Here is a 54,216-nt window from a genome sequence, read left to right as displayed (position 1 = left end):
CAGCTCGAAGGAGGCCCGGCCGCTGACCATCAGCACCGTGCCGCGCGCGGGCAGCAGGCCCTCGCGCAGGGCGTGGCCGACGACCTTGTCCACCGCGTTGTGCCGCCCGACGTCCTCGCGCAGGCAGAGCAGGTGCCCGTCCGCGTCGAACAGGCCCGCCGCGTGGAGGCCCCCGGTGCTGTCGAAGACCTTCTGCGCGGCGCGCAGCCGCTCGGGCAGGGCGGAGAGCAGGCGCGGGGTGACGCGCAGCCCGTCCTCGGCGACGCTCCAGGCGGCGGTGGTGCGCACCGCGTCCAGGCTGGCCTTTCCGCAGAGGCCGCAGGAGGAGGTGGTGTAGAAGTTGCGCTCGAGGGAGGCGTCGGGGGCGGGCACGCCGGGGGCGAGGGCGACGTCGACCACGTTGTAGGTGTTGGAGCCGTCGGCGGTGGCGCCCGCGCAGTAGCGGATGGCGGCGAGGTGGTCGGCGGCGTGCAGCACGCCCTCGCTCACGAGGAACCCGGCGGCCAGGTCGAAGTCCCCGCCGGGGGTGCGCATGGTGACGGTCAGCGGGCGGCCGTTGACGCGGATCTCCATCGGCTCCTCGGCGGCCAGGGTGTCGGGGCGGTGCGAGGGCACGCCCTCGCGCAGTCGCAGCACCCTGCGGGGGACGGTCACTCGGCCCATCGGTGGTGGCTCCTCGTCGTCGGTGTGGCCTGTACCCGTGCATCCTCTCGCTTCGGCGGGTCGGGCGGGTTCGGTAGGTCCGGCAGGTGACGGCGGCTGTGGGCGGCGGTGACGCCCAGGCAGAGCAGGCCGATGACGGCCATGGCGACGAGCAGCGCCGGGTAGGAGGCGTGGTCCGCGGTGCCGGTGAGCAGCAGCGGGGTGAGGAAACCACCGGAAACGGTGGTTTGGTAGAGCGAGGCGGAGGACGGGCCGCCGTGGAGGCGCTCCACCTCGTGCAGGCCCGCGCCGAGCGTCAGCCCGTACCCGGTGCCGAGGACGACGGCGGCCACGACCACCAGCGCCACCGAGTCCCGGGCGGCGGCCAGGGCGCCCACCAGCAGTCCGGCGATCACGACGGCCATCGCGCCGAGGGTGGCCCGGGCGCTGTGGGCGTCGTCCAGGCGGGCGGCGAAGGGCTGGGCGACCACCCCGGCGGTGAGGGTCAGGGCAGCGACCAGGCCGCCGAACAGCGGCGCGTAGCCGGGCGTCCGGTCGGCCACCAGGGGCGGCAGGACGACGTACGCCACGGTGGCGGCGCCGAGGACGGCCGGGGCGGCGGGGAGCACCACGTAGCGGAAGCGGGGGTGGGTGACGGCCGCCCGGTGCGCCTCGACGTGGCTGTCCGGCGGAGGGCGGACGGCGGCGGTGTCGGGCACCTCGCGGGTGGCGCGCAGCACCAGCAGGCAGGCGGCGGCGTGGGCGAGCGCGGGCACGGTCATCGGGTCGGGCAGCCACTCGGCGAGCACCCCGGAGGCCAGCGCCCCGGCGGCGAAGCCCGTCCCGGTGGCGTACATCGCCCGGCGGGACGAGACCTGGGCCGGCGCGGTCGACAGCTCCCGCATCCAGGTGGCGCCCGCGAGGAACACCAGCCCGGCGGCGAAGCCCGTCGCGAGGCGGCTGACGTACCCGGCGGGCTCCTGCCCCGTTGCCAGCAGCAGGCTGGCGGCGGCGGAGAGCGCCAGGCCCGCCCGTACGGTACGGCGGCGGCCGAACCGGTCGGCGGCGGGCCCGGCGAGCAGCAGGCCCGGGGCGAGGCCGAGCAGGTAGACCGAGAACATCGCGGCCAGCGCGAGGGCCGACCAGTCGGTGCGCGCCCGGTAGACGGTCGCGAGGGCGGTGAACTGGTTGGCACCCCAGGCGGCGACGGCCACGGCTGCTGCTGCGGGGAGCCAGCGGGGGGCCTGCATCGGATCTCGTCTCGGGTGGGGGACTTTCGCTTCCGAATTCAGTTTCGGTGAATTCGGAAGGGAGGGTCAAAGAGGGAATTCCTGTGACTTGATAGGCAGCCCTTATCAGGCGGCCGGTAGGGTGTGCGCCATGCCTGTTCCCATCCTGCGCCCCGCGACCCGCGCCGACCTGCCGGCGGTACTGGCCCTGCTCGCGGACGAGGAGAAGGTGGTCGACCCGGCGGGCATCGTCGTCGGCGAGGCGTACGAGCGGGCCTTCGCGGATATCGAGGCGGACCCGCGCAACGAAATGCTGGTCCTCGTCGAAGCCGACGGAACGGTGATCGGCTGCCTGCAAGCGACGTACATTCCCGGGCTCGGTAAGGGCGGCGCGGAACGCGCGCTGATCGAGGCCGTCCGGATTCGCGCGGACCGGCGGGGCGGCGGGCTCGGCCGGACGCTGATGGAACTCGCGGCCGCTCGGGCCCGCGACCGGGGGTGCGCACTCGTCCAGCTGACCAGCAACAAGCAGCGCGAGGACGCGCACCGTTTCTACGCCTCGCTGGGCTACGCGCGCAGCCACGAAGGCTTCAAGCTCGCGCTCTAGCTGTCGCCGATCGACAGCACGGTGGCGCTCGCCGCGCCGGCGGGGGTGTCGTAGGCCACCGTCTCGCCCGCGTGGCGGCCGAGCAGGGCCTTGCCGAGCGGGCTGTCCCAGGTGACGAGGGTCCGTTCGTCGAACTCGGCCAGCTCCGTGACCTCGATGACTTCCTCCGCACCGTCGTCGAAGCGGACGGTGACGGTGGAGCCCACACCCACCACGCTCGTGGACGGCGCCCCGGCCACCGCAGCCTCCTTCAGACGGCCCTCGACCTCGGCGATCCGATCCTCCAGCCGGGCCACATCGTCGGCCCGCTGAAGTTCGTCCGCTTGGTCCGCCCGGTCGCCCACCGCGTCGTCCTCCCCACGCAGCGTCCCGGAAACCCTCTCCCGCTCGGCGCGCAACCGCGCCAGCTCCTCCTGCGCCACTCGCAGGCCCTCGGCACTGATCGGTTCGGGGCCACCGCTCATGTCCGACTCCCAAGTCGCTTGCGGACAGGCCGTTTCCATTACCCCACCGCGCCCGGCCCCCGGCAACTCCGGTCCCGGCGAGCGGACGAAGGGCTCAGGTACCCGGAGTCCTGGCGGTGACGAGGAGAGTTCGCGCAGCTTGCCCTCGGCTGGGGAGGCGTCGATCAGGTGAGGATCAAGCCCTTCTCCGTCAGGGCTGAGGTTCCGATCATCGGCGAGCTGCACGAGTGCGATGGCGTAGTGACTCACTTCGTGGATGCCTGGAAGCCGGGCCCGTGGCCTGCTGAGTTTCTGGAGAAGCTGGACAACGCAGTACTGAGCTGACCATGATCCTTAGTCAATGACGTGCATAGTCGCGTTCATGCATAGACGGCCCGCTCCCGGCGCCTCTAGCTTGGCTGTCAGTTCGTCAACCTGACTGACAGTAAGGAGGCTTGATATGTCCGAACGCGCGGGGCTGACTCGTCTGACCAACAACGGCAGCGGGGACGGGCCGTGCGGGGAGAAGGACTGCCCCAACGTCTACCGCACCGAGGCGGGCAAGTTCGTGGTCCAGGGCGACCTGGTACTCCTCTTCACCCCGCCCGAGGGCGAGGGCCTGGTTGAGATCCCCGAGGAGACCCTTCGGGAGGCGTTCCGTGCTCTTGGTTGGTGAAGCCTGGAATCAGTGCTTCGATTCCATGCAGTCGGAGGCGTGGCGGCTCGAAACACTGCCCACCTACACCATGCCGCAGGAAGCCGAGAAGCTCGCGCGCTTTCTAGCCGGAGAGGGCTCCCCCGATGACTACAGGTCCGGGTGGATGGACGAGGTGGAGCAGTGGACGGCCGAGGGAAAGCGCGTCGGGCGCGTTCACATTGTTACCCGCCCGCTCTCCGACTATCTCCGGTTCGAGTTCGAGTACTACTATCGCCACCACGTGAAGGCCGGCGAAGACATTCGAATCCTTGACGTGAGCGACAGGGAAAATCCACTTCCGTCCGTGCAGGACTTCTGGATGTTCGATCAGTCCAAGATCGTCCTCATGAACTACAGGGCGGACGGGACGCAGATCAGCCGCGAGCTCTTCGACGGTGACTCCGCACCATTTGTCGAGTACCAGCGGGCGGCTATCGCGGAATCGGTCCCGTTTTTGGAGTACGTCAAGCCGTGACGCTCCGCCCCGAGCAGCTGGACCAGTCCAAACAGGAACTGGCTGCAACACTGAAAGAATTGCGGAAGCGAGCCGGGCTCTCAGGGGTCCGGCTCGCTGCGCGCTGCAATATGTCTCAGTCCAAGATCTCAAGGATTGAGAATGGGAAAAGCCCCGTCAGTCTCGTGGATGTGGAACAGATCCTCCGTTCCCTAGAGGCTCCGGCAGAGGTGCTGACCCGAGTCACAGAGCTTGCCCGCCTGGCGAACACCGACTGGCAGAGCCTTCGAGCGCTTCGGCGGAAGGGGCTTCAGCATAAGCAGCAAGAACTTGCTGGTCTGGAGTCTTCATCCACGGAGTTCAGATTCTTTTTGTTGTCGATGATTACGGGGCTCCTCTCGACCCCCGAATACATTAAGGCTAGCCTTGCTCACCTCGATGGCGACCAGAGTAGACTCATAGCGCGAAAACTGAGTCGCCAAGAAGTGCTATATGACGCCAGTAAGAGATTCATATTTCTCTTGTCGGAAATGGCTGTCAGATGGCCGTTGATCCCTGCGCCGGCCATGGCGATGCAGCTCGATCGACTCATCTCGGTCTCTCGGCTCCCCAATGTCCGCCTCGGTGTTATCCCTTTGGGCGGTCTCATGCCCGTGGCGCCGATGGACACTTTCACCATATATGACGCATCTCTTGTCACCATCGAAACAACCAGTGGGGTTCTGGCGCTCAGGGACTCGAAAGACGTAGCGATGCACTTGGAAGCATTTGCGACCATGGAAAGATATGCCCTCTTTGATGAAGAGGCGCGGAGCCTTCTCCTGCGATGGTCCGATGACTTTCGAGGCTCTGATCAGCAATTTATGCAGGCACGTGAATAATTTTTGAATAACGTGCTTGCATCCCATAGCTTGACTCCTCACCCACAGAGCCAAGCGAAGGGGAGCAAGGATGTCTACTGCCGTGAGGTCCGCCGGTTCGCGCCGGATCAGGGAGAGGGCTACTCCGGGGGAGATGGCTGCGCTCTTGGAGGAGTACCGGGCGGCGGGGGCGAAGGCCCGCCCGGTGGTGTACCCGCTCGATCCGCAGTACCCGTGCCCGAGGTGCCCGTTGGGGGAGCACGTCGAGTGGTTGCGGTTCGACCTCTACGCTCCCGCGCCGGCCGACCCGTCCACCGAGCCCGAGAGGCCCGATCCGGTAGCCGCTGAGGTCGCCCGCCAGGCCGAGCTGAACGCGGAGCGCGGGCGGCACCGGCACTGACACTCCAATTGGTCTGATGATCACGGGATTTGGTATCCCGGGGGTGGGGTGCGGGATTGTGGGCCGACCGTGCGAGCGGCGCGCGGCAGTGGCCGTCAATGAAGGGGCGAAACCCATGAAGAAGATCGCTGCGAAGCTCTGGCGGATCATCCGGGGCCCGATGCAGTGGCGCGTTCTGTGGCTGTGGCACTCGAAGTTCATGGTCGGGGTCACGGGCATCGTCCGCGATGAGGAAGGCCGGGTGTTGCTCCTGAAGCACCGGCTGTGGCCGGAGGGTCGGCAGTGGGGTCTGCCGACCGGCTACGCCAACAAGGGTGAGAGCTTCGAGGACACGATCGTGCGTGAGGTCGGGGAGGAGGCCGGGCTCACGGTGAAGGTGTGCGAGCTGGCGCACCTGAAGAGCGGATACAAGCTGCGCGTCGAAGTCGCCTACGAGGCGCTGTACGTCAGTGGACGGATCAAGGTCGCTTCGTTCGAGATCTTGGAGGCTCGGTGGTTCTCTCCGGACGATCTCCCCGAGGGAGTGCAGGAGTCGCACCGGCAGCTGATCAGTCGTCAGTGCTTCTGACCCTCGGCCGCTCGCTCACCCCCTCGTGCCTGGGGCCGAACGAGCACCTGGCCGGGGACCTGTCCGAGCGCGCCGAGCTGGCACATCTGCTGGCCGGGCGGAGGGCGACGGCAGCGCTGGACCAGGCACACCCGCACATCACGTTCAGCCTGCTGCACTGGGTGCTGGACACCTGGGCGGACGAGCCGGCACGGGAGGTGTTCCGGCACGGGGCGGCTCTACTGGCCGACCGTTACAGGGAATTGGGGCTCGGCCAGCTGCTGCCGATTGATCGGGTGTGGGTCGGGGTGCGCTCGACCCAGCCGGATGCCTTCGGCGGGTTCCACCACCCGAACCAGGGCTACCGGCACGTGCAACTGGCGTCGGTGATCACCCGGTACGGGCGGCTTAGTGATCCCCGGCTGACCTCGCCGGAGCTAGTGGCGCTCGACCTGCTGAGGTCGTACGCGCATGACTGCCTGCACTGGGGCTCGTTCCGGGAGTACCGACTCCAGGATGGAGAGGTGGTTCGGAGTCGGTACGGGATCAACTGGTCTGACTCGCAAGGGCGTACATACTCGGCACCCGATGCGGACAATGCCGTGTCCACCCGGAACATCGGGATCGTCATGGAGGGAGCCACCGACCGCGAGGCCCGGACGATCGCCGCCATGGTGGCCGATCGCCTCGGCCTGGCTGAGCGGATCGCGCCGCCCGATTGGCTGGCGTTCCGCGACGCGACGGGGCGGCTGGAGCCGTCCGACTTCGACCACGCCGAACCCGGGATCGCCACCCGCTTCCACCTGGCGATGGCCGGATACGAAGACGCTGTCGGAGCGCGGTATCAGCGCTTCCTCACAGAGATGGGCGGGGCCGACACCGAGACGCTGCACGGGCTCATAGTCGCCGCCATGATCAGCGGCGACCTGTCCGGCCTGACCGCCTGGCTCAACCACCACCACGGACACGGCGCGTTCCGCCGCATCTTCCGCTCACCGGCCTACACCGGGCCCGGCCTGGGCGAGTAGGCCGCCCTCGATCGCCCCGGCCGTCCGTCGTTCCCCCGTGACGGATGGCCGGGGCACCAACATATCTGGACGGGCCTACAGGGCACCCGGATGGCGCTCCGGGGGCGACTGCGGCCCGTTGACGACGGTCCAGACCGGACCTGGTCATTGCCTCGCTGGCGGATATCCCTGCCACCACGGCAACGACTCACACTGACCGCGCAGTTGCGGTGGCCCCGGGCCCGGCCGGGGCCACCGCAACCCGCAGGAGTGGAGTTCTCTCAAATTCCGGCGCCAGCGCACACCGGGCGCAAGGATGATCCGAGTGACAACCACATCACCCGCTCAGTCCGGCGCGCCGGACCTGTGGCACCACTACGGCCGCACCCGCGCCGACACGGACCGGACCGTCCCTGGCGCCTTCCACTGGATCTGGGCCCATGTGTTCGGCAGCCTCGACCTCACCGACCCCCGTCGGCTCCTCCCAGCCGCCGCCCCCGCGCCCTGCGACCCGGCGGACTGCTGGCCGCCTCCACTCTGGGCCACTACCTCGGTGGAGCCCCCGCAGAACCGGACGTCCAGCACGCCGACATTCCGGCCTGTACCCCCGACGGCGGACCGGCCATGATGCGTCGCTGGGTTCTCCAGGAGAGTGTCTGGACGAAGCTGCTGGACGAGTCTGGGTTCACGAAGATCAGCATCGAGCGGCTCCCTCCCGCCGAACCGGGCGTACGCGCTGCGGACACGCTGCTTGTCCGGGCCTACCGCCAACCTTTGTGAACCCTCATGCAGGTGGCGCCTCGCTCTGTGGAGCGAGGCGCCACCTGGTCAGTGGGTGTGGTGGTCGAACTGGCCGGTCTTGGCGCCTTGGAGGAGTGTGGCGAACCTGGCGGGGACGGTGCGGATGACGATGTCGGCGTCGTCGGACTCGCGCAGCTCGACCAGCCCGCCGGTGGCGCGCACCTCGACGCATTCGTCGTGAGCGGCGGAGTAGCTGGACTTCTGCCATGCAGAACTATTCATGCTTGCTTTCCATTTCCTTCTTGATGGACCCGATGAACTCCCGGGTTTCCTCCTCCGAGAGCGCGCGGGACTCGAAGCGGGCAAGCAGCGATCGGAACTTGGCGAGGTGTGCGGGCGCATCGAAGATCCTGGCGCCGAGGCCCGTGTCCACTTGCGCGGTGTCGAGTTCGGGAATCGACCCCTCGGCATAGATGAAGTTCGCAAGGGAGCTCGGCATCGCGCCAACATCGAACGGGATTGCTCGGATCGAGATGTTCGGCTGCGCGGAATCCTCAATGAGTGCACCAAGCTGCTCGGCGAGGACCTCCGGGCTGCTGAACTGCATGCGTAGGGCGGCTTCGTGGATGAGCGCACCGTACGGCGTCACGCCGGACCGAATACGTCGTTGTCGCTGCATCCGGAAGGCGGTCCTGAGGTCGACCTCATGACGAGGCGGCGGCGGGACAGCCTGCGCGAAGACAGCAGCGGCGTACGAGCCGGTCTGGAGGAGGCCGGGAATGAACGCCATCGTATATGTGGTCATCGCTCGGGCTTGGCCCTCGAACTCCGCGACATCGATGAAGTCGCCGGACAGGCTGCCTCGATACTCCTCCCACCATCCCGGCTTCTCGCGCTCCGTGATGATCTCGGAGAGGGCATCGATCAACGGCTCGTTGACGCACATGCACATCGCGGCGACGGTACGCAGGCGCTCCACGCTGATGCCGATCTTCCCGGCCTCCATCTGCGTCACCTGTGCCGGGTTCATGCCGACGAGGCGGCCGAGTTCACTGCCGCCGAAGCCGGCCTGCTCCCGCATCCTGCGCAGCTCTGCGCCGAGCCGACGCTGACGGAGTGTTGGGTTCGTGCGAGCCATTGGTTCCTTCCGGGGGAGGGCTGGTCCCAGTGTGCCGCGCTGCCGGAGCGACGGTCCATCTCGGAGCTGGCGGTACCACGTTAGAGGGAATATTCCAGATCCATGGAAAATTTCTCATGCCTCTGCGATACGGTCGGTCACGCCGATCAGACGGATCGTCAGTAATGCCTGTTTTCAAGGGCAGTAGGCGCCTGCCGCCCTCGCACCGCAGAGCATCCAGCCCCACTCTGGCCTGGCTCACGGCGACGTATCCGCCGGCTCCTCTCCCAACGCCATCACCTCTCACGGAGGCTCCCGTGTGCACCCATAACACCCCCTCCCTCGCCCTCTCCCGGCAGTCCCTCCGGCACTCGCTGATCCGCTGCGGCTGGGACCCCAAGACCGTCTTCAACGCCGAACTCGCCCTCATGGAACTGATCGTCAACGCGTGGCGGCACGGAGGCACCGCCTGTCCCGTCGTCTTCTTCTCCCTCCTCGGCTCCACCCTCCGGGTCACCGTCTCGGACGAGAGCGACGCCCTCCCCGAGCAGCGCAAGCCGGGCGAGCTCGCCGAGTCCGGCCGTGGTCTCCAGCTCGTCGAGGGCCTCACCCACCGCTGGGGCGTCGACCCGCAGCAGAAGGGCAAACTCGTGTGGTTCGAGCTGGACTCCGCGGCGTGACCTGCGAGCCGGTCGCCCCTGGCGACCCCCGCGCGGGCGACTGCACCCGGTGCCAGATCATCGCCCTCCTCGGTGAACTGCACCGGCTAGGCCTCCAGTTCGGACTCCTCTGGGGCTCCGCCCATTCCTCGGAGACCGCCGACGGTCGCCTCCTGGTCGACTTCGGGCCCGCGCCCGTGAGCACTCTGCTCAACCTCCTCCACCTCCTCCGCGACCTGGACTGGAACGAGTAGCGAGACTGATGAACTTCCTCATCGGCGCAGCCTTCACCGTCCTCATCGTGCTCGCCTTCGCCACCGTCGCCCTCGGCGTCGTCACCGCCCTCCGCACTCCCCACCCCGAAGACCAGCCCGACCCCGACCGCCCGTCCAGCTGAAACCACACCGCCACAGCCGGGCCGAGTCCCCAACTCGGCCCGGCGGCGCGGCGGTCCGTCTGGTACCAGGTCGAGCCGGAGTGGTGACTTCGGCGGCTGTGAGGACAACGGATAGATCGGCGTACAGGTTCAATTGGAAATTCGGCGAAAAGCGCAAGGATTTCCGGCCGTGCCATATGGGTTTCGTATGGAGCTGAAGAATGAAGGAATCCGGGGCCTACGATCCATCTTCGTTCGCCTCGTAGAAAGATGGTTCCGAGTTGAAATCCCTGTCACGCCTGAAACGCGCACTGGCCTGCGGGCTCGCCGCAGTCGCCGTGGTCTCCGGCCTTACCGCGCAGGCCCAGGCAGCACCCGCTGCCGCCCCTGCCGCCGCTCCCGTGGACAAGACCTGCGGGACCCCGGCCTCGGTGGGCGGTGGCAACTGCATGACCGCGTTGATCGGCGCCGCCTTCAACACGATCGGGCTGATGCGCAGCGCCGCCAACCAGAACAAGGTGGACAACGCGGAGTTCACCCAGGGCACCGCGTCGAAGCTGAGTGCGAAGTTCCCCGGTTTCAACGTCATGGTGTACAAGACCGTGGGTACGGACCTGTACGACACCGAATGGTTCAAGGGCGAGTACAAGTCCGACATGAAAGGGGTGCTGATCGACACCACCTACAAGCTCAACCATTTCCTGGACAAGGAGAAGAAGGACCCCTCCGGCTACGACGTGTTCCGGATCTGGGTCTTCCAGGGGGACTCGACCTTCCGCAACCGCACCGACGGCGGCTTCATGAACTGGGCGTTCGTCGGCCAGGACGGCGACAGCGTCAAGAAGGACTCGTGGACCTGCCGCTCGGGCACCGCGCGGCCGTACAAGTGCGACGGTGACGTGCGCACCATCCACTTCCCCGGTCGCTCCGGCTACGGCACCAGGAGCGGCAGCCTGACCCCCGACTCCAGCGCCCCCGGCTACCACGCCTGCCTGGACGTCAGCGGCAACGGCAGCGCCAACGGCACCCCCGTCCAGATGTGGGCGTGCAACGGCGGTGACGCCCAGCGGTGGACGTACAACGGCTACAAGCTCCAGGCGGCCAACGGCAAATGCCTCGACCTGCCCGGCAACAACACCGCGAATGGGACCAAACTCCAGGTCTGGGACTGCCTCGAGATCCCCGGCCAGCGCTGGAGCATGTCGGCGAGCGGCGGCTTCCGGCACATGACGGACCTCGACGACCGGTCCAAGGACGTCTGCATCGACGACTTCAGCGGCCAGACCGCCAACGGCAGTTCGGTCGTGGCCTGGGGCTGCGGCTCCGAGGACCGTCGGGACGCCCCCAACCAGAACTGGGCCTGGGGCGGCACCCCGCCGGGCACCGACCCGACCAACCCGCCCACGCCGGGCGGCGGTGACGTCTACCTCAAGCTCGATGACGGCCTGGGCGCCGTCCCGGTCAACGGCTCCGCCGGCGCGTCGGTCGTCGCCGGGATCCGGGGCGGCAACGAGTCAAAGTGGAAGCTCACCTCGGTGGGCGGCGGCCGCTACCGGATCACCAGCTCGTACGGGCTGGAACTCACCGAGAGCGGCGGCTACATGGCCGAACTCCAGCCGTGGAGCAACTCCTCGAAGCAGAAGTGGGAGCTCGCCTCGATCGGCAACGGTCACTACCAGATCCGGATCTCCGGCGACGACTGCCTCGCGCACGACTCCGACTTCAAGCAGCTCGGCGTCTGGACCTGCAAGCAGGACTGGCACCAGGGATGGGTCCTCGAATCCACCTCCGGCGGCGTGATCACGCCGACCGACCCGGTCAATCCGACCAACCCGACCAACGCGTCGAAGCCGGACCCGAAGCCGAAGCCCGACCCGAACGGGGGTGGCTCCGCCGCAGTCCCGACCGAGCGCCCGGTGTTCCTGAAGCTCGACAACGGCCTGGGCGCGTCGGCGCCGACCGAGACCGCGAGCTGGGGCTCGCCGATCGTGGGCGGAGTCCTGGGCTACAAGGGCTCCAGGTGGACGATCAAGCCGCTGGGCGGTGACCGCTACCGGATCGTCAACGACCTCGGGTACAACCTCACCGAGAACCCCGACACCTACCTTGCCGAACAGCAGGCCTGGGGCAACACCGACAACCAGAAGTGGCAGTTCGTCAGCCTCGGCAACGGCAAGTACCGCGTCCAGATCGACGACGACAACTGCCTCGCCCACGACAGCGACTTCAAGCAGCTCGGCGTCTGGACCTGCAAGGACGGCTGGAAGCAGGAGTGGTCCCTCCAGCTCCTCTGAGTGGCGCGCCCGTGGTTGTCGGTGGCCGGCACTACGGTGCGGCCGGTAGGGCCTCGAGGGCGACCCGAGGACGACCCGATGAGAAGGGCGACCGGCATGGGCTACGCGAAGATCAACGGACTGTCCCTGTACTACGAGGAGCACGGCTCGGGTGAGCCGCTCCTCCTGCTGCACGGCGGTTTCGGTTCCGGTGAGATGTTCACGCCGCTCCTGCCGGCGCTGGCCGCAGGGCGCAGGGTGGTGCTCGTGGACCTCCAGGGGCACGGCCGGACGGCGGACATCGACCGGCCGCTGCGTGTCGAACAGCTGGCCGACGACGTCGCCGCCCTGATCGAGTACCTGGATCTGCCTCGGGTGGATCTGATGGGCTACTCGTTCGGGGCGGCGGTCGCCCTGCGCACCGCGATCCAGCACCCCGGGTCGGTGCGGCGGCTCGTGGTGGTGTCCACGCCCGCCAAGCGCGCGGGGTGGTATCCGGAGGCCGTGGAGGCGATGGGCCGGCTCGGGGTGGAGGCGGCGGAGGCGATGAAGCAGTCCCCGATCTACGAGACCTATGCCAGGGTGGCGCCGAGGCCGCAGGACTGGCCGGTGCTGGTCGGCAAGACCGCCGACCTACTGAAGCTGGACTACGACTGGACGGCCGAGGTCGCCGCCGTCACCGCTCCCACCATGCTGGTCTTCGGCGACGCCGACGCGGTGCGCCCCGCGCACGTGGTGGAGTTCTTCGGTCTGCTCGGCGGCGGTCTGCGGGACCCGGGCTGGGACGGCTCGGGCCTCCCGGCGGCCCGGCTGGCCGTCCTGCCCGGGGCGACGCACTACGACATCCTGACGGCACCGACGCTGTCGGCAGCGGTGCTCCCGTTCCTCGACCGGCCGGTGGAAGCGGCCTGATCGACCGCCGGGCCGAGCCGTCTCACCGGCTCGGCCCGGCGGCGCGGGCGACGGTGAACATCAACTCCGGGCGTGAACCCCGTCAGTGACTCTTACGCCTCCTGGGAGAGGGCTGCCGTCGAGCCCGGGGCGAAGGGGGCCGGGTTGTGGCGGACGAGGTCGAGGAGGCCGGGGAAGCGGGCGTCGAGGTCGGCGCGGCGGAGGTGGGCCTTGCGGCTGTTGCCGCGGTTGACCTGCTGGACGAGGCCGGCTTCGCGCAGGGTGCGGAAGTGGTGGCTGAGGGTGGATTTGGAGATGGCGAAGCCGAAGGAGAAGCAGGTGCGTTCGGTGGCTTCGGGGAGGTCGAGGAGTTCCTGCACGATCTGGTAGCGCAGGGGGTCGGAGAGGGCGTTGAGGATCGTTCGGAGGTCCATCTCCTCCGGGGCGGGGTGGCCCTCGGTGTCGACCATGGCGGCGTGTCCCTTCCTCAAGGTTTCACTTGCATCGTACCTTCCGGGCATGCCAGTCTCAGGTTCGGCATCAGGCGAACCTCGGTGTGAGGTCTCCGCCGCCGCATCCTTAGGTCCAGGGGGTCGCTTCGCCATGCCCGTGAAAGCTCAAGAACGCGCGACGGAAAGGGAGTCGGGGCGCAGCGGCGCGCTGGTTCTGGCCGCCGTGCTGGTCGCCGTGTTCGTCGTGCCGACCTCCATCTCCGGCACCGGCGTCGCCCTGCCGTCCATCGGCGCCGACCTGCACGCCGGGCTGGTGCCGCTGCAGTGGGTCGTCAACGCCTTCAACGTGGCGTTCGCCTGCTTCACGCTCGTCTGGGGCTCGATCGCGGACATCATCGGGCGGGTCCGCGCCTTCGCCCTCGGGGCCGTGATCTACGCCGCCGCCTCGCTGGTCAGCGTCCTCGCCACGGACGTCCTGCTGCTCGACGCCGCCCGCGCCCTGGCCGGGGTCGGTGGCGCGGCGATCTTCTCGGGCGGGGCCGCGCTGCTGTCCACCGTCTTCGAAGGCCCGGCGAGGGGACGGGCGTTCGCGCTGTTCGGCACCGTCGCCGGGATCGGGGTCTCGTTCGGGCCGTCCCTGTCCGGGGTGCTGATCGACGGGGCGGGCTGGCGCTGGGTGTTCGCCGTCCATGTGGCCGTGCTGGCGCTGGTGCTCCCCGCCGTGCCCGCCATGAGCCGCGCCGTCGGGCACACCCGCAACCCGGACGCCCGGGTGGACGTGCCCGGCTCGGCGCTGTTCGTGCTGGCCATGCTGCTGCTCACCACCGCCATCGCCCAGGGATCCCAGTGGGGTTGGGGCAGCGCGGGGGTGCTCGGGCTGTTCGCCGGGACGGCTGTCGCGCTGCTCGCGTTCGTGGCGGTCGAACGCCGCGTGGCCCACCCGGTGCTGGACCTCGGCGTGGTCGCGAACCGGCGGTTCCTCGCGCTGTGCCTGGTGCCGGTGGCCGGCTCCTTCGGGTTCGTCACCATGCTCACCTACCTGCCCGGCTACCTCACCGGCGCCGCCGGCTACTCCAGCGGCGCGGCCGGGGCCGTGATGCTGCTGCTCACCGTGCCGATGCTGGTCCTGCCGATGGCCGCCGCGAAGCTCGTGGCGCGCGGGGCCTCCGCGCTGGGGGTCATCCGGCTCAGCCTGGTGCTGCTCCTGGTCGGCGTCCTCGGGCTGGAGCTGTTCTCGCCCGAGGTGAACCTCGGGCTCGTCGCCCTGCCGATGCTGGTCACCGGCGCCGGGTACGCGCTCGCCGCCGGGCTCGTCGACGGGCAGACGCTGGAGCTCGTCGCCCCCGAGCGGGCGGGCATGGCCGCCGGGTTCCTCAACACCATGCGCCTCGGCAGCGAGGCGATCGCCGTCGCCGTGTACGGGGCGCTGCTGGCCACCGTCGTCACCGCCCGTACGCAGGACGCCCTCGCCGGGTACCCCGTCGACCCGGCCGCGGTGGCCGCAACCGCGGCCGGGGGAGATCTCGCCGGCCCGGTCGCCTCCGTCCCCGAGGGGCAGCGCGACGGGCTGACGCGGGTGCTCGTGGACGCCTACGACGGGGCCTTCCACACCGTCGCCGGGGTGCTCGCGGGGATCTGCGCGGCGCTGCTGGTGCTCGTCCTGGTGCTGCTGCGGGGGAGCGCGAAGCAGCGCTGAGGAGGTGGCGGTGATCACCTTCCGTCCGGCGCCCGCGCGGCACCTGCGGAGCGAAGGCGCAGGTCGGAGGCGTGCGGGCGTCGGGGCCCGGAGGCGGCGGGACGGGGACCGGCCGAAGGGCGGCGGGCGGGCGAAGCTACCATGTGCGCAACACCCTCAGCTCGAAAGATGGACTTGTGACTGTCAACGACGACGTGTTCACGGACTGGAAGAACCGCGAGGAGATCGCGGAGTCGATGATCCCGATCATCGGGCGCCTGCACCGCGAGAGGGACGTCACCGTCCTCCTGCACAGCCGGTCCCTGGTGAACAAGTCGGTGGTCAGCATCCTCAAGACGCACCGCTTCGCCCGGCAGATAGCGGGCGAGGAGCTCTCGGTCACCGAGACCATGCCGTTCCTGAGCGCGCTCACCACCCTGGACCTCGGCCCCTCCCAGATCGACATCGGCATGCTGGCCGCGACCTACCGGGCCGGCGACCACGGCCTGAGCGTCGAGGAGTTCACCGCCCGCGCCGTCGCGGGCGCCACCGGCGCGGACAAGCTGGAGCGCCGGGACTCCGGACAGGACGTCGTCCTCTACGGCTTCGGCCGCATCGGCCGCCTCGTCGCCCGCCTGCTGATCGAGAAGGCGTCCGGCAACGGGCTGCGCCTCAAGGCGATCGTCGTCCGCAACAGCGGCGGCGACGACCTGGTCAAGCGCGCCTCCCTGCTGCGCCGCGACTCCATCCACGGCCAGTTCCAGGGCACCATCGTCGTCGACGAGGCGAACAACAAGATCATCGCCAACGGCAACGAGATCACGGTGATCTACTCCAACGACCCCAGCGAGGTCGACTACACGGAGTACGGCATCAAGGACGCCGTCCTCATCGACAACACCGGCCGCTGGCGCGACCGCGAGGGCCTGTCCAAGCACCTGCGCCCCGGCATCGCCAAGGTCGTCCTCACCGCCCCCGGCAAGGGCGACGTGCCGAACATCGTCCACGGCGTCAACCACGACACCGTCAAGCCGGACGAGCAGATCATCTCCTGCGCCTCCTGCACCACCAACGCCATCGTCCCGCCGCTCAAGGCGATGGAGGACGAGTACGGCGTCGTGCGCGGCCACGTCGAGACCGTCCACTCGTTCACCAACGACCAGAACCTGCTGGACAACTACCACAAGGCGGACCGCCGCGGCCGCTCGGCACCGCTCAACATGGTGATCACCGAGACCGGCGCCGCCTCCGCCGTCGCCAAGGCCCTCCCGGACCTCCAGGCGAAGATCACCGGCAGCTCGATCCGCGTGCCCGTCCCGGACGTCTCGATCGCCATCCTCAACCTCCAGCTCAAGCGCGAGACCAACCGCGACGAGGTCCTGGAGTACCTGCGCGAGGTCTCCCTGACCTCCCCGCTGAAGCGCCAGATCGACTTCACCGACTCCCCGGACGCCGTCTCCAGCGACTTCATCGGCTCCCGCCACGCCTCCATCGTCGACGCCGGCGCCACCAAGGTCGAGGGCGACAACGCCATCCTCTACCTCTGGTACGACAACGAGTTCGGCTACTCCTGCCAGGTCGTCCGCGTCGTCCGCTACATCTCGGGCGTCGAGTACCCGACCTACCCGTCCCCGGCGGTCTGACCGCCCCGGACCCCCCACGATGGGGCGGCGGCCCGCTTCGGCGGCCGCCGCCCCATCGTCGTACCGGGACCCGGGTGACCGGGTGGGGTCGGGGTGGTGGATAGGTTGAGGGGGCACGGACAGGTGGAGGGAGACTGCGGTGATGGGGACGGGTGGCCGGCGGGTGGCGGCTGTGGTGGTGGCGGTTGTCGTGGGTGGGGTGTTGGGAGGGTGTTCTTCCGGGGGGTCGAAGGGGGATTCGGTGGCCTCGGCTTCCGGGGCGCCTTCGGCTGCGGTGACGGCGGGTGGCGCGGCCACGGCGTCGGGGGCGGCGGCGCCTTCGGCGTCTGCGGCGTCTGCGGGGGCGGCGAGTGGGGCGGCGTCGGCTGCGGCTCCCGCTCCGGCGGCGGCCACGCCGGGGGCGGATCTGGAGGCGGTGCTGTTGGACGACAAGCTGGTCGGGCAGGTGCTGCCGGACAACAAGGCGATGGCGGGGTGGGACGAGGAGCGGCGGCGGGTCGACACCGCCGATCACAAGATCACCTGCACGGCCGGGACGAACCTGTGCGCCGGGAAGCCGTTGAGCGGGCAGGTGCGGTACTCGTCGGGGGACCAGGTGGCGCGGTTCCTGGTGGACACGCTGCCGAGTCGGGATGCGGCGAAGGCGCGACTGAAGGAGTCGTACGCCTCGTACGCGGCCGGGTCGTTCCAGAAGGTCGACACGCCGACGGTGGGCAGTGAGAGCCAGGCGTTCCAGGGGCAGGGCGGTGGGAGCGACGGGGTCAGCATCGTGTGGCGTTCGGGCACGGTGGTGGCGAGCGTGAGCACCGAGGGCGGGCCGGGGGACGTGGCGGCGGCGCGGAAGTTCGCGGCGATGCTGGCGCAGCGGATCGAGCAGGCGCAGGCGGGGAAGACGCCGGACGCCGGGCTCGGGACCGCGTAGGGGCCCCGGGCCCGCACAGGGGTGCTCAGGGGTGCTCAGCCGTGGCGGGGCTCCCAGCGGAAGAGGCGGCGGGTGAGGAGTGCCGAGCCCGCCGTCCAGGCCGTGAGCAGGGCGGGGTCCCACCAGGTTCGGGTGCCGAGGGGGTGGCCGAACCAGGCGGTGCGCAGGGTTTCCACGACGGGGCTCAGCGGTAGGGCGTGGGCGGGGGCCTGGAGCCAGTCGGGCAGTGCGGTGAGGGGGGAGGCCGGCCCACGCCGGAGGAGGAGCAGAACCCGATCCCGATCTTCATCTGACGGGCCGCCGCCCGAAACCAACCGTCGATCCGGAAACGAGGTACCCCGATGACCGTCACCGGCCGACCGCCCCGCCTCCTGCCCGCCGAGGAGCTCGCAGGCGAGCCCGCCGAGGAGCCCGCCGAGGAGCAAGGCGGCGGGCCGCGCACCCTGCTGCGGCTGCGCCCCGAGGTCGTCGTCACCGCGCAGGGCGACGACCTCGAACTCACCCACCCCTGGGGCCGCCAGCGGGTGCACGCCCTCGGCGCCGCGACCGTACAACGCCTCGAAGCCCTCACCCGCGAGAGCGCCGACCTCGCCGACCTGGAACGCCTCGGCGACGGCGGACGGCTGCTGCACCTGCTGCGCCGCTTCCCGTACCTGGTCATCACCACCCTGGCCGACCGGTTCGGCGAGCCGATCGTCACCGCCGTCCCGATCGCCCGCTCCGCCTCCCTGCCCGACGGGGCCCCGGCGCCCGAGACGCTCGTCCTCTCCCGCTTCGCCTACCTGCGCCGGCTGCCCGAGGACCACGAGGGCGCCTGCGTCCTGGAATCCCCGATGGCGCCGTTCCGGCTCACCCTGCACCGCCCGTCCGTGGGCGCCTTCGTCGCCGCCGTCACCGCCGCCCGGCCCGTCACCGAGGCGTCCCGGCTGGCCGGACTCGACCCCGCCGCCGGCCGCTCCCTGGCCGCCCTGCTCGCCGAGACCGGCCTCCTGGACGACGGCACGGCCGGGGACCCCCCGCTGTGGGACTTCCACGACCTGTTGTTCCACGCCCGCAGCCGCCCCGGCCGCCACGACTACCCGACCGGGGGCGTCTACGCCCACCCCGAGGTCGCCCAGCTGCCCGCCGTCCCCGGCGCCGGGGCCCGCGAGAGCGGCGACGGGATCGACCTGCCCGTCCCCGACTGGGACGAGGTGATCGCCCGGGACCCGCTGCTGACCGAGGTCCTGGAGGGCCGCAGCTCGGTGCGCGACTACGCGGCCGCGCCCGTCACCCTCGACCAACTCGCCGAACTGCTCTACCGGGTGGCCCGCATCCGGCGCATCGTCCCCGCCGACCCGGAGGACCCGCACGGCTACGACGTCGTCGACCGCGTCTACCCCGCCGGCGGCGCCACCGGCGAACTCGAGATCTACCTCTCGGTGGTCCGCTGCGAGGGCCTGGTCCCGGGCGTCTACCGCTACGACGCCGCCGCGCACCGGCTGCGCCCGCGCCCCTTCTCCGGCCCGGCCGACGAGGCGGCCTTCCGCGAGCTGATGACCGCCGCCTGGCGGGCCACCGGCTGCACCGTCGACCCGCAGGTGCTGCTCACCGTCACCTCGAGGTTCGGGCGGCTGTCGTGGAAGTACAGCCAGATCGCGTACGCGCTGACACTCAAGCACGTCGGGGTGGTCTACCAGACGCTCTACCTGGTCGCCACGGCGATGGGCCTGGCGCCCTGCGGCCTGGGCTCCGGCGACACCGACGCGGCGGCGCGGGCGCTGGGCCTGGACTGGACGGCGGAGTCCTCCGTCGGGGAGTTCCTGATCGGCAGCCGCCCCGCCCACCTGCCGCGCCGGGCCACGCGCTTCGCGGACATCGTCGGGCAGGCGCGTTCCTCGGGCTGACGCACGCAGCACCGCCACCCCCGTCGCGACCACAGGCGACGGGGGTGGCGGTGCTGCGTACGGAAGGGTGGTGCGGCCGGACCGGAGGCGGACCGGAGGCAGGTCAGAGGCGGGTCAGAGGTAACTGGGCAGCTCGTGCAGCCCGAGGGCGAGCAGCCCGTCCACCTCGCAGTGCGGCACCCGCCACCCCGGCAAGGTCCCTTGCCCACCCGTGAGTTCGGCTCAGGCGGCGGCCACGGAGGCCTCCGCGACGAGCAGCCGCTCCGCGAGGACGAACAGCATGGCGTCCACCGTGCCCGGGCCGGTCAGGACACGGGCGTGATCGATCCGGACAGGCCCGGGCAGCGCACGCTCAAGCCCGTCGCTCACCGCACCGGCGGCGGGGGTGCGCCGCTCCTGCGGACCGCCGTCCGGTGCGCGCAGCTGGAGTCGAATGACGTGCACGCAACCAAGACTGACGGATGGTCGGGGTTGATCGGGCCGCGAACGGGTGTCAGAAATCTGTCAGGCAGCAACATGCCATGGTCGCCGGCCCAACGGGCCAGCACGGTGCGGAGATTGGGCGAACGGCGGAACGGGTCGTTCACAACTCGCCCATTCCGTGGACAATTCGTCTCCGCGAAAGCGTTCTGCCTTCGCACAGCTGACGCTACGCTGACCCCCTCGAAGGGGTGCGCGATGGGCGAGTGTCGGGGATCGGCCGCCCTGCGCGCCCTGTTCGAACAGACCTGGGACCAGGCCCGCCCCTTCGGCGAGAGCGCCCCGCGCGACCCCCGGGGGCTCACCGGGCAGGAACGGGAGCTGCTGCGCCTGCACGTCGTCGCCCTCGGCTGGCTCGGCGAACCCGCCCCCCGCCGGTAGGACGGGCCCCCGGACCTGCGGCGGGCCGGAGAGCTGGGCGGTGAGCGGCCCGGAGACCGCCCGGAGAGCGCCCGGGGGGCGGGCCATGGGCGCTGGGCTGCGCAAACGGATGTCGGCCGGGCGTGATATGTACTCAGTCTGGGTGGCCGCTGTCCGGCCATGCGAATGATGCCGATGATGTTCGAGGGGGCCATGACATGCCGCTGTTCCGACGCCGCTCCGGCGGGGAGGGAACGCAGGGCCGAGCAGGGCTGTTCGGCTTCGGCCGGCGGTCCGCCGAGGCGCCCGCAGCCGGGTCCGCAGCTGTGCCCGCGTCCGCGCCGGGGAGCGGCCGCGCGGCCACGGGTTCGGCGCCGCGGATCGACCCCACCTTCGGGGACGAGGCCGTGCGCCTGATGCTGGCCCAGGCCGCCGCCGGGGACTGGGCCGCCCTGCGCCCCGCGCTGGCCGCCGTCACCGACGGCGTCGAGCTGACCTGGCTGGTCATGACGATCGTCGACCAGCCCCGCGTCGAGGAGTGGTCCGCCCGCGCCGTCGCCGAGGCCCCGGAGGACACCCTCGCCCTGCTCGTCTCCGGCGCCCGGCACATCACCTGGGGCTGGGAGGCCCGCAGCAGCGCCCGCGCCAAGAACGTCTCCGAGGCCCAGTGGAAGCTGTTCCACGAGCGCCTGGAGATCGCCGAGGAGCAGCTGCTGGAGGTCGCCGAGCGCGAGCCGTCCTGGCTGGCCCCCTGGTACTTCCTGCAGATCAGCGCCCGCGGCATCTCCCTCGGCCCGGAGATCGCCACCTGCCGCTTCGAGGCCGCCGTGCGCCGCGCCCCCGAGCACCCGGCCTCCCACCGCCAGCGCCTGCAGCAGCTGTGCGCCAAGTGGGGCGGCTCGCACGACGAGATGCACGAGTTCGCCCGCTCCGCCATGCTGGCCGCCCCCGAGGGCAGCCCGCTGGGCGAGCTGGTCGTCCTCGCCCACCTGGAGCGCTGGATCGACCTGCCCGACGGAGAGGACCACGCCTACCTGACCAGCCCCACCGTGCTCGCCGAGCTCCAGGAGGCCGCGTTCCGCTCGGTCCTCCACCCGGACTTCGTGCCCACCCGCGGCTGGCAGTCGACGTTCAACACCTTCGCGATGGCGTTCTCCCTCGCCGACCAGCCCCGGACGGCCCGCCTGCTGTTCGACGCCCTGGACGGCGCGGTGACCGAGTCCCCCTGGCACTACCTCGCGGGAGACCCGGTCAAGGCCTTCAAGGCCCACCGCGACCGCGCCGCCGCCGCGTACTGACGCCGCGCCCTCGCCCCCCAGACACCCGTTTCCGCGACCGAAAGAGCCTCCGGTGTCCCCAACCGACAACCCGACGAGTGCGCACACCTTCCAGGTGGACCTGCGCGGCCTGGTGGACCTGCTCTCCCACCACCTCTACTCCAGCCCGCGCGTCTACCTGCGCGAGCTGATGCAGAACGCGGTGGACGCGATCTCCGCCCGCCGCGCCCTCGACCCGCAGGCCCCGGCGGCCATCACCGTCCGCGCCGACGACGAGCTGAGCATCACCGACACCGGCATCGGCCTGACCGAGCAGGACGTCCACACCTTCCTCGCCACCATCGGCCGCAGCTCCAAGCGCGACGCCGACGGCCGCCTCGACGGCGACGGCCTGGCCAAGGCCCGCGGCGACTTCATCGGCCAGTTCGGCATCGGCCTGCTCGCCTGCTTCGTCGTCGCCGACGAGATCACCGTCGTCACCCGCCACGCCGGATCCCCCGACGCCCCCGTCATCGAGTGGCGCGGCATGTCCGACGGCAGCTACACCATCCGCACCCTGCCCTCCTCGGCCAAGCCCGAGCCCGGCACCACCGTCACCCTCGCCCCGCGCGGCGACGCCGCCGAGTGGACCCGCCCGGCCCGGGTGATCTCCCTGGCCCGGGACTTCGGCAGCCTGCTGCGCCACGACGTCACCGTCGTCGACGCGGGCGGCACCGAGCACCGGATCAACCGCACCCCGCCGTGGGCCGAGCGCCACACCTCCCCGATCACCCGGCGCGAGGCGCTCACCGCGTACTGCCGCGAGACCTTCGACTTCACCCCGCTGGACACCATCGACCTCGACCTGCCGCTCGTCGGCCTGCGTGGCGTCGCCTACGTCCTGCCCGACGCCGCCCCGCCCTCGCGCCGCAACGGCCACCGGGTGCACCTCAAGGGCATGCTGCTCTCCGACCAGGCGCCCGAACTCCTCCCGGACTGGGCGTTCTTCGTCCGCTGCGTCGTCGACACCGACGGCCTGCGCCCCACTGCCTCCCGCGAGGGCCTGTACGCGGACGAGACCCTCGCCGCCGTGCGCGACGCCCTCGGCGCCCGCATCCGCGACTGGCTGACGGGCCTGTCCGCCAGCGACCCGGCCCTGCTGCACCGCTTCCTCTCCGTCCACCACCTGGCCGTCAAGGAACTCGCCCGCTACGACGACGAGTTGCTGCGGATGATGCTGCCCTGGCTGCCCTTCGAGACCACCGACGGCAACGTCACCCTCGACGAGTTCGCCCGCAGCCACCCGGTGGTGCTGGTCACCCGCACCGTCGAGGAGTTCCGCCAGGTCGCCCCGATCGCCGGCGCCGCCGGCCTCGGCGTCGTCAACGGCGGCTACACCTACGACCGCGACCTCGTGCACCGCCTGCCCGAGATCCGCCCCGGCGTCTCCGTCTCCGACCTCGACCCGGGCACCGTCACCGCGCACCTGGACACCGTCGACCCGGCCGCCGAACTGGCCGCCAACGCCTTCCTGTCCATCGCCCGCGAGGTCGTCGGCCGCTTCGACTGCGACGTCGCCCTGCGCAGCTTCCACCCGACCAACGCCCCCGCCCTGCTGCTGGACAACCGTGAGGCCCGCCACGAGCGCACCCGCGCCCAGCTCGCCGACGAGGCGGACGGCCTCTGGGCGGACATCCTCGGCTCCCTGCGCGCCGAGGTGCCCCGCGCCCAGCTGGTGCTCAACCACCTCAACCCGCTGGTGCGCCGCGCCGCCACCGTCACCAGCCGCGAGCTGGCCGTCACCGCCGTCGAGGCGCTGTACGGGCAGGCCGTGCTGATGACCCGCCGCCCGCTCAAGGCCAGTGAGTCGGCCCTGCTGAACCGCTCCTTCATCAGCCTGCTCGACCACGCCATGCTCGGCCACGAGGCGGCCGGCGCCGCCGGCAGCGCCGGAACCGACGAGAAGGAGGCGTGATGCTGGACACCCCCGACGCGGTGATGGCCGCGCTGCGCGAGAACGACGCCCGCCCGTACGGCCGCACCCGCACCGTCACGGCCGAGGAACTCGTCGACGCCGCCGAGCAGTTCGAGGACACCGAGATCCGCTCCATGGCCCTCATGGAGCTGATGGAGGCGTACGAGTACGACGGCGAGAGCAACAAGAGCCCCGTCGTCTTCGCCCGCATCCTCAAGCTCTGGGACCAGGACCCGGACGGGTTCAGCGAATGGGCCCGGCACCAGGTGTTCTGGCGCTTCAAGTGGGTGGCCAGCGCCCTGCTGGACTCCCCGGACGTCCCGCTGACCGCGATCGAGCGCTGGCACACCGAGATGCGCGACCGCTACCGCGCGGCCGGCTTCGACCTCCAGCCGTACTACGCCCGGCGCTTCCACCTGGCCGTCGAGACCGGCATCGAGGTGCAGAACGCCTACGAGCTGTGGACGGCCCGCCCCCGCACCGAGCTGAGTGACTGCCACGCCTGCGAGACCCGCAGCCGCGCCCAGCACTTCCTGCGCGCCGGGGACGACGCCCGCGCCCTGGAGATCCTCGCCCCGGTCCTCTCCGGCCGCAGCACCTGCGAGGAGGAGCCCTACCTCAGCCAGTCCGTCGCCCTGCTGCCGCTGCTGCGCCGCGGCAAGACGGACGAGGCCCGCTCCGCCCACCTGTCCGGCTACCGCTACGCCCGCGGCAAGACGTCGATGCTCGGCGCCGTCGGCCGGCACATCGAGTTCTGCGCCCTGTCCGGCAACGAGCCGCGCGGCCTCGAACTGCTCGCCGAGAACCGCGAGCTGTTCTCCGTCACGGGCGAGCCCGGCTCCCGGCTCTCCTTCCTGACCGGCGTCGAGGTGCTGCTGGCCGCCCTCGCGGGCGCCGGCCACGGCGAGCTGACGGTCAGCGGCCCGGCCGGCACCGCCTGGACGGTCGACACCCTGCTCGCCCACGTCCGTACCGAGGCCGACGCCCTGGCCGCCCGCTTCGACGCCCGCAACGGCACCGACGCGGTCGGCGCCGCCCGCCGCGAGCGCCTGGCCGGCACCCCGCTGCTCGCCGAGCCGCTGGCCCTGGGCGTGCGCGCCGCCGCCGCGCCCGAGGTCGCCGCCGCGCCGGCCGTCGCGCCCGCCCCGCGCCGCGAGGCCGAGCCCGAGCCCGAGGACTTCACCGCCCTGGTGCTGCGCGCCCGCGAACTGGACCTGCTCGGCCATCCGGACGCCGACCGCCTCTGGCGCCGCATCGCCGAGCGCACCCAGGCCGAGGGCTTCGTCCACCCCGAGGACGCGCGGCTCGGCAGCCCCGAGCGGCTCGAGGCCGAACTCGTCGAGCAGCGCGCCCACGAGGAGCTGGACAAGGACCACCACGCGGCCGGCCACGTCGAACTCATCCTCGCCGCCGAGCTGTTCGAGCGGGCCGGGATGCCCGGCCAGGCCCTGATGGTGCGCACCCGCGCGCTGATCGTGGGCCTCGGCGAGGACGAGGCGGAGGGCGGCCACCCCGCCGACTGGCCGGCCCTGGACGAGGCCCTGAGCGCCGCCGAGGCGCTGCGGGCCACCAGCGGCACCGCCGTCGAGGGAGGGATGACGGACGACGACTACCTGATCGTCCTGCAGTCCCGCGCCTACGCCGCCCACCAGGACCTCGTCGAGGCCCTGCCGGAGCCCTCCGCCGAGGTCGCGGCCCGCTTCGAGGCCGTCACCGGCGCCTACCGCAAGGCCGCCGAGTCCCTCGGCTCCGAGCGCCGCGCCGCCACCTCCCGCCAGTACACCGCCGACGCGGCCGCCCGGCAGGGCCGGATGCCCGAGGCGGTGGCCGAACTGCGCGAGGTGCTCGCCCAGTTGGACACCTGCGGCCTGCCCTGGCACACCCCGAGGGTGCTCGGGCTGCTCGGCCAGGTCCTGCTGCAGTCCGGCGAGTGGGCGCAGGCCGTCGAGGTGTTCCACCGGGCCCTGGCCGAGGCGTCCCGCTGGGGCGACGACTCCTACCCGTACGCCCCGACGTACATGATGCTCGGCCACGCGAGCATGCAGTCCGGTGACTCCGGCGGCGCCGTGCGCGCCCTCTCGGAGGCCGCCGCCCGCTTCGACCGCCGGGGTCCGGAGGCCGCCGAGGAGGCCGCCCAGGTGCGGCTGCAACTGGCCGACGTGCTGCGCTCCATGGAGCGCACCGGGGACGCGGTGGCCGTCCTGGAGTCGGTGCTGCTGGACGCGGAGCGCCTCGACGAGCGGCTGCTCGCCCAGGCCCGGCTGGACCTCGCCCGGGGCCTGGCCGAGCTGGACGAGTGGCGCGACGCGGCCGAGGAGTTCCTGCGCCTGGCCGACGCGGTGGCGGGCTGGGAGGACCAGGAGACCCACACCATGGTCGCCTGCGAGGCGTCCATCGCGCTGGCCCACGCCGGCCGCTGGGACGCCGCCGAGGCGGCCGTCGCCCGCGCCCGCGCCTCGCACGAGAAGGCCCCGCAGGTCGACCAGCTGTGCGGCACCCTGCGCGAGCTGGCCAAGCTGACGGTGCGCGAGAACGGCCCGGACGGGCTGGACGCGGCGCTCGCCCACATCGCCGCGGCCGACGAGGTCGGCGAGAGTGCCCGCCGCCTCGGCCAGGAGCACACCGAGTGGTACGTCCGCGGCGCCTCGCACTACGAGCGGGGGCGCTGCCTGGCCATCGTCGGGCGGTACGAGGAGGGCCTGGCCGAGCTGGAGCGGGCCATCCCCGAGTACGAGCGCGGCGGCCCGCAGGCGGAGGCGCCCCGGGCGGAGGCCGTGCGGCTGGCGGCGCTGGTCGAGGGCACGGACCTCGGCCGCACCAAGGAGGCGAAGCGCCGGCTGGCGGACGCCATCAAGCGGTGCGAGGCGGCGGGCCTGCCGGAGGCGGCGCAGATCCTGGCGGAGCTGCGGGACCAGCTGTCGGACTGACCTCCTGTGATGAGGAAGGGGGCGGGCGCTTCGACGGGCGCCCGCCCCCTTCCTTTCGCGTGCTCTCGCGTACGGGGATCAGCAGGGGCCGTCGTCGGCCCAGACGCCCCACTGGCCGCTGGCGCTCGGCACCTCGTTGGTCGTCCACCACTTGGCGTGGTAGTTGTGCCCGTTGTACGAGACCTTGTTGCCGCCGGTGTACACGGCGCTCGCGCTCCACGCCGGGGCGGTGCAGGCACCGGGCGTGGGCACCTGGGTGGTCGGGGTGCCCGGGCCGGTCGGTGGGGTGCTCGAGGGCGTGGTGGGCGGAGTGGTGGGCGGGGTCGCGCCGGCGAACTTCACCGTGTACTTGGTGAAGTCCCAGTCGTTCTGCGCCACGCTGGAGCAGGAGCCGGACAGCCCCGGGTCGACGGGGCCGGTGCACTGGCGGTCGCGGTTGACGGACCAGTAGGTGTACCGGGCCAGGCCGTGCGCGGTGGCGAAGTCCAGGACGGCCTGGAAGTCCGCCTGCCGGAAGTACTCGGCGGCGTCGGTGCGGCCGTTCATCATGGAGACGCCCTCGTGGGCGTAGGCGGTGGCCTCGTCCCAGCCGAAGACGGTGCGCAGGATCTGGTTGAACTTGGTGAGCGCGTCGGTCTGGGCCGCCGCGCCGTTGAAGCCGCCGTCGAACGGCATGATGGAGAAGTTGTTCGGCGTGAAGCCCTGGGACTTGGCCTCGTTGAGCATCTGGGTGCCGAACCAGCCGGTGCCCGCGTTCGTCCCGGCGGTGGTGACCGAGATGTAGAGGCCCGGGTTGTTCTGCTGGAGGATCCTCGCGGCGCCGATCTCGTTGTGGATGGCGGCGGTGTTCTCGTACTCCGGCTCCTCGAGGTCGAAGTCGACCGCCTTGAGGCCGTACTTGGTGATGACCTTCTGGTACCCGGCGGCGGTGGCCTCCGGGGTGCCGCAGACCTGGCCGAGCTTGGTGCCGCCGTACCCGCCGACGGACACCGAGACGTCCCCGCCCTTGCCGCGGATGGTCTGGATGACGCCCGGCATGGTGGTGTCGGTGTCGATCGAGGAGGTGCCGCCCCAGGCGGGCGCACAGGAGTTGCCCTGCGCGAGGATGAAGGCCAGCTGGAAAGCCTTCTGGCCGGTGGCGTCCATGACGGCGGCCGCGTCCGGCGGGCTGTTGTCCTCGGGCATCAGGTAGGGCGCGGAGGCGTACCAGTTGCTGCCGAGGCCGCCGCTCGTGGTGTCGGTGGTGGTGGCGGCGGTCGCGGAGCCGGTGGCGGTCAGGGCGGCGACGCCGCCGGCCGCCAGGCCGAGCACCCCGGCGACGGCCAGGGCGGCGCGGCTGCGGCGCTTGCGGGGCGGGGCTTCGGGCAGGTTCGTTCTGGGAACTGCGCGTTCCATCGGGTGGGCCTTTCCGGAAACGGCTGTGGGGGAAGTGGCCGGTCGCGCCGGGGTGGGGGTGGCGCGGGATCGGCCGAACCGTCCACGGGCACGGGGTACTTGCCGTGGACTGTCACTGGTATAGACCTGTGGTTGAGGCTGGTCAAGACCTTTCGGCTTGCGCGTTAGGGCGTGTCTGACAATTGGCGACCGCCCGGCGGGAATTGTCAGACACGCCCTAGTCGGCGGCCCGGCCGAGCAGGTGGTCGACCAGGCCGTCCAGGTCCAGCCGTTCGTGCTCGGAGCCCGGAGCCACCAACTCCTCGCTGCGGCCCAGGAAGTACGCGACCTCGCAGGCCCGGGCCCGCAGCAGCGCCGCCGAGTGCGGGCCGGTGAGGGTGAGGAACAGGTCGCCCGGGCGCTCGGCGCCCCCGGACGGGCGGACCGTCACGTCCCCGACCCCGGCGGGCCGGCCCAGGCCCTCGCGCAGCAGGTCGCGGGCGAAGAACCAGGTGATCGGCTCGGGCTCGCCGGTGTGGATGTCCAGGTGGACGGCGTACGGGTCCCGGGCGTGGTAGCGCAGTACGGCCGGGACGGTGACGGTGGCGCCCTCGCCGACGACGGCCAGGGGCAGGGCGGCGGTGACCTCGGACGCGGTGGAGCGCTGGGAGGGCACCCGGGTGGGCTCGTGGAAGGTCACGGCCGCCGTCCGGGCTTCGCGTCGGCGGGAGTGGGGGCGGCGGCGTCCCGGCGGGTCGGGGGCCGGCGGCGGTGCTGCTGCCGGGGGCCCGATGCGGCGGGCAGGGTCAGGCAGGCCCCGGCGAGGACGGCGGCGTTCAGGCCGCAGCTCTGCCCGCCCGGGACGGCCAGCGGCAGGGCGGCGGTCACGGTGTGCTCGGGGCTGAGGGCGAGCAGGGCGGTGGCGGCCGTGAAGGCGTTCACGCGCAGGGTGCCGTGGGTCAGGGCGGTGACGGCCGGTCCGTGGTGGAGCAGGGCGAGGTCGCTGTCCGCTCGCGGGGCGACATCGAAGTGGCGAGGCCAGAAGGCGAGTTGGCCGAGGAAGTCGGGGCCGGTCGGGACCTGGACCTGCTCGGGCGCGTCGCTGCCGGTGCCGGTGCCGGTGCCCGTGCCCGTGCCGCTGCCGGTCCGCCCGGCGGCGAAGACGAGCCGGGCGCCGGGGGCCGCACGACCGGGCACGGCCGTGACGACCACCGCGCCGATGCGCAGGGCGCCGTAGTAGAGCACCGGGAACGCCGGGACGTCCGGCAGCAGCAGGCCCACCCGCTCGCCGGGGCGCACCCCGTGGGCGAGCAGCCCTCCGGCGGCGCGGGCGCTGAGCTCGTCCAGGTCGGCGTAGGTGAGGGTGTCCGCGCCGTGGCGCAGCGCCGGGCGGCCGGGGTACTGGCCGGCGGCGTCGGTGAGGTTGGTGGCGAGATTGCTCATGGGGGTGGTCTCCGGCGGGGGTGGTTCGGCGGTCGTCACCGATCCTGGTGGGAGGCGGGCACCCGGGCCCCTGTGGACACCGACAGCGTTCTGCGGCCAGTGGCTGTAGCGGGCGACAACGGGGGCGACAGCAGGGCGACAACAGGCCGACAGCAGGGCGACAACGGGGGCGCGCGCCGTCAACCGCGCGCCGGGTTGTCCCCCGAACCGGGGTAATCCGCGCGACCATCCGACGATCGTTCCGGCCGTGCGGCAGACTCGCCCCCGTGCATCAGGCAGCCCCCGCACCGGCCGTGGTCGGCCTCGCGAACATCATCATCGCCCGGCTCGACACCCATGTCTCCGGCCTGGCCAACCGACTCGTGACCGAGATCGACCACTACCGCAACGTCGCCCCCGACGACCTCCGGGGCTCCCTGCGGAGCAACATCGGCTTCGTCCTCGCCTACCTGTCCGGCTCGGCCACCGCCGTCGACCTCGCCGCCGCCACCGCCACCGGACGGCTGCGCGCCGAACAGGGCGTCCCCCTGCCCGAGGTGCTGCGCGCCTACCGGCTCGGGTTCCTCCAGCTCTGGGAGGAACTCGTCGAGGAGGCCGGGACGTCCGGCCCGCCCGCCCAGGCTGCCCTGCTGGTCGCCGCCACCGGCTTCTGGGAGGTGTCCGACCTCTACTCCCAGGCCCTCACCGCCGCCTACCGCGACGCCCTCGCCGAACGCCTGGTCGAGACCGACCGCCGCCGCTCCGCGCTCGTCGCCGCCCTCGTCGACGGTCCGCCGCCCGGCGACGACACCGCCTGGGAGATCGCGCACATGCTCGACTTCCCGTACCGGGGCACCTTCATCGTCGTCACCGCCGAGGCGGCCACCACCGGCACCCCGCCCCTGCCCGGACTCGACGCCCGCCTGCGCGCGCTGGACGCAGGCTCGGCCTGGCGCGCCCAGCCCGGCCACGAGATGGGCGTCCTGTCCTGCCCCGCCCGCCGCGCCGTCCCCCAGGTGCTCGACGCCGTCCGCGCCGCCGCCACCGGCCGGGTGGGCATCAGCCCGGCGTACGACAGCCTCGACCAGACCCCGCGCGCCCTGCGCTACGCCCAGGTCGCCCTGGAGTCCCTCCCCGCCGGCAGCGCGGGCGTGCGCCAGCTCGACGACACCCCGCTCACCGAACTCGTCATGACCAACCTGGAGACGACCCGCCGCGCCGTCAACCGCATCCTCGGCGGCGTCCTCTCCCTCCCCGAGAGCGACCGCACCACCCTCCTGGCCACCGCCCGCGCCTGGCTCGACGCCCACGGCTCCGCGGCCGAGGCCAGCCGGGCGCTGTACTGCCACCAGAACACCGTGCGCTACCGGATGCACCGGCTGGAGGAGTACCTGCGGGGGCCGCTGGACGATCCCAAGGTCGTCGCCGAACTCGCCATGGCCGTCGACGCGGTGGGGACGTTCCCGATGCTGCTGTCCGACCGGCAGCGGGGAACGGAGGCTTCGGAGAGCCGGGTGTAGGTCACCTCCTCCGCGCGGTGCCCACCGCCTCCAGCAGTCCCGCCGGCCGGGGGCCACCGCCGCACCGAAGGTTCGTCAACGAGCCGGTTAGAGTGGACGGGTGAGCGACGCGGAAGGTTCGGTGACGGTGCTGGCCGCGCTGCGTGCCCGCCCGCTGGCCTTCCCGTTCAGCCGCTGGACGCCGCGCTGCTGGGCGCACCTGCTCGGCGGCGCGCTGCTCGGGCCGCCGCTGCTGGCGGTGCTCACCGTGCTGCTGGCCCTCGGGCTCGGCCTGTCCGTGGCCGGGATCGGGCTGCCGGTGCTGCTCGCCCTCGCCCTCGCGGGCATCCCGGTCGGGGCCGTCGAGCGGCGGCGGCTGCGCCTGGTCGAGCCCGTCCCGCTGCCCGGCCCGCACAGCCGCCTGCCCGGCGCCGGGCCGCGCGCCCGCCTGCGGACCAGGCTGCGCGAGCGCGCCACCTGGCGGGAACTGGCGTACGCCGCGCTCACCGCGACCGTCCTCGCCGCCTCCTGCCTCGGCTTCACCGTGCTGCTGGCGCTCTCCTGCGCCTACGTGGTCTCACCGGTCATCGTGTGGTCGCTCGCCCCCGAGACCGTCATGCTGCTCCCCGGCCACGCCGTGGACGGACCGGTCGCCGCCCTGCCGTTCAGCGCCGCCGGGCTCGCGGGCCTGTTGCTGTGCGCGTACGCCGGAGCCCTGCTGACCGGCGCCCAGGTCGCCCTCGCCCGGGCGCTGATCGGGCCCCGGCAGGACGACCTCGGGCACCGCGTCCTCGAACTCACCCGCTCCCGCGCCCGGCTGGCCGACGCCTTCGAGGCGGAACGGCGGCGCCTGGAGCGCGACCTGCACGACGGCGCGCAGCAGCAACTCGTGGCCCTCAGCATGACGTTGGGCCTCGCCGAGTACGAACTGCGCGGCGCCGGAAGGGCCTCGGAGCTCGTCGCCCGGGCGCGCGGGGAGGCCCGGGAGGCGCTGGAGCAGCTGCGCGGGCTCGTCCGGGGCATCCACCCGCAGGTGCTCACCGACCACGGACTGGCGGCCGCCGTCGACGAGGTCGCGCTGCGCCACCCGATCCCGGTGGCCGTCGACGTCGCGCTGCCCGGGCGGCTGCCCCCGTCCGTCGAGTCCACCGCCTACTTCACCGTCACGGAGGCGCTCACCAACGCGGCCAAGCACGGCGGCGCGAGCGCGATCACCGTCCACGGCCGGGTCGAGCGGGGGCGGCTCGTCGTCCACGTGACGGACGACGGGCGGGGCGGCGCCGACCCCGCCGCCGGGGCCGGACTGGCCGGGCTCGCCGACCGCGCCGCCCTCCTCGACGGCCGCCTCACCGTCACCAGCCCCGTCGGCGGCCCCACCACCCTGCGCCTGGAGGTCCCGTGCTCCGCGTCGTGATCGCCGAGGACGCCGTGCTGCTGCGCGCGGGCCTCGTCGAACTCCTCACCCTCGGCGGCCACACCGTCACGGCGGCCGTCGGCGACGCGGCCGCGCTCACCGCCGCCGTCGACGCCACCCGGCCGGATGTCGTCGTCACGGACGTCCGCATGCCGCCCGACCACACCGACGAGGGCCTGCGCGCGGCCCTCGCCCTGCGGGAGCGGCACCCGGGCCTGCCCGTCCTCGTCCTCTCCCAGTACGTGGCCACCCCGTACGCGACCCGGCTCCTCGCCGCCGCCGGCGCCCAACCGGCGGGCCTGGGCTACCTGTTGAAGGACCGCGTCGGAGACGTCGCCGAGTTCCTCTCCGCCCTGCGGCGGGTGGCGGCGGGCGACACCGTCATCGACCCCGACGTCGTCCGCGTGCTGCTCCGCACCCAGACCGCCGACCGGCCGCTCGCCCGCCTCACCCCCCGCGAACGCGAAGTCCTCTCCCACATGGCCGAGGGCCTCACCAACCAGGCCATCGCCGCGCGCCTGTGCGTCACCGAGGCCTCCGTGGTGAAGCACTGCGGCAACATCTTCACCAAACTCGACCTCGACCCGGCCTCCGGCAACCGCCGCGTCCTGGCCGTCCTCACCCACCTGCGCGCGGAGCGGTAGCTCAGCGCCGCTCCCACTGCTCCCTGGTGATCTCGTACTGCACACCGCCGAGGTCGGCGCCCTCGACCGCCATCATGTCCTCCGGGGTGGGGAGGGGGTGGGAGAACGTCATGCCGACCTTCTCCATGACGTTGCGCGAAGCGCTGTTCAGCACCATCGTCGCGGCCCACACCTTGGTCAGGCCGAGCTCGCCGAACCCCTTGCGCAGCAGGGCCAGCGACACCTCGGTGGCGTAGCCCTTCCCCCAGGCCGCCTGCCGCAGCCGGTACCCGAGCTCGGCCTCGTCCTTCGGGCCCTCCCGCTCGGGCCGCAGACAGAACCAGCCGACGAACGCCCCGCCGTCCTTCTCGAACGCGGCGAACAGCCCGAGCTCGCCGCCCCAGCGGTCGTAGCCCGCGACGATGTTCGGCAGATGCTGCTCGCGGACGACCTCCGCGGGCGTCGCCTCCCCGCCGGACAGGAAGCGCATCACCGCCGGATCGCCGTCCAGTTCGATCAACAGGTCCGCGTCGTCGGCGGTGAATCGGCGCAGCGTCAGGCGCTCGCTCTCCAGGTATGGGGTCACGGAGGTGGATCATGCACGAACCGCGCGGCGCCCTCAACGCATTTACGGCGCCCCTCCCTATCCTTGGGGCATGACCATCCAGCGCATGGACAACGTGGGCATCGTCGTCGACGACCTCGACGCCGCCATCGCCTTCTTCACCGAACTCGGCATGGAGTTGGAAGGCAGGATGCCCGTCGAAGCGCGCTGGGCGGAGGAGGCCGTCGGCCTCGACGGCATGCGCAGCGAGATCGCCATGATGCGGGTCCCCGACGCCCCGGGCCGCATCGAACTGGCGAAGTACCACACCCCGCCCCCCGTCACCCCGAACCCCACCCCCGCCCCGGCCAACACCCTCGGCCTCCACCGCATCATGTTCGCCGTCGACGACCTCGACGACACCCTCACCCGCCTCCACCCCCACGGCGCCGAACTCGTCGGCACAGTCGCCCGCTTCGAGGACAGCTACCTGCTCTGCTACCTCCGCGGCCCCGGCGGAATCATCCTCGGCCTGGCCCAACAACTGACCTGACACACCGCCCGGCACCCGGCCCCGCCGAGCAGCGCCCACGCACTCACCGCCCTGGGGACGGTGCGGGTCCACCCGCCGCCCCGCCGCCCCCGGCGGCGTGAGCCTCACCGCCGGCCGCCCCGCCGCCCCCGGCGGCGTGAGCCTCACCGCCGGCCGCCCCGCCGCCCCCGGCGGCGTGAGCCTCACCGCCGGCCGCGTTGCCGTCCCCGGCGGCATGCGGTCCACCGCCGCCCGGCGCCCGCCGCATCGCCGTTCTCGGCAGTGTGCGGATCACCGGCGCCCTCGCCTGACGCATCGCCGTTCTCGGCAGTGTGCGGATCACCGGCGCCCTCGCCTGACGCCTTGCCGATCTCGGCAGCGTGAGCCTCACCGCCGCCCGCCGCCCCGCCGCCCCCGGCGGCGTGCGGTTCACCGGCGCCCGGCGCCCGGCGCCCGGCGCCCGGCGCCCGGCGCCCGGCGCCCGGCGCCCGCCGCATCGCCGTCTTCGGCGGCGTGAGCCTCACCGCCGCCCGCCACCTCGCCGTTCTCGGTGGCGTGAGCCTCACCGTTGGCCTCGACCACGCCGACACTGCCCACCTATCCGCCCTCGGCGATGCTGTGGCGTGCTCCCGAGGCATGCGCAGGAAGTCGGCCCGGCCGACTTCCTGCGCGCGGGCCGGCAGGTGGGTTGTTCGGCCCGGCCTGCCGCGCTGTGCGGCAGGCCGGGACGCCCGGGCGGTCGGGCTGGGGCGCCCGGGCGAGGACGCGCGGGCGGTTGTGGCTTCCTGGCCGGATAGCGGCGGGTGGTTGGGCTCGGCCTGCCGCGCTGTGCGGCAGGCCGACCTTGGGGCTGCGGCTCCTTCGGGATGGGGTGTGCGCAGGAAGTCGGCATGCCCGACTTCCTGTGTACGGAGGGGCTGTGGCAGCCGGTTGTTGGAGGGAACTCGGGCGGAGTGGCCTGGCCGGTGCCGGGTGAGGGCTTCTGGTCCAGCGCTTCGGAGGCCGAGGCGGGGCGCTTCGGGGGCGGGGCGCTCTCGGTTGGTCGCCCGGCCTGCCGCGCTGTGCGGCAGGCCGGGCTGGTGGATGTGTGGGGGGTTGCGTAGGAAGTCGGCGGGGTCGACTTCCTACGCGTGGGGTTGGCGAAGGGGTAGTTGGTTGCGGCCTGTGGCGTGGCGCGGTAGGTCGGGCTGGTGGTTGGTGGGGTGTTGGTGCGTGGGGGTGTGCGCAGGAAGTCGGCATGCCCGACTTCCTGTGTACGGAGGGGCTGTGGCAGCCGGTTGTTGGGGGGAACTCGGGCGGAGTGGCCTGGCCGGTGCCGGGTGAGGGCTTCTGGTCCAGTGCTTCGGAGGCCGATGCGGGGCTCTTCGGGGGCGGGGTGCTCTCGGTTGGTTGCCCGGCCTGCCGCGTGGCGCGGCAGGCCGGGCTGGTGGATGTGTGGGGGGTGTGTTGCGTAGGAAGTCGGTGGGGTCGACTTCCTACGCGTGGGGTTGGCGAAGGGGGAGTTGGTCGCCCGGCCTGTGGCGCGGTAGGTGGGGCTGGTGGTTGGCCGGTGTTGGTGCGTGGGGGGTGTGCGCAGGAAGTCGGCATGCCCGACTTCCTGTGTACGGAGGGGCTGTGGCAGCCGGTTGTTGGAGGGAGCTCGGGCGGAGTGGCCGGGCCGGCGCCGGGTGAGGGCTTCTGGTCCAGCGCTTCGGCGGCCGAGGCGGGGTGCTCTCGGTTGGTCGCCCGGCCTGCCGCGCTGTGCGGCAGGCCGGGCTGATGGGGGCTGCGGGGTTGGCCGGGTGGTCAGGGGAGGGGATTGGTGGGGTCGAGGAGGTGGGTGAGGTGGTGGGCGGTGGTGTCCCAGGACCAGTGGTGGCGGGCCCATTCGCGGCCTGCCGCGCCCATGTCGGCGGGGGTGCGGAGGAGGCGGGTGAGGGTGCTGGCGATGGCGGTGGGGTCGCGGCCGTCGACGACGTGGCCGGTGATGCCGTCGAGGACGGTGTCGGGGGCGCCGCCGGAGCGGCCGGCGAGGACGGGGAGGCCGGCGGCGGCCGCTTCGAGGTAGACGATGCCGAGGCCCTCGGCCTCCAGGCCGAGGCGGCGGGTGCGGCAGGGCATGGCGAAGACGTCGGCGTCGGCGTACCAGTGGGCGGTGTCGGCGTGGTCGAGGCCCCCGGTGAACCGGACGCTGCCGGGGTCGGTGAGGCGTCGGGCGAGATCGCGCAGGCGGTGTTCGTCGGGGCCGTGGCCGACGAGGACGAGTCGGGCGCCGGGGACGGCCCGGCGGACGGCGGGCAGGGCGCGGATGAGCATGTCCTGTCCCTTGCGCGGCACCAGGCGCGCCACGCAGAGGATGACGGGGGAGGTGCGGGGGCCGGGGTCGGGGAGGGGCCGGAAGACGGACGGGTCGACGCCCGGGACGAGCCGTGAGGTGCGGGCGCCGGGCCCGAGGGCGGGGGCGATCCGGGCGCGGGTGTACTCGCCGAGGTGGGTGACCACGTCGACGCTGCCGCCGATGCGCCGCAGCAGGTGCCGGGCGCCGGGGGTGCGGGCCCACCAGATCTCGTGGCCGTGGGTGGTGGCGACGGTGCGCCGTATGCCGGGGGCGCGGCGCAGCAGGCCGGGGGTCATGGCGGCGAGCGGGGCGGCGGCGCCGAACCAGACGCGGTCGCAGTCGTGGGCGCGGGCGATCTCGGCGGCGCGGCGGGTGACGCGGGGGGTGGGCAGCAGGGTGCGGGCGCGGTCGCGGATCACGGGGAAGGGGAGTGCGGCGTCGTGACGGTCCGCGCCCGGTTCCGCGGAGGTGTAGACCACGACGCGGTGGCCGGGCCGGCGGACGGCCATGGCGTGGACGAAGGTCTCGATGCCGCCCTGGCGGGGCGGGAAGTCGTTGGTGACGATGAGAGTGGCGCCCATGAGCGGGACGGGCCTCGATTCAGGGAGGGGGCGAGGAGGGAGAGCAGGAGGGGGAGCGCGAGGTAGCCGAACCGCCCGGCGGGCGCCAGCAGGAAGGCGGCGGCGAGCCCGAGGGCGAGGCGGCGGGCGGCGGCGGCCGCGTCGAGGGGCGGGTGGCGGAGCAGCGAGTGGGCGACGGCGAGTCCGGCGGCGAGCAGCAGTCCCACGGCCGCGCACCAGCCGACCGGGCCGAGGTCGGCGAGGAGCCGTCCGGGCAGGGGGCTGGCGGCGGGGGTGGGCAGGTACCCCCGGCCGAGGGGGAAGGCGAACACCTGCTGGACGAGCGGCCCTGGTGAGCGCAGCGCGGCGGGCAGGACGAGCAGGGCCGCGCCGCCCGCCCCGACGAGGGCTCCGCGCAGCGCCGCGCGCCGTCCGGCGGTGGCGGCGAGCAGGGCGGTGACGACGGCGAGGGCGGGCCAGGCCGTCCACTTGAGCGCGCAGGCACCGGCGAGGGCGGCCCCGGCGGCGACGGGCCGTCGCCCGCCGGCGTGGACGACGGCGAGCAGGCAGAGCCCGGTGAGCGGCAGGTCGACGCCGCTGACGGTCAGCGGCAGGGCGACGACGGGCGAGGCGACGAGCGCCCCGGCGCGCAGCCGCCGCCCGGCGGGGACGCAGCGGACGAGGCAGAGCAGGAACACCCCCGCGCACCAGAGCCGCGCATCGCCCGGCGGCCCGGGGCCGAGCAGGGCGCGGGGGAGCCCGAACAGCGCCATTCCGGGGAGGTAGGGCGTGTACTCCTCGACCGCCTGCGGCGCGTCCAGGTACGGCGTCCCGGTGTGCAGCAGCAGCGCCCCGGAGCGCTCGATGACGGTGACCTCGCTCTGCCCCCGCCCGGTCAGGACGAGGGCGAGCAGCGGCACCACCACCGAACCGGCCGTCGCCACGGCCACGGAGAGCCCGAGGCGCCGGGACCCGGCCGCCACCAGGGCCGCCGCGACGTACCCGACGCCCGCGCACCATCCCCAACTCCGGTGCGGCCCGAGGCCCGAGAGCAGCGGGAAGGACCACGCCCACCCGGCCGCCGCCAGCCATCCGCCGCACCACCACCACGCTCGTTCGTTCACCCCTCCATTGCATCGGCGCAGCTCGGCGCGGTCAGCGGGGTCAGGTCGAGTCCTGTGGTCGGGTTTCCCCTACCACCAGGTGCCGTCGTGGTCTTGCGGGCCCGGTGGGGATGCCGGAAGCATGGCGGGCATGGAGATCCACGGGGAAGCACAGGAGCCGCAGGGCGCGCTGGTCAAGCGTCTGCTCGGAGGCGAGGGGACGCGGCAGGACGCGGAGGCGGCGAGCCGGAACTTCGACCGCTGGATGCGGGAGGTGTGGGGCGGGCGCGAGGAGTTGGCCTTGGCGCACTGCGTGAACGCGCTGGCCGAAGCCTGGGGCGGGGGGTGGGGGTCGGTGCCCGAGCGGGACTCCACGCAGCACGTGTGGCTGTTCACCTTCCTGTGCCCGAGCCGGGAGGACCTGGAGGTCGAGGCGGCGGGCTACGTGGAGGTGGTCCGCAACAACGGGGGTTCGGAGGCGATCGCCCGGCGGTGCCGTCTCGTGCGGGGGCTCCCGGCCTGACGTGATGTGAACTGACGTTCGGTGCAGGTCGGGTGACGGTTCGTGCCCGCGGCAAGTACTAGAGTGGTCGCCGTGGTGAGGTCGTGGGACGCGGCGGTGGAGCGGGCGCAGGACAGGCTGGCGGCGGGGCCGCGGCTGCGGGCGGTCGTCGGGGGTGACGAACGGCGGTTCGCCCTGTGGGACTTGGCGTCCCTGGTGGAGGGCGGGCTCGGTGAGCTGCTGGACCCGGACGCGGTGACGCCGGAGGCCGAGCGCGAGTGGCGCGAACGCCTGGGCGAGAGCGGCCGGGACTGGCCGGGCGGCGAGTTGTACCGCCGCCGCTACTGGATGCTCGACGAGGCCGGGGCCGTCGCCGGCACCGTCGCCGTGGACAACTGGACCAAGGGCCCCGGCCAGCTCGCCGTCTCCTCCCTCTACGTACGCCCGCAGGCGCGCGGCCGGGGCCTGGCCGCCGGCGCGATGGACGCGGTGTACGAGGCGTCCGCCGCCGAGGGCCTGCCCGGTTTCCGGCTGGAGGCGCACTGGTCGTGGCGCCACGCCGTGCGCTACTACCTGCGGCGGGGCCTGTGGGTGGTCGGCTGGCGCCACGCCCTCACGCTGGCCCGGATGCCCCAACTGCCGTGCTACCGGGTGCGTGAGGCGGACGGGCGGCTGCTCCTGCTGGTCGCCGACCCGCGCGGCGGGTGGACGCCGATACTGGCCGCCGGGTGCGAGGGCGGGCGGCTGCGGTTGGACGAGACGGCCCACTATCGGGGCACGGACGGCTGGGTGCACGAGTACGCCCGTTCCACGCTGGCCGTCCATCTCGCCCTGGCCGGAAGGCCGTTGGTGCGCGGCCCGCAGTGGTGGGCGGAGGCGTGGCGCTGGGCGGACGGCGGCGAGCCGGAGGGCCTGGCGTACCGGATCGAACAGCTCGAAAGCCAGGGCCACGGCCGAAGGCCCCAGCTGGCAGACTCGGGGGATGGCTGAGATCGAGATCGACGGCGCGCCCGCCGACCCGGCGCGCCTCGCCGCCCTGGGGCTGCTGAACTACGGGCACTTCACCACCCTGCGCGCCGAGGCGGGCCGCGTCCGGGGCCTGTCGCTGCACCTGGACCGGCTGGTCCGCGACTGCCGCACCCTGTTCGCCGCCGGGCTGGACCGGGCGGCCGTGCGCGAGCGCGTCCGCGCCGTCCTGCCGGCGGACGGGGCGCCGGTGATCGTCCGCGTCACGGTGTACGACCCCGGGCTCGGCCTGGAACGCCCCTCGGCTCCCGCCGCGCCCGCCCTGCTGGTCACCACCCGGCCGGCGCCCACCGCCGAACCGGCCCCGCTGCGGGTGCGCACGACGGCGTACCGGCGCGAACTTCCCGAGGTGAAGCACGTCGGACTGTTCGGCCTGGTCCACCACCGCCGCCAGGCCCAACTCGCCGGGTTCGACGACGTGTTGCTCGTCGACGAGGAGGGCCGGGTGACGGAGGGCGCCACCTGGAACCTCGGCCTGCTGGCGGGCCGCAAGCTGGTCTGGCCGCAGGGGCCGGTCCTGCCCGGCGTCACGGCCGCCCTGATCGAGGGCGCGTACGAGGGCCCGCAGTCCCACCGGCTGGTACACCTGAGCGAACTCGCCGACTACGACGGGGCGTTCGCCGTCAACGCGGGCATCGGCGTCCGCCCGATCGCGGGCGTGGACGCCGCCGCCTTCGACCCGGCCCACCCGGTGCTCGCCGAACTGCGGGCGGCCTACCGATCGGTGGAGCCGGAGGAACTGTAGGGATAACCCCACCCCGGACCCGCCAGCGGCCTTCATGGTGGCGCCCGTGCCGCCCTCCTAGCGTGGAACCCGTCGACGATCAGCGACGATTCCGAAGGAAGGCCCCATCCATGGCACGCCGCCACGACCGTCCGAGCACCGAACACCCCCTGCCGCTGCTCCTCGACCGGCCCGCGCCGCCCGCCGTCGAGATGCGCGGTGTGCGCCGCAGTTACGGGCGCGGCGGGGAGACCGTGCACGCGCTGCGGGGCCTCGACCTCACCCTGGAACGCGGCAGCTTCACCGCCGTGATGGGCCCCTCCGGCTCCGGCAAGTCCACCTTCCTGCAGTGCGCCGCCGGCCTGGACCGCCCCGACGACGGGCGGATCCGCCTCGGCGGCGAGGAGATCACCGGCCTGAGCGAGAACCGGCTGACCAGGCTGCGCCGCAGCCGGATCGGCTTCGTCTTCCAGTCCTTCAACCTGCTGCCCTCGCTGACGGTCGAGCAGAACGTCCTGCTCCCGCAGCGCCTCGCCGGCGAGCGCCAGGACCGGGCGCGGGCACGGGAGTTGCTGGCGCGCGTGGGCCTGGGCGAGCACGGCCGGCGCCGGCCCGGGCAGCTCTCCGGCGGGCAGCAGCAGCGCGTGGCGATCGCCCGGGCGCTGATCACCGAGCCGGACGTGGTCTTCGCCGACGAGCCGACCGGCGCGCTGGACACCACCACCGCGCACGAGGTGCTGGGCCTGCTGCGCCGCGCGGTGGACGGGCTGGGCGCGACCGTCGTCATGGTCACCCACGACCCGATGGCCGCCTCCTTCGCCGACCGGGTGCTCTTCCTCGCGGACGGCGCCATCGTCGACGACCTGCCGCATCCCGGCCCGCAGGCCGTCGCCGACCGGATGCTCGCGCTCACCGTCCGCCCGGCCGGAGCCACGGCCGGAGCGGCGTCCGGGGCCACGGCCGGAGCAGCGTCCGGAGCGGCGGCATGAGCAACGGCCTGGCCCGCGCCTCCGTGCGCTTCCGCCCCGCCGCCTTCGTCGGCACCCTGATCGCCCTGCTCTTCGGCGCCGCCGTGGTGACGGCCTGCGGCACCCTGCTCCAGACCGGTGTGACGGCGGGCCTGCACCCCGTCCGGTACGCGAACAGCCCGGTCGTGGTGGCCGCCGACCAGAACGTGGCGATCGAGGTGACCAACGGCCACAGCAAGCACACCCGGGAGAAGCCCACCCCCGAACGGGCCCGCATCGACGCCGCGCTGACGGAGCGCATCGCCGCCCTCCCGGGCGTGGCCGCGGCCCGCCCGGACACCGCGTTCCCAGTCACCGCCCCGGGCGTCCCGAGCATCCCGAACCCCCTGACCGGCCGCCCCTACGCCGCCCTCGGCATCGCCGGCCCGCAGGACGTCCTCCTCGAAGGCCGCGCGCCCGGCGCGAACGAGGTGGTGCTCGACGCCGACACGGCGCACGCCGCCCGTCTCACGCCCGGCGCGAGCCTCACCGTGACGGCGCCCGGCGGCACCGCGAGCTACCGCGTCTCCGGCCTCGCCGCCCCGCAGACCGCGGGCCCCACGGCCTGGCTCGCCGACGCCGAGGCCGACCGCCTCTCCGGCCACCCCGGCCGCATCGACGCCATCGCCGTCCAACCCCGCCCCGGCACCACCGACACCGCCCTCGCCGCCGAGATCCGCCGCACGGTCGGGCCCCTCGGCCCCCGGGCCCGCACCTACACCGGCGACGCCCGCGGCGCCGTCGAGCACCCCTCCCTCGGCGAGGCCCGCGTCCTGCTGATCGCCATCGGCGGCTCCTTCGGCGGCAACGCCACCGCGACCGCGATCTTCGTCGTCGTCAGCACCGTCGCCCTCGCCACCTCCCAGCGCGCCCGCGAGTTCGCCCTGCTGCGCGCCATCGGCGCCACCCCGCGCCAGATCCGCCGCACCATCGCCACCGAGGCCGCCCTCCTCGCCCCCGCCGCCGCCGCCCTCGGCGCCCTGCCCGGCATCGCCCTGGCCCGCTGGTGGTTCGACCAGCTGGTCGAGCGCGGCGCCGTCCCGGCCGGGGTGCAGCTCGACGTGGGCCCGCTGCCCGCCCTGGTCGCCGTCGCCGCCTGTACCCTCGCCGCGCTCGCCGCCGGGTACCTGGCCGCGCTGCGCCCGTCCCGGCTGCGCCCCGGGCAGGCGCTCGGCGAGGCCGCGCTCGCCCCCGCCCGTACGGGGTGGGTGCGTACGGGCCTCGGGCTGCTCTTCGCCGTCGGCGGCGTGGTGCTCGCCTTCGTCGCCGCCGCGCTGGACGGCGAGCAGGCGGCCAGCACGGCGCTCGGCGTGGTCATGTGCTTCCTGACGGCCGTCTCCTTCCTCGGCCCCTGGGTGGCCAGGGTCTTCGCCACCGTGCTCGGCGCCCCGCTGCGGGCCGCGGGCGCGCCCGGCTCGCTGGCCGCCGACAACGCCCGCGCCAACGCCCGCCGCCTGGCCTCCGCGATCACCCCGATCGTCCTGGTCACCGCCTTCTGCGGCACGATGCTGGCCCTCCAGGGCACCCTGCGCCACACCGCCGACACCAACGTCCGCGCGGGCGTCACCGCCGACCAGGTGGTCACCGCCGCCGGCCCGGGCCTGCCCGCCGGGACCGCCGGGAAGGCCGCCCGCCTGCCCGGGGTGGACACCGCCGTCGGCGTGCTGAACACGGGCCTGCTCTACGACAGCGGCGAGCACCTCTCCCGCGCCGACGCCCTCGCCGTGGACGGCGACCCGGCCCGGCTGTCCCGCGTCCTCGACCTCGGTGTGCGCACCGGCTCCCTCGCCGACCTCGGCCGCTCCGCCGACACCGTCGCCCTGGACGCGATGCTCGCCGACTCCCTCGGCGCCCGCGTCGGCGAGCGCGTCCCGCTGTGGCTGGGCGACGGCACCGCCGTCAGGCCCACCCTGGTCGCCACCTACGAGCGCGGCCTCGGCCTCGGCAGAGCGCTCCTGCCGCGCGCCGCCGTCGCCGCCCACGTCACCGCCGCGTACGACGGCCGCCTGCTCGTCGCCGACGCCCCCGGCGCGGACCGTACGGCGATGGCCGCCGCGCTCAAGGGCGTCGACCCCCGCGCCCAGGTCACCGACCGGGCCGGCTACGCCGCCCGGGCCGACCGGAACCTGGAGATCAACGGCTGGGCCAACACCGTGATGGCCGCCGTGCTCGGCGGGTTCGCCGCCGTCAGCGCCGCCAACACCCTGGTGATGACCGTCCTGGACCGCCGCCGCGAGATCGCCCTGCTGCGCCTGGCCGGCACCACCCGGCGCCAGGTGCGCGGCATGCTGCGCTGGGAGGCGCTGATCGTCGCCGCCTCCGGGCTGACGCTCGGCGCGGCCATCGCCTGGGTGACCCTGCTGCCGGTGGCCCGGGGGACCGCCGGCACCGGCCCGTACGTGCCGCCGCTGCTGGCCGGGGCGCTGCCCGCCGGGGCCGTCCTGCTCTGCCTCGCCGCCACCGCCCTGCCGGTCCGGGCGCTGCTGCGCGGCAACCCGGTGACGGCGGTGGGCGGCGCGTAGAGCGGCGGGCGGGGCGGCGGGCGGGGCGCGAATCCGGCGCGAAACCCGTGCGCGCTCCGCCGAACGGGGGAAATGTCCGGGTCGAGTGCCGGGAAATGGGGACATCCGATGATCGGAACGCCCTGTATTCGGGTGGAACATGACGTTTCGTCGGCTACGCTCACGCAGCCCTCCCCATCTGACCCATCCGACCCGTCCGAGAGCAAGACCTGGAGAACCAGAGCACCATGACCAGTCCCCCCGCGCCCCGCCTGCCGCTGATCCTGCTGCGCCTCATCACCGCCACGGTCACGCTCCTGGCCTTGCTCCAGGTCATGCTGGCCGGCAGCTTCCTCAACGGCACCTACGACTCCCTCAAGGCCCACGAGGGCACCGCGATGACGCTCTCCACCGCCCTGCTGGTCCAGCTGGTCGTGGCCGTCCTCGTCCGTTGGCCCGGCCGCGGCCCGCAGTGGCCGCTGTGGAGCACCGCGGGGCTCACCGCCGCCGTCGTCGCCCAGATCCTCTCGGGCTACGGCCGGGCCCTCGGCGTGCACGTCACCCTCGGCGTACTGACGGTCTCCGGCGTGCTGTTCGTCCTGGCCGGCGCCTGGCGGCTGCCGCTGCCCGCACCGGCCGGGCCCCGCCCCGCCGAGGAGGACGGCGCGGGCCGGCTGCCGCGCCCCGGCGGCCCGGTGGAGGTCGCCCGGTGAACCGGCGCCGCTTCCTGCGCCTCGGCGCCTCCGCCCTGGGCGCCGGGGCGCTGGCCGCCGTCGCCGTCCCCTCCGCGGCGCTGCTGCTCACCGAGGGCCGCCCGGGCCGGCTGCTCGACAGCGACCTGCCCCTGCCGGACGCCTTCCAGGTGCCGCTGCCCGTGCCCAAGATCCTCGCCCCGGTGCGCACGGACGCCGGGGCCGACTACTACGAGATCACCCAGCAGGTCGCCAGGCTGGAGATCCTGCCCGGGGTCACGACGGAGGCGTGGACGTACGGCGGCACCTTCCCCGGGCCGACCATCGCCGCCCGCTCCGGCCGCGCGGTGGTCGTCAAGCACCGCAACCAGCTGCCCGTCCCGTCCGTCGTCCACCTCCACGGCGGGCACACCCCGGCCGACAGCGATGGCTACCCGACCGACCTGCTCATGCCCGTCGGGTCCTCCTCCGACCACGCGGCACAAGCCATGGCGGGCATGCACGGCGTGCCGGGCATGCCGGGCATGGAGCACGCCAAGGCCAGGACCGCCACCGGCGAGCGCACCCACACCTACCCGGGCCTCCAGCGCGCCGCCACCCTCTGGTACCACGACCACCGCATGGGCTTCACCGGCCCCGGCGTCTGGCGCGGCCTGGCCGGCTTCCACCTCCTCCACGACGAGGAGGAGGCGTCCCTGCCCCTGCCCCGCGGCGACCGCGACCTCCCGCTGATGATCACCGACCGCTCCTTCGCCGCGGACGGCTCCTTCCACTACCCCTCCGCCGACGCCACCCTCGCCGAACCCGGCGTCGCCGACGGCTACGCCAACGGCGTCCTCGGCGACGTCATCCTCGTCAACGGCGCCCCCTGGCCCCGCCTGGACGTCGACCGCGCCCACTACCGGCTGCGCCTGCTCAACGCCTCCAACGCCCGCCTCTACCGCCTCGAACTCGACCCCCAGCCCTCCGACGGCGACGCCCTCGTCCAGATCGGCTCGGACGGCGGGCTGCTCGCCGCCCCCGTCGCCCACGACGCCGTCGAGATCGCCCCCGCCGAACGCTTCGACGTGGTCGTCGACTTCTCCCGCTACGCCCCCGGCACCCAGGTCCGCCTGATGAACCGATTCGGCACCGGCCGCACCGAGGAGGTGATGCGCTTCGACGTCTCCTCCCGCGCCGTCACCGACGACGCCCGGGTGCCCGACACCCTCTCCACCATCGCGGGCCTGGACCCGAACGCCGTCACCGTCACCCGCGACTTCGCCTTCCGCCGCAGCCGCGGCGACGGCTGGACGATCAACGGCGACCTGTACGAGCCCGGCCGCGACCTCGCCGCCCCCGCCCTCGGCGCCACCGAACTGTGGCGCTTCACCAGCGACCTGCACCACCCCGTGCACCTGCACCTCGACCCGTTCCAGGTGCAAAGCCGCGACGGGAAGGAGCCCGGCCCCTACGACGCCGGCTGGAAGGACACCGTCGACCTGCGGCCGGCCGAGGCGGTGGAGGTGCTGGTGCGCTTCACCGACTACGCGGGGACGTACATGATCCACTGCCACAACCTGGAGCACGAGGACATGGCGATGATGGCGGACTTCACCATCAGCTGAGCGTGTCAAGCCCATCAGGCGGATGGGCGCGGCATCATCCGAACGGACCAGTACCGGAGGGCGGGCGCTGCGCCCTCCGGCACTCCTGCCCTAGCCTCGCCAGGAAGCCCCGCCACGGTGGAACCCCCTGGGAGCCGCGCCATGACCACCCCCGCCGAACGCCGCCGCCGAGGCCGCGCCGCCCGCGAGCGGATCTCCCGCTCCGAGCACGGGCGGTGGATCCCCGCCGCCGACCGGCCCGATCCGGTGGACGTGCTGATCCGCCAGGGCGAGGACCGCGTCGCCCGGCTGCTGCCCATCCGCTACGGGCGCATGGCCGACACCCCGTTCACGTACCTGCGCGGCGCCGCCGCCGTCATGGCCGCCGACCTCGCCGCCGTCCCCGGCACCGGGATCACCGTCCAACTCTGCGGCGACGCCCACCTGTTGAACTTCGGCGTCTTCGCCTCGCCCGAACGCAGGCTGCTCTTCGACCTCAACGACTTCGACGAGACCTACCCCGGCCCCTTCGAGTGGGACGTCAAACGCCTCGCCGCCAGCCTCGCCGTCGCCGCCCGGGACAACGGCCAGGACGGCGACCGGCCCCGCCGCGCCGCCCTCGCCGCCGTCCAGGGCTACGCCGAGGCCATGCGCCACCTCGCGGGCCGGGGCGAACTCGACGTCTGGTACACCCACATCGACACCGCCGACCTGCTCACCGTGCTGCGCAAGCCCAAGCAGCGCAAGCAGGTCGAGGCCGGCCTCGCCCACGCCCGGCGCCGCACCAGCCTCCAGGCCCTCGGCAAGCTCACCGAGGAGCGCGACGGGCAGCGGCGCATCATCAATTCGCCCCCGCTGATCGAACCGCTGAGGAAGACCGAACTGCGCGCCGTCGGCCAGGTGTTCAGCGACTACCGCGCCACCCTCGCCGAGGACCGGCGCGTCCTGCTCGACCGCTACCGCTTCGTCGACGCGGCGACCAAGGTCGTCGGCGTCGGCAGCGTCGGCACCCGCTGCTACATCGTCCTGCTGGAGGGCCGCGACGCCCGCGACCCGCTGTTCCTCCAGCTCAAGGAGGCCGGCCGCTCGGTGCTGGAGGACCACCTGCCCGCCACCCGCGTGGACGCCGAGGTCGCCGCCCACCACGGGGGCCGCCGCGTCGTCACCGGCCAGCACCTGATGCAGGCCGGCAGCGACGTCTTCCTCGGCTGGACCACCGGCCCCGAGGGCCGCCACTTCTACGGCCGCCAGCTGCGCGACATGAAGGGCTCCGCGGACGTCGCCGCCATGTCCCCCGCCGCCCTGCGCACCTACGGCGACCTCTGCGGCCGCACCCTGGCCCGCGCCCACGCCCGCACCGGCGACCGCCTCGCCATCGCGGGGTACCTGGGCGGCGCGGACGTCTTCGCCGAGGCCGTCGCCGACTTCGCCGTCCACTACGCCGACCGGACGGCGGCCGACCGCGAGCTCCTGCTGGAGGCCATCGCCACCGGACGGATCACCGCGACCCCGGGGGTCTGAGCCACGCCGTCCCGGTCTGTTCAGCGGCGGCGGAGGCCGTCCCAGACCAGCCGGAAGAGGTGCTCGCGCCGCTCGGCGAGGGAGGGGGACTGGTCGGCGATCCAGCCGAGGGCGTTGGCGAGGGCGAACAGGTCGAGGGGGGTCACCTCGGGGCGCACGGCGCCCGCCTCCTGGGCGGCGAGGAGGAGGCGGCCGCCGGCCTCGCGCATGCGCAGGCAACTGGCGTGGAGGGCGGAGTCGGGGGAGTGGAGGGTGGCCACGAGGGCGGCGGGCAGGTCGCGGTAGGCGGCGGCGCCGAGGGTGAACTCCTGGAGCCAGTCGACGAGGGCGCGTTCGGGGTCGGCGGTCGTGGTGGTCCCGGCGTGCTCGGCGCGTTCGGCGCGTTCGGCGTGCTCGGCGAGGGCCTCGAAGCGTCGGCCGAGCAGGGCCTCCAGCAGGTCGTCCCGGGTGGGGAAGTGCCGGTAGAGGGTGCCGAGGCCGACCTCGGCGCGCCGGGCGACGTCGCGCAGTGACGCCTGGACGCCCTCCTCGGCGACGAGTTCGGCCGCCGCCGCCAGCAGGCGGTCGCGGTTGCGCTGGGCGTCGGCGCGCGGGGTGCGGGGCGGCATGGGGGCTGGTCCTGTTCGGTCGTTGACAAGCGGAGCACTGCTCCGGTTAAGTTCTTTCCGGAGCAGTGCTCCGGATTCTACTGGGGAGAGGGGAACAGCTGTGTCACGAACCATGGGGGCCGTCCGCCTGCACGCCTTCGGCGAGCCCGAGGTGCTGCGGTACGAGGAGGTGGCCCGCCCGGAGCCCGGCCCGGGCGAGGTGCTGGTACGGGTCCACGCGGCGGGCGTCAACCCGCCCGACTGGTACGCCCGGCGCGGCTTCGAGAAGTTCCCGCCGGAACTGCGCCCCGACTGGCGGCCGCCGCTGATCATCGGCAGCGACATCTCCGGCGTCGTCGCCGGGACGGGCGAGGGCGTCGACGACTGGCGGGCCGGGGACGAGGTCTTCGCGCTGGTCAACTTCCCCGGCCGGAGCTCCGGTTACGCCGAGTACGCCGTCGCGCGCGCCACCGACCTCGCCCGCAAGCCGCCCGGGATCACGCACCTCGAGGCCGCCGCCGCCCCGATGGTCACCCTGACGGCCCACCAGTTCATCGACAAGAATCTGAAGTACGGCGGGGGCGGCACCGCAGTGATCGTCGGAGCGGCGGGCGGCATCGGACACATCGCCCTCCAACTCGTCCGCGCCGCAGGGGCGGAGGAGGTCGTCGCCGTCGCCTCGGGCCGCCACGAGGAGTTCGTGCGAAGCCTCGGCGCCGACCGCTTCGTCGACTACACCCGGACCTCCGTCGCCGAAGCCGTCCACGACGCCACCCTGCTCCTCGACACCGTCGGCGGCCCCGACGCCCACCGCCTGCTCCCCGCCCTGCGCCGGGGCGGCGACCTCGTCCCCGTCTTCCTCGGCGACTACCGCCCCGACCGGGCCCGCGAGCTGGGCGTCAACGTCCACACCGACCTCTGGCAGGTGCGCTCCAGCGGCTCCGACCTCACCCACGTGGCCGGTCTGCTCGCGGACGGCCGGCTGCGCGTCGCCATCGACTCGGTGTTCCCCCTGCGCGAGGCCGCCGCCGCCCACCGCCGGGCCGAGGAGGGGCACCTCCAGGGCAAGATCGTCCTGCAGGTCGTCTGACCTCCGAGGGAGCTGGGCGGCTTCCCGGACGGTGACGGCTGATCGCTTCGCGGCTTAGGGTGTCCACGAAGGGGGGCGAGGATGAAGCGTCGTCATGTGACCGGTATGGCTCTGGCCGGTGCGGCACTGGCACCGCTGGTGCTGTGCGTGCTCGGCCGGTGGGAGAGCCGCTTCGGCGGGCACGGGGCGGTCGCCGACGCGCTCAACCACCCGGTGCCGGCACTCGGGCTGACGGGTGTGCTGCTGCTGATCGGGGTGATCGTCCGGGGCCGGGCCGACATGCTCGGGCTGTTCACGGGCCTGGTCGCGGGTGGCGGCGGGTGCATGCTGCTGGCGGCGGCCGCCCTGTCCTCTCTGGGCCTCGGTGACTTCGGCGGGGTGACCGAGACCCGCGAGAGCTCGCCAGACCGCCCCGACCACGTGCTCGTCGTCATCCACGACAGCTCCACGGGCGAGACCGAGACCCAGTCCTGGAAGGTCCGCCTGGAGACCGGGGCCGGCCCGCTGGCCCGCCGCTGGACGCTGGTCAGCATGCCCGCCCGCTACCCGGGCGACGGCGAGCTGTCCTCCGCCCGCTGGCTCGGCCCCGGCCGGTTCGAGGTCCGCACCGACCTCGGCGCGAAGGTGTACGAGGTCGACGGCTCCACCGGCCGCCCGACCGTCGTCTCCACCACGGGCAACGTCGGCTCACTGTCCTGATCGATTGTCAGTGCCCTGTGCAAGGGTGATCGCCATGACGAAGACGTACCAGGTCGAGGTGGACGGCCTCGCACCCGTGTCCGCCGCCGACCGGACGGGCCTCACCCGCGCCCTGGAGCAGCTGGAGGTGCCCGGCCGGGACTTCCTGGTGCTCAGCCGCGCCGAGGAGGACTACGCCCAGGCGTACCAGCACGGCCCCGAGGACTGGCAGATCGAGTACCGCGAGGGCTCCGCCGAGCGCCACTACCAGACCACGGAGCACCAGTCCCGCGAGCAGACCGAACGCCTGCTCTGGGGCTGGATATCCGCCGACCCCGACTGGCAGGAGGAGGTCACCTGGCGCCGCCTCAGCGCCGAGGACCTGGCGGGGAGCGAGGAGGAGTAGATCAGCGCCCGCCCGTGACGGCGCGCCAGCGCGGCGCCTCGTCGTCGGGGGTGTCCGGGCTGCCGAAGTGGAAGGGCACGCCGAGGCGGTCGGCGAGGGCTCGGCCCGCGCGCTCGGCGGCCACCGCCGAGGGGTGGCGGCCGGGTCCGGCGGCCTCCTCGCCGAGGTGGCGCTCGGCGGTCGACCAGTAGACGGTGGCCAGGGCGGCCTCTCCGTCCGGCTCGGCGGTGACGGCCAGCAGGACCACGAACCAGTCGTGGACGGTGTCGCCGTCCCAGATCGCCTCGATAGCGAGGAGGCGCCCGACGCATCCGGCGGCCCGGCGGGCCAGCGACTCCAGGTCGAGCGGGCTCTCCGGGCGGCGGGCGATCCGGTCGCCGTGGTGGGCGTAGCGGTCGCCGGCGATCAGCTGCGCGTTGCCGAGCCCGATGTCGACGGGCGCGCGGCCGACGTCCCGGATGAGCTTCAGCGCGTTCATGAGGGCGTCCTGCAGGACGAATCCGTCGATCTGCTCGCGGATTCCGGCCGGCAGGCCGTCCCACCATGCGGCCCTGGCCGCCTCGTTCATGTCCACGCGGGTCAAGGTACCAAGATCCTCAACGCCCCCCGTTCGATTTTCACCTCCACCGGCAGGGCCGCGATGAACTCGCCGTCCGCATAGGCCGTGATGCCCGGGCACTCGATGCGCAGCGCGTCCGTCCGCAGGGTGGTGACCTCCGCCCGCCGCACGTGGGTGCCCTTGAAGAGGGTGGGGAAGAAGCGGGCGACGCGCAGGCGCGGCATGGCGTCGACGAGGGTGACGTCGAAGAGGCCGTCGTCGGGCAGGGCGCCGGGGCACATCAGCATGCCGCCGCCGTAGCTGCGGGTGTTGCCGACGGCGGCGAGGGTCAGGTCGCGTTCGAGGACGGTGCCGTCGGCGAGGGTGAGGCGGAAGGGCAGGGGGCGCAGGTTGGCGAACTCGATGAGGATCGCCAGGTTGTAGCGCATCCGGCCGCGGGGCCAGCGCAGGCGGTTGGTGCGGTCGCTGACCAGGGAGTCGAAGCCGGTGGCCAGCACCGAGCCGAAGTAGCGCGCCGCGCCGTCGGGGCCGGTGATGCGGCCGAGGTCGACGGTGCGGGTGCGGCCGGCGGCGATGACCTCGGCGGCGGCCTCGGGGGAGCCGAGGGGCAGGCCGTACTCGCGGGCGTGGTCGTTGCCGGTGCCCGCCGGTATGACCCCGAGGGGGACGGCGGTGCCGGCCAGTGCCTGGACGGCGAGGTTGATCATGCCGTCCCCGCCGACGACGGCGACGGCGTCGACCCCGTCCGCCACCGCCTCGCGCGCCAGCCGCCCGGCGTCCTCGGCGCTGCGCCCGGCGTGGGCGTCGACCTGGACGCCGAGGGCCCGCAGCCGGGCGACGGCCCGCTCGGCGGCGGGGCCGGAGTGGCCGGCCCCCGCCGCCGGGTTGGTGAGCACGGCCACTCTCCGGACGCCGCCCACTACGGGATCAGCTTGCCGGGGTTGAGGATGCCCGCCGGGTCGAGTTCGGCCTTGACGGCGCGCAGGATGCGCACGCCGAGGTCGCCGATCTCGTCGGTCATCCAGGGCCGGTGGTCGGCGCCGACGGCGTGGTGGTGGCTGATGGTGCCGCCCGAGCGCATGATCGCGTCGCAGGCGGCCCGCTTGGCGGCGGCCCACTGCTCCAGCGGCTCCTCGCCGAGGGCGGCGACGACGGTGAAGTAGAGGGAGGCGCCGGTCGGGTAGACGTGCGAGATGTGGCAGAGCACGAGCGCGCCGGGCAGGGCTTCGGTGAGCGCGGCGGTGACGGCGAAGCGCAGTCCCGGGAGGCCGCCCCAGCCGGCGGCGGTCTCCAGGGTCTCGCAGAGGGCGCCCGCGTCGAGCAGCGAGTCGCGCAGGTAGGGGGCGTTGAAGCGGCCGTGCTCCCAGGCGCGGGCGGGGGCCTCGCCGAGGGAGGTGCCGCCGGCGGCGAGGAGGGTCTCCCGGGTGAGGCGGTGGCGGGCCGCGACCTGGTCGGCGGTGCCCTCGAAGACGGTGACGGCCAGGCAGCCGGTGACGGCCGGGGTGTCGCCGATCTTCTCGGTCATGGCGAGGTTGACCATGGTCTCGGCCTCGTCGGAGAGCCGGATGACGGTCGGCCCGGTGCCCTGCTGCTCGACGGCGCGCAGCGCGTCCGTCCCGGTGGTGAAGTCGGGGAAGCTCCACGCCTCGTACGCCTTGACGGCGGGCAGGCGGTGCACGCGCAGGCGGACGGCGGTGATGACGCCGAGGGTGCCCTCGGAGCCGAGGAAGAGCTGGCGCAGGTCGGGGCCGGCGGCGGAGGCGGGGGCGCGGCCGAGGTCGAGGACGCCCGCGGGGGTGACGACGCGCAGGCCGCGCACCATCTCGTCGAAGCGCCCGTACCCGGCGGAGTCCTGGCCGGAGGAGCGGGTGGCGGCGAACCCGCCGATGGTGGCGTAGCGGAAGCTCTGCGGGTAGTGGCCGAGCTCCCAGCCGCGTTCGGCGAGCAGCGCCTCCGCCGCCGGGCCGGTGAGGCCCGCGCCGAGGACGGCCTCGCCGGAGGTCTCGTCGAGGGCGAGCAGCCGGTCGAGGCGGCGCAGGTCGAGGGAGACGACGGCGCGCAGGCCCCCGCGCTCGGGGTCGAGGCCCCCGACGACGCTGGTGCCGCCGCCGAAGGGGACGACGGCGAGGCGGCGTTCGGCGCAGAGGGCGAGGACGGCGGCGATCTCGTCCTCGTCGCCGGGCAGGACGACGGCGTCGGGCGCGTCCTGGGCGGCGCGGCTGCGGCGGCGCAGCAGGTCGGGGGTGGACTTGCCGCCGGCGCGGGGCAGCCGGTCGGCGTCGGCGGCGCTGACGTGCGCCTCGCCGACGGACGCGGCGAGCGCCTTCAGGTCCTCGGGCGCGATCCGGGAGGGGGCGAGGACGGCCTCGTCGGCGCCGGGGCCGGGCGCGGCGTCACCGGTGACCCCGAGGGCGGCCGCGAGCAGGCCCTTGACCTCGGCGGGCAGCTCCTTGGCGAGGGCCGGGTCGCCCCAGGCGTTCCACTTCATCGGGGGGAGCGGCAGTGCGGCGCCGTCCGGTCCTGCTTGCGTCTCTGGTGCCATGCGTTACAGTTTCACACATCATGTCAAGTAGTAACGCCGAGCCTCAGCGCATCGAAGCGCGCCTCGAAGGTACAGACGCCCGCAGCACCGACGACGCCATCCTGGACGCCGCCGCCGACCTGATCGTCCACCTCGGCGTGCGCCGCACCCAGCTGGCCGAGATCGCCCGCCGCGCCGGGGTCAGCCGCCCGACCGTCTACCGGCGCTGGCCGGACGTGCGGGCGGTCATCGGCGCCCTCCTCACCCGGGAGATCCTCGCCACCATCCAGGGCGGCGCTGCCCTCGCCTTCGCCGACCTCGACTCCTTCGTCGAGCGCATCGTCGACGTGGCCGTGCGCCTGCGCGACCACCCCGTGCTCGGCGCGCTGCTGCACTCCGAGGACTCCGACCTGCTGCTCGAGTACGTCGTCGAACGGCTCGGCACCAGCCAGCGGGGCCTGCTGGAGGCCCTGCGCGCCGGCATCGAGCAGGGCCAGGCCCACGGCTCGGTCCGGCCCGGCGAGCCCGTCGAACTGGCCGCCATGGTCCTGCTGATAGCCCAGTCCACCGTCCAGTCCCACCGCATGGTCGCCTCGCTGCTCCCCGAGGCCGCCTGGCGCCGCGAACTGGCCAGAGCACTGAACGGATACCTCGCGCCGTGACCCCCAAGGGCAACCCCCACGCCGGAACCAGCCGACTCGACGCCCAGCGCCGCAGGACGGACCTCGAAGACCTCGCCGCCGCGCCCCGCGTCGACCTGCTGGTGATCGGCGGCGGCGTCACCGGCGCCGGGGTCGCCCTGGACGCCGCCTCGCGCGGGCTGCGCACCGTCCTGGTCGAATCCCGCGACCTCGCCTTCGGGACGAGCCGCTGGAGCTCCAAGCTCGTCCACGGCGGACTGCGCTACCT

At 73.3% G+C, this 54,216-nt stretch carries 57 protein-coding genes (2 of these 57 cut by a window edge); 38 read left to right on the top strand and 19 right to left on the bottom strand.

Going from position 1 to position 54,216, the window contains the following annotated elements; genetic code table 11:
- A protein-coding gene (fdhD, locus tag ACIBCA_RS09615; RefSeq protein WP_396282285.1) for a formate dehydrogenase accessory sulfurtransferase FdhD crosses the window boundary here: on the bottom strand, window positions 1-663 show its 5' portion. 165 nt of this gene lie to the left of the window's left edge; the window shows 663 of its 828 coding nt (coding positions 1-663); its start codon is at window positions 661-663; the stop codon falls past the left edge of the window.
- Window positions 651-1,892 (bottom strand): MFS transporter, encoded by a 1,242-nt coding sequence (locus ACIBCA_RS09610; RefSeq protein WP_396282284.1) that lies wholly within the window; start codon window positions 1,890-1,892, stop codon window positions 651-653. The genes fdhD and ACIBCA_RS09610 overlap by 13 nt, the downstream gene beginning before the upstream one ends.
- Before the next feature lie 130 nt (window positions 1,893-2,022).
- On the opposite strand from ACIBCA_RS09610, the gene ACIBCA_RS09605 reads away from it, so the two are divergent.
- Complete coding sequence (locus tag ACIBCA_RS09605) at window positions 2,023-2,478, top strand: GNAT family N-acetyltransferase (RefSeq protein ID WP_396282283.1); 456 nt, start codon at window positions 2,023-2,025, stop codon at window positions 2,476-2,478.
- On the opposite strand, the gene ACIBCA_RS09600 is transcribed toward ACIBCA_RS09605, so the two are convergent.
- On the bottom strand, window positions 2,475-2,942 hold the full coding sequence (locus ACIBCA_RS09600) for a GreA/GreB family elongation factor (RefSeq protein WP_396282282.1): 468 nt from the start codon (window positions 2,940-2,942) through the stop codon (window positions 2,475-2,477). The two genes, ACIBCA_RS09605 and ACIBCA_RS09600, sit on opposite strands and share 4 nt — an antisense overlap.
- A gap of 168 nt (window positions 2,943-3,110) precedes the next feature.
- Here ACIBCA_RS09600 and ACIBCA_RS09595 point away from each other — a divergent pair, with 168 nt between their 5' ends.
- From ACIBCA_RS09595 to ACIBCA_RS09565, 7 genes are all read left to right on the top strand, one after another.
- Window positions 3,111-3,266 carry a hypothetical protein gene (locus ACIBCA_RS09595; RefSeq protein ID WP_396282281.1) on the top strand — a complete coding sequence of 52 codons (156 nt, stop codon included), beginning with the start codon at window positions 3,111-3,113 and terminating at the stop codon, window positions 3,264-3,266.
- Between the two features lie 115 nt (window positions 3,267-3,381).
- On the top strand, window positions 3,382-3,597 hold the full coding sequence (locus ACIBCA_RS09590) for a hypothetical protein (RefSeq protein ID WP_396282280.1): 216 nt from the start codon (window positions 3,382-3,384) through the stop codon (window positions 3,595-3,597).
- On the top strand, window positions 3,581-4,093 hold the full coding sequence (locus ACIBCA_RS09585) for a DUF6879 family protein (RefSeq protein WP_396282279.1): 513 nt from the start codon (window positions 3,581-3,583) through the stop codon (window positions 4,091-4,093). The genes ACIBCA_RS09590 and ACIBCA_RS09585 overlap by 17 nt, the downstream gene beginning before the upstream one ends.
- The gene (locus ACIBCA_RS09580) at window positions 4,090-4,953 is read left to right on the top strand and encodes a helix-turn-helix domain-containing protein (RefSeq protein WP_396282278.1); all 864 of its coding nucleotides are present in this window, start codon (window positions 4,090-4,092) and stop codon (window positions 4,951-4,953) included. Before ACIBCA_RS09585 ends, ACIBCA_RS09580 begins: the two co-directional genes overlap by 4 nt.
- A gap of 133 nt (window positions 4,954-5,086) precedes the next feature.
- The gene (locus ACIBCA_RS09575; protein WP_396282277.1) at window positions 5,087-5,332 is read left to right on the top strand and encodes a hypothetical protein; all 246 of its coding nucleotides are present in this window, start codon (window positions 5,087-5,089) and stop codon (window positions 5,330-5,332) included.
- Window positions 5,333-5,447: 115 nt separating this feature from the next.
- Window positions 5,448-5,900 carry an NUDIX domain-containing protein gene (locus ACIBCA_RS09570; protein WP_396282276.1) on the top strand — a complete coding sequence of 151 codons (453 nt, stop codon included), beginning with the start codon at window positions 5,448-5,450 and terminating at the stop codon, window positions 5,898-5,900.
- The gene (locus tag ACIBCA_RS09565; RefSeq protein ID WP_396282275.1) at window positions 5,891-6,907 is read left to right on the top strand and encodes a hypothetical protein; all 1,017 of its coding nucleotides are present in this window, start codon (window positions 5,891-5,893) and stop codon (window positions 6,905-6,907) included. Before ACIBCA_RS09570 ends, ACIBCA_RS09565 begins: the two co-directional genes overlap by 10 nt.
- 807 nt (window positions 6,908-7,714) lie before the next feature.
- On the opposite strand, the gene ACIBCA_RS09560 is transcribed toward ACIBCA_RS09565, so the two are convergent.
- Window positions 7,715-7,909, bottom strand: a complete 195-nt coding sequence (locus tag ACIBCA_RS09560; RefSeq protein ID WP_396282274.1) for a DUF397 domain-containing protein — start codon at window positions 7,907-7,909, stop codon at window positions 7,715-7,717.
- Window positions 7,902-8,765, bottom strand: a complete 864-nt coding sequence (locus ACIBCA_RS09555; protein WP_396282273.1) for a helix-turn-helix domain-containing protein — start codon at window positions 8,763-8,765, stop codon at window positions 7,902-7,904. Before ACIBCA_RS09555 ends, ACIBCA_RS09560 begins: the two co-directional genes overlap by 8 nt.
- A gap of 296 nt (window positions 8,766-9,061) precedes the next feature.
- On the opposite strand from ACIBCA_RS09555, the gene ACIBCA_RS09550 reads away from it, so the two are divergent.
- The 5 genes from ACIBCA_RS09550 to ACIBCA_RS09530 all read left to right on the top strand — a co-directional run bounded on the left by ACIBCA_RS09550 (window position 9,062) and on the right by ACIBCA_RS09530 (window position 12,964).
- A complete protein-coding gene (locus ACIBCA_RS09550; RefSeq protein ID WP_396282272.1) occupies window positions 9,062-9,424 on the top strand; it encodes an ATP-binding protein in 363 nt (120 codons plus the stop codon).
- Window positions 9,421-9,657, top strand: a complete 237-nt coding sequence (locus ACIBCA_RS09545) for a hypothetical protein (protein ID WP_396282271.1) — start codon at window positions 9,421-9,423, stop codon at window positions 9,655-9,657. Before ACIBCA_RS09550 ends, ACIBCA_RS09545 begins: the two co-directional genes overlap by 4 nt.
- Before the next feature lie 8 nt (window positions 9,658-9,665).
- Window positions 9,666-9,800, top strand: a complete 135-nt coding sequence (locus ACIBCA_RS09540) for a hypothetical protein (protein ID WP_396282270.1) — start codon at window positions 9,666-9,668, stop codon at window positions 9,798-9,800.
- A gap of 428 nt (window positions 9,801-10,228) precedes the next feature.
- Window positions 10,229-12,073, top strand: coding sequence for an RICIN domain-containing protein (locus ACIBCA_RS09535; RefSeq protein WP_396282269.1), 1,845 nt, complete (start codon window positions 10,229-10,231; stop codon window positions 12,071-12,073).
- Window positions 12,074-12,151: 78 nt separating this feature from the next.
- Window positions 12,152-12,964, top strand: coding sequence for an alpha/beta fold hydrolase (locus ACIBCA_RS09530; RefSeq protein WP_396282268.1), 813 nt, complete (start codon window positions 12,152-12,154; stop codon window positions 12,962-12,964).
- Window positions 12,965-13,056: 92 nt separating this feature from the next.
- Here ACIBCA_RS09530 and ACIBCA_RS09525 read toward each other — a convergent pair whose 3' ends face one another.
- Complete coding sequence (locus tag ACIBCA_RS09525) at window positions 13,057-13,413, bottom strand: ArsR/SmtB family transcription factor (RefSeq protein ID WP_396282267.1); 357 nt, start codon at window positions 13,411-13,413, stop codon at window positions 13,057-13,059.
- A 133-nt stretch (window positions 13,414-13,546) separates the two neighbouring features.
- Here ACIBCA_RS09525 and ACIBCA_RS09520 point away from each other — a divergent pair, with 133 nt between their 5' ends.
- The 3 genes from ACIBCA_RS09520 (at window position 13,547) to ACIBCA_RS09510 (ending at window position 17,635) form a co-directional block, all read left to right on the top strand.
- Window positions 13,547-15,091 (top strand): MFS transporter, encoded by a 1,545-nt coding sequence (locus ACIBCA_RS09520; protein WP_396282266.1) that lies wholly within the window; start codon window positions 13,547-13,549, stop codon window positions 15,089-15,091.
- A 176-nt stretch (window positions 15,092-15,267) separates the two neighbouring features.
- A complete protein-coding gene (locus ACIBCA_RS09515; RefSeq protein WP_396282265.1) occupies window positions 15,268-16,713 on the top strand; it encodes a glyceraldehyde-3-phosphate dehydrogenase in 1,446 nt (481 codons plus the stop codon).
- A gap of 421 nt (window positions 16,714-17,134) precedes the next feature.
- Window positions 17,135-17,635 (top strand): hypothetical protein, encoded by a 501-nt coding sequence (locus tag ACIBCA_RS09510; protein WP_396282264.1) that lies wholly within the window; start codon window positions 17,135-17,137, stop codon window positions 17,633-17,635.
- Between the two features lie 35 nt (window positions 17,636-17,670).
- Here ACIBCA_RS09510 and ACIBCA_RS09505 read toward each other — a convergent pair whose 3' ends face one another.
- Window positions 17,671-17,811 (bottom strand): hypothetical protein, encoded by a 141-nt coding sequence (locus tag ACIBCA_RS09505; protein WP_396282263.1) that lies wholly within the window; start codon window positions 17,809-17,811, stop codon window positions 17,671-17,673.
- Window positions 17,812-17,976: 165 nt separating this feature from the next.
- Here ACIBCA_RS09505 and ACIBCA_RS09500 point away from each other — a divergent pair, with 165 nt between their 5' ends.
- Complete coding sequence (locus ACIBCA_RS09500; protein WP_396282262.1) at window positions 17,977-19,521, top strand: SagB family peptide dehydrogenase; 1,545 nt, start codon at window positions 17,977-17,979, stop codon at window positions 19,519-19,521.
- A gap of 222 nt (window positions 19,522-19,743) precedes the next feature.
- Here ACIBCA_RS09500 and ACIBCA_RS09495 read toward each other — a convergent pair whose 3' ends face one another.
- Entirely contained in the window at window positions 19,744-19,965 is a 222-nt protein-coding gene (locus tag ACIBCA_RS09495) for a hypothetical protein (protein ID WP_396282261.1), read from the bottom strand.
- 234 nt (window positions 19,966-20,199) lie between these two features.
- On the opposite strand from ACIBCA_RS09495, the gene ACIBCA_RS09490 reads away from it, so the two are divergent.
- The 4 genes from ACIBCA_RS09490 to ACIBCA_RS09475 all read left to right on the top strand — a co-directional run bounded on the left by ACIBCA_RS09490 (window position 20,200) and on the right by ACIBCA_RS09475 (window position 26,519).
- Window positions 20,200-20,382 carry a hypothetical protein gene (locus tag ACIBCA_RS09490; RefSeq protein WP_396282260.1) on the top strand — a complete coding sequence of 61 codons (183 nt, stop codon included), beginning with the start codon at window positions 20,200-20,202 and terminating at the stop codon, window positions 20,380-20,382.
- A 197-nt stretch (window positions 20,383-20,579) separates the two neighbouring features.
- Window positions 20,580-21,659, top strand: coding sequence for a hypothetical protein (locus ACIBCA_RS09485; protein ID WP_396282259.1), 1,080 nt, complete (start codon window positions 20,580-20,582; stop codon window positions 21,657-21,659).
- Window positions 21,660-21,711: 52 nt separating this feature from the next.
- Entirely contained in the window at window positions 21,712-23,592 is a 1,881-nt protein-coding gene (locus ACIBCA_RS09480) for an HSP90 family protein (RefSeq protein ID WP_396282258.1), read from the top strand.
- A complete protein-coding gene (locus tag ACIBCA_RS09475; RefSeq protein WP_396282257.1) occupies window positions 23,592-26,519 on the top strand; it encodes a hypothetical protein in 2,928 nt (975 codons plus the stop codon). Before ACIBCA_RS09480 ends, ACIBCA_RS09475 begins: the two co-directional genes overlap by 1 nt.
- A gap of 78 nt (window positions 26,520-26,597) precedes the next feature.
- Here the strand turns inward: ACIBCA_RS09475 and ACIBCA_RS09470 are convergent, their stop codons facing one another.
- The 3 genes from ACIBCA_RS09470 to ACIBCA_RS09460 all read right to left on the bottom strand — a co-directional run bounded on the left by ACIBCA_RS09470 (window position 26,598) and on the right by ACIBCA_RS09460 (window position 29,336).
- Window positions 26,598-27,914 carry a carbohydrate-binding protein gene (locus ACIBCA_RS09470; protein WP_396282256.1) on the bottom strand — a complete coding sequence of 439 codons (1,317 nt, stop codon included), beginning with the start codon at window positions 27,912-27,914 and terminating at the stop codon, window positions 26,598-26,600.
- Between the two features lie 217 nt (window positions 27,915-28,131).
- Complete coding sequence (locus ACIBCA_RS09465; protein WP_396282255.1) at window positions 28,132-28,593, bottom strand: SsgA family sporulation/cell division regulator; 462 nt, start codon at window positions 28,591-28,593, stop codon at window positions 28,132-28,134.
- Window positions 28,590-29,336, bottom strand: a complete 747-nt coding sequence (locus tag ACIBCA_RS09460; protein WP_396282254.1) for an AMP-binding protein — start codon at window positions 29,334-29,336, stop codon at window positions 28,590-28,592. The genes ACIBCA_RS09465 and ACIBCA_RS09460 overlap by 4 nt, the downstream gene beginning before the upstream one ends.
- Before the next feature lie 266 nt (window positions 29,337-29,602).
- On the opposite strand from ACIBCA_RS09460, the gene ACIBCA_RS09455 reads away from it, so the two are divergent.
- From ACIBCA_RS09455 to ACIBCA_RS09445, 3 genes are all read left to right on the top strand, one after another.
- On the top strand, window positions 29,603-30,835 hold the full coding sequence (locus tag ACIBCA_RS09455; protein WP_396282253.1) for a PucR family transcriptional regulator: 1,233 nt from the start codon (window positions 29,603-29,605) through the stop codon (window positions 30,833-30,835).
- A gap of 100 nt (window positions 30,836-30,935) precedes the next feature.
- A complete protein-coding gene (locus ACIBCA_RS09450) occupies window positions 30,936-32,228 on the top strand; it encodes a sensor histidine kinase (RefSeq protein ID WP_396282252.1) in 1,293 nt (430 codons plus the stop codon).
- A complete protein-coding gene (locus ACIBCA_RS09445; RefSeq protein ID WP_396282251.1) occupies window positions 32,213-32,872 on the top strand; it encodes a response regulator in 660 nt (219 codons plus the stop codon). Before ACIBCA_RS09450 ends, ACIBCA_RS09445 begins: the two co-directional genes overlap by 16 nt.
- A gap of 1 nt (window position 32,873) precedes the next feature.
- Here ACIBCA_RS09445 and ACIBCA_RS09440 read toward each other — a convergent pair whose 3' ends face one another.
- A complete protein-coding gene (locus ACIBCA_RS09440) occupies window positions 32,874-33,437 on the bottom strand; it encodes a GNAT family N-acetyltransferase (RefSeq protein ID WP_396282250.1) in 564 nt (187 codons plus the stop codon).
- A 70-nt stretch (window positions 33,438-33,507) separates the two neighbouring features.
- Between ACIBCA_RS09440 and ACIBCA_RS09435 the strand changes: the two genes are divergently transcribed.
- Window positions 33,508-33,948 carry a VOC family protein gene (locus ACIBCA_RS09435; RefSeq protein ID WP_396282249.1) on the top strand — a complete coding sequence of 147 codons (441 nt, stop codon included), beginning with the start codon at window positions 33,508-33,510 and terminating at the stop codon, window positions 33,946-33,948.
- Window positions 33,949-34,356: 408 nt separating this feature from the next.
- Here ACIBCA_RS09435 and ACIBCA_RS09430 read toward each other — a convergent pair whose 3' ends face one another.
- The 3 genes from ACIBCA_RS09430 to ACIBCA_RS09420 form a co-directional block, all read right to left on the bottom strand.
- Window positions 34,357-34,524, bottom strand: coding sequence for a hypothetical protein (locus ACIBCA_RS09430; protein WP_396282248.1), 168 nt, complete (start codon window positions 34,522-34,524; stop codon window positions 34,357-34,359).
- 1,188 nt (window positions 34,525-35,712) lie between these two features.
- Entirely contained in the window at window positions 35,713-36,753 is a 1,041-nt protein-coding gene (locus tag ACIBCA_RS09425; protein WP_396282409.1) for a glycosyltransferase family 4 protein, read from the bottom strand.
- Window positions 36,660-37,928: a hypothetical protein gene (locus ACIBCA_RS09420; protein ID WP_396282247.1), complete on the bottom strand. Its 1,269-nt coding sequence runs from the start codon at window positions 37,926-37,928 to the stop codon at window positions 36,660-36,662. The genes ACIBCA_RS09425 and ACIBCA_RS09420 overlap by 94 nt, the downstream gene beginning before the upstream one ends.
- 130 nt (window positions 37,929-38,058) lie before the next feature.
- Here ACIBCA_RS09420 and ACIBCA_RS09415 point away from each other — a divergent pair, with 130 nt between their 5' ends.
- The 8 genes from ACIBCA_RS09415 to ACIBCA_RS09380 all read left to right on the top strand — a co-directional run bounded on the left by ACIBCA_RS09415 (window position 38,059) and on the right by ACIBCA_RS09380 (window position 47,466).
- Complete coding sequence (locus ACIBCA_RS09415; protein WP_396282246.1) at window positions 38,059-38,430, top strand: hypothetical protein; 372 nt, start codon at window positions 38,059-38,061, stop codon at window positions 38,428-38,430.
- Window positions 38,431-38,502: 72 nt separating this feature from the next.
- Complete coding sequence (locus ACIBCA_RS09410) at window positions 38,503-39,399, top strand: GNAT family N-acetyltransferase (RefSeq protein WP_396282245.1); 897 nt, start codon at window positions 38,503-38,505, stop codon at window positions 39,397-39,399.
- On the top strand, window positions 39,392-40,180 hold the full coding sequence (locus tag ACIBCA_RS09405; RefSeq protein ID WP_396282244.1) for an aminotransferase class IV: 789 nt from the start codon (window positions 39,392-39,394) through the stop codon (window positions 40,178-40,180). Before ACIBCA_RS09410 ends, ACIBCA_RS09405 begins: the two co-directional genes overlap by 8 nt.
- 110 nt (window positions 40,181-40,290) lie before the next feature.
- Window positions 40,291-41,148, top strand: a complete 858-nt coding sequence (locus tag ACIBCA_RS09400) for an ABC transporter ATP-binding protein (RefSeq protein ID WP_396282243.1) — start codon at window positions 40,291-40,293, stop codon at window positions 41,146-41,148.
- A complete protein-coding gene (locus ACIBCA_RS09395) occupies window positions 41,145-43,688 on the top strand; it encodes an ABC transporter permease (RefSeq protein WP_396282242.1) in 2,544 nt (847 codons plus the stop codon). Before ACIBCA_RS09400 ends, ACIBCA_RS09395 begins: the two co-directional genes overlap by 4 nt.
- Window positions 43,689-43,915: 227 nt before the next feature.
- Entirely contained in the window at window positions 43,916-44,380 is a 465-nt protein-coding gene (locus ACIBCA_RS09390) for a hypothetical protein (RefSeq protein WP_396282241.1), read from the top strand.
- Window positions 44,377-45,966: a multicopper oxidase family protein gene (locus ACIBCA_RS09385; protein WP_396282240.1), complete on the top strand. Its 1,590-nt coding sequence runs from the start codon at window positions 44,377-44,379 to the stop codon at window positions 45,964-45,966. The genes ACIBCA_RS09390 and ACIBCA_RS09385 overlap by 4 nt, the downstream gene beginning before the upstream one ends.
- Before the next feature lie 141 nt (window positions 45,967-46,107).
- Window positions 46,108-47,466 (top strand): DUF2252 domain-containing protein, encoded by a 1,359-nt coding sequence (locus ACIBCA_RS09380; protein WP_396282239.1) that lies wholly within the window; start codon window positions 46,108-46,110, stop codon window positions 47,464-47,466.
- A gap of 20 nt (window positions 47,467-47,486) precedes the next feature.
- On the opposite strand, the gene ACIBCA_RS09375 is transcribed toward ACIBCA_RS09380, so the two are convergent.
- Window positions 47,487-48,074: a TetR/AcrR family transcriptional regulator gene (locus ACIBCA_RS09375; RefSeq protein ID WP_396282238.1), complete on the bottom strand. Its 588-nt coding sequence runs from the start codon at window positions 48,072-48,074 to the stop codon at window positions 47,487-47,489.
- Between the two features lie 112 nt (window positions 48,075-48,186).
- Between ACIBCA_RS09375 and ACIBCA_RS09370 the strand changes: the two genes are divergently transcribed.
- The 3 genes from ACIBCA_RS09370 (at window position 48,187) to ACIBCA_RS09360 (ending at window position 50,227) form a co-directional block, all read left to right on the top strand.
- Window positions 48,187-49,143 carry an NADP-dependent oxidoreductase gene (locus ACIBCA_RS09370; RefSeq protein ID WP_396282408.1) on the top strand — a complete coding sequence of 319 codons (957 nt, stop codon included), beginning with the start codon at window positions 48,187-48,189 and terminating at the stop codon, window positions 49,141-49,143.
- An 81-nt stretch (window positions 49,144-49,224) separates the two neighbouring features.
- Window positions 49,225-49,842: a hypothetical protein gene (locus ACIBCA_RS09365; RefSeq protein ID WP_396282237.1), complete on the top strand. Its 618-nt coding sequence runs from the start codon at window positions 49,225-49,227 to the stop codon at window positions 49,840-49,842.
- 34 nt (window positions 49,843-49,876) lie between these two features.
- On the top strand, window positions 49,877-50,227 hold the full coding sequence (locus ACIBCA_RS09360; RefSeq protein WP_396282236.1) for a hypothetical protein: 351 nt from the start codon (window positions 49,877-49,879) through the stop codon (window positions 50,225-50,227).
- A gap of 1 nt (window position 50,228) precedes the next feature.
- Here the strand turns inward: ACIBCA_RS09360 and ACIBCA_RS09355 are convergent, their stop codons facing one another.
- The 3 genes from ACIBCA_RS09355 to ACIBCA_RS09345 are packed head-to-tail and all read right to left on the bottom strand — an operon-like array spanning window position 50,229 to window position 53,328.
- On the bottom strand, window positions 50,229-50,795 hold the full coding sequence (locus ACIBCA_RS09355) for a hypothetical protein (RefSeq protein WP_396282407.1): 567 nt from the start codon (window positions 50,793-50,795) through the stop codon (window positions 50,229-50,231).
- Between the two features lie 11 nt (window positions 50,796-50,806).
- Window positions 50,807-51,706, bottom strand: coding sequence for a diacylglycerol kinase (locus tag ACIBCA_RS09350; RefSeq protein ID WP_396282235.1), 900 nt, complete (start codon window positions 51,704-51,706; stop codon window positions 50,807-50,809).
- Window positions 51,706-53,328, bottom strand: coding sequence for an FAD-binding oxidoreductase (locus tag ACIBCA_RS09345; RefSeq protein WP_396282234.1), 1,623 nt, complete (start codon window positions 53,326-53,328; stop codon window positions 51,706-51,708). The genes ACIBCA_RS09350 and ACIBCA_RS09345 overlap by 1 nt, the downstream gene beginning before the upstream one ends.
- A gap of 20 nt (window positions 53,329-53,348) precedes the next feature.
- On the opposite strand from ACIBCA_RS09345, the gene ACIBCA_RS09340 reads away from it, so the two are divergent.
- Window positions 53,349-53,969, top strand: coding sequence for a TetR/AcrR family transcriptional regulator (locus tag ACIBCA_RS09340; protein WP_396282233.1), 621 nt, complete (start codon window positions 53,349-53,351; stop codon window positions 53,967-53,969).
- Window positions 53,966-54,216, top strand: the start of a protein-coding gene (locus ACIBCA_RS09335; RefSeq protein WP_396282232.1) for a glycerol-3-phosphate dehydrogenase/oxidase. Its footprint extends 1,318 nt past the window's final position; 251 of the gene's 1,569 nt are visible here — the first part of the coding sequence; it begins with the start codon at window positions 53,966-53,968; its stop codon lies off the right edge, out of view. The genes ACIBCA_RS09340 and ACIBCA_RS09335 overlap by 4 nt, the downstream gene beginning before the upstream one ends.

The organism is Kitasatospora sp. NPDC051170 (assembly GCF_044455705.1).
GTDB lineage: Bacteria > Actinomycetota > Actinomycetes > Streptomycetales > Streptomycetaceae > Kitasatospora.
This window is presented reverse-complemented; position numbering and strand designations above follow the sequence as displayed.

What these genes read in the sequence shown, in the direction of transcription:
- ACIBCA_RS09610 (WP_396282284.1), bottom strand. Translation starts at nt 1,892, where the DNA reads ATGCAGGCCCCCCGCTGGCTCCCCGCAGCAGCAGCCGTGGCCGTCGCC.
- ACIBCA_RS09605 (WP_396282283.1), top strand. Translation starts at nt 2,023, where the DNA reads ATGCCTGTTCCCATCCTGCGCCCCGCGACCCGCGCCGACCTGCCGGCG.
- ACIBCA_RS09600 (WP_396282282.1), bottom strand. Translation starts at nt 2,942, where the DNA reads ATGAGCGGTGGCCCCGAACCGATCAGTGCCGAGGGCCTGCGAGTGGCG.
- ACIBCA_RS09590 (WP_396282280.1), top strand. Translation starts at nt 3,382, where the DNA reads ATGTCCGAACGCGCGGGGCTGACTCGTCTGACCAACAACGGCAGCGGG.
- ACIBCA_RS09575 (WP_396282277.1), top strand. Translation starts at nt 5,087, where the DNA reads ATGGCTGCGCTCTTGGAGGAGTACCGGGCGGCGGGGGCGAAGGCCCGC.
- ACIBCA_RS09570 (WP_396282276.1), top strand. Translation starts at nt 5,448, where the DNA reads ATGAAGAAGATCGCTGCGAAGCTCTGGCGGATCATCCGGGGCCCGATG.
- ACIBCA_RS09560 (WP_396282274.1), bottom strand. Translation starts at nt 7,909, where the DNA reads ATGAATAGTTCTGCATGGCAGAAGTCCAGCTACTCCGCCGCTCACGAC.
- ACIBCA_RS09555 (WP_396282273.1), bottom strand. Translation starts at nt 8,765, where the DNA reads ATGGCTCGCACGAACCCAACACTCCGTCAGCGTCGGCTCGGCGCAGAG.
- ACIBCA_RS09540 (WP_396282270.1), top strand. Translation starts at nt 9,666, where the DNA reads ATGAACTTCCTCATCGGCGCAGCCTTCACCGTCCTCATCGTGCTCGCC.
- ACIBCA_RS09535 (WP_396282269.1), top strand. Translation starts at nt 10,229, where the DNA reads ATGACCGCGTTGATCGGCGCCGCCTTCAACACGATCGGGCTGATGCGC.
- ACIBCA_RS09530 (WP_396282268.1), top strand. Translation starts at nt 12,152, where the DNA reads ATGAGAAGGGCGACCGGCATGGGCTACGCGAAGATCAACGGACTGTCC.
- ACIBCA_RS09525 (WP_396282267.1), bottom strand. Translation starts at nt 13,413, where the DNA reads ATGGTCGACACCGAGGGCCACCCCGCCCCGGAGGAGATGGACCTCCGA.
- ACIBCA_RS09520 (WP_396282266.1), top strand. Translation starts at nt 13,547, where the DNA reads ATGCCCGTGAAAGCTCAAGAACGCGCGACGGAAAGGGAGTCGGGGCGC.
- ACIBCA_RS09500 (WP_396282262.1), top strand. Translation starts at nt 17,977, where the DNA reads ATGACCGTCACCGGCCGACCGCCCCGCCTCCTGCCCGCCGAGGAGCTC.
- ACIBCA_RS09490 (WP_396282260.1), top strand. Translation starts at nt 20,200, where the DNA reads ATGGGCGAGTGTCGGGGATCGGCCGCCCTGCGCGCCCTGTTCGAACAG.
- ACIBCA_RS09485 (WP_396282259.1), top strand. Translation starts at nt 20,580, where the DNA reads ATGCCGCTGTTCCGACGCCGCTCCGGCGGGGAGGGAACGCAGGGCCGA.
- ACIBCA_RS09475 (WP_396282257.1), top strand. Translation starts at nt 23,592, where the DNA reads ATGCTGGACACCCCCGACGCGGTGATGGCCGCGCTGCGCGAGAACGAC.
- ACIBCA_RS09470 (WP_396282256.1), bottom strand. Translation starts at nt 27,914, where the DNA reads ATGGAACGCGCAGTTCCCAGAACGAACCTGCCCGAAGCCCCGCCCCGC.
- ACIBCA_RS09460 (WP_396282254.1), bottom strand. Translation starts at nt 29,336, where the DNA reads ATGAGCAATCTCGCCACCAACCTCACCGACGCCGCCGGCCAGTACCCC.
- ACIBCA_RS09435 (WP_396282249.1), top strand. Translation starts at nt 33,508, where the DNA reads ATGACCATCCAGCGCATGGACAACGTGGGCATCGTCGTCGACGACCTC.
- ACIBCA_RS09425 (WP_396282409.1), bottom strand. Translation starts at nt 36,753, where the DNA reads ATGGCCGTCCGCCGGCCCGGCCACCGCGTCGTGGTCTACACCTCCGCG.
- ACIBCA_RS09415 (WP_396282246.1), top strand. Translation starts at nt 38,059, where the DNA reads ATGGAGATCCACGGGGAAGCACAGGAGCCGCAGGGCGCGCTGGTCAAG.
- ACIBCA_RS09405 (WP_396282244.1), top strand. Translation starts at nt 39,392, where the DNA reads ATGGCTGAGATCGAGATCGACGGCGCGCCCGCCGACCCGGCGCGCCTC.
- ACIBCA_RS09400 (WP_396282243.1), top strand. Translation starts at nt 40,291, where the DNA reads ATGGCACGCCGCCACGACCGTCCGAGCACCGAACACCCCCTGCCGCTG.
- ACIBCA_RS09395 (WP_396282242.1), top strand. Translation starts at nt 41,145, where the DNA reads ATGAGCAACGGCCTGGCCCGCGCCTCCGTGCGCTTCCGCCCCGCCGCC.
- ACIBCA_RS09390 (WP_396282241.1), top strand. Translation starts at nt 43,916, where the DNA reads ATGACCAGTCCCCCCGCGCCCCGCCTGCCGCTGATCCTGCTGCGCCTC.
- ACIBCA_RS09380 (WP_396282239.1), top strand. Translation starts at nt 46,108, where the DNA reads ATGACCACCCCCGCCGAACGCCGCCGCCGAGGCCGCGCCGCCCGCGAG.
- ACIBCA_RS09375 (WP_396282238.1), bottom strand. Translation starts at nt 48,074, where the DNA reads ATGCCGCCCCGCACCCCGCGCGCCGACGCCCAGCGCAACCGCGACCGC.
- ACIBCA_RS09370 (WP_396282408.1), top strand. Translation starts at nt 48,187, where the DNA reads ATGGGGGCCGTCCGCCTGCACGCCTTCGGCGAGCCCGAGGTGCTGCGG.
- ACIBCA_RS09365 (WP_396282237.1), top strand. Translation starts at nt 49,225, where the DNA reads ATGAAGCGTCGTCATGTGACCGGTATGGCTCTGGCCGGTGCGGCACTG.
- ACIBCA_RS09360 (WP_396282236.1), top strand. Translation starts at nt 49,877, where the DNA reads ATGACGAAGACGTACCAGGTCGAGGTGGACGGCCTCGCACCCGTGTCC.
- ACIBCA_RS09355 (WP_396282407.1), bottom strand. Translation starts at nt 50,795, where the DNA reads ATGAACGAGGCGGCCAGGGCCGCATGGTGGGACGGCCTGCCGGCCGGA.
- ACIBCA_RS09345 (WP_396282234.1), bottom strand. Translation starts at nt 53,328, where the DNA reads ATGGCACCAGAGACGCAAGCAGGACCGGACGGCGCCGCACTGCCGCTC.
- ACIBCA_RS09340 (WP_396282233.1), top strand. Translation starts at nt 53,349, where the DNA reads ATGTCAAGTAGTAACGCCGAGCCTCAGCGCATCGAAGCGCGCCTCGAA.